Source organism: Shewanella sp. SR44-3 (genome assembly GCF_014163735.1).
GTDB lineage: Bacteria > Pseudomonadota > Gammaproteobacteria > Enterobacterales > Shewanellaceae > Shewanella.
The window spans coordinates 1-43,872 of sequence record NZ_JACJDV010000031.1; the positions used below are offsets into that span (position 1 = coordinate 1).

41 protein-coding genes are annotated in these 43,872 nt (G+C 42.3%); 26 read left to right on the top strand and 15 right to left on the bottom strand.

Annotated features, from left to right (window positions below):
- Window positions 1-589 precede the first annotated feature (589 nt).
- A complete protein-coding gene (locus tag H5073_RS13760; RefSeq protein ID WP_182680139.1) occupies window positions 590-1,984 on the top strand; it encodes an SIR2 family protein in 1,395 nt (464 codons plus the stop codon).
- Window positions 1,981-4,044 carry an ATP-binding protein gene (locus H5073_RS13765; RefSeq protein ID WP_182680140.1) on the top strand — a complete coding sequence of 688 codons (2,064 nt, stop codon included), beginning with the start codon at window positions 1,981-1,983 and terminating at the stop codon, window positions 4,042-4,044. Before H5073_RS13760 ends, H5073_RS13765 begins: the two co-directional genes overlap by 4 nt.
- A 366-nt stretch (window positions 4,045-4,410) precedes the next feature.
- Here the strand turns inward: H5073_RS13765 and H5073_RS13770 are convergent, their stop codons facing one another.
- From H5073_RS13770 to H5073_RS13780, 3 genes are all read right to left on the bottom strand, one after another.
- A complete protein-coding gene (locus H5073_RS13770) occupies window positions 4,411-4,785 on the bottom strand; it encodes a hypothetical protein (protein ID WP_182680141.1) in 375 nt (124 codons plus the stop codon).
- Window positions 4,786-4,921: 136 nt separating this feature from the next.
- Window positions 4,922-6,331, bottom strand: coding sequence for a DEAD/DEAH box helicase (locus H5073_RS13775; protein WP_182680142.1), 1,410 nt, complete (start codon window positions 6,329-6,331; stop codon window positions 4,922-4,924).
- Window positions 6,332-6,877 carry a response regulator gene (locus tag H5073_RS13780; protein WP_182680143.1) on the bottom strand — a complete coding sequence of 182 codons (546 nt, stop codon included), beginning with the start codon at window positions 6,875-6,877 and terminating at the stop codon, window positions 6,332-6,334. It abuts the gene before it with no gap.
- Window positions 6,878-7,008: 131 nt separating this feature from the next.
- Between H5073_RS13780 and H5073_RS13785 the strand changes: the two genes are divergently transcribed.
- The 10 genes from H5073_RS13785 (at window position 7,009) to H5073_RS13830 (ending at window position 18,319) form a co-directional block, all read left to right on the top strand.
- Window positions 7,009-7,215, top strand: coding sequence for a helix-turn-helix domain-containing protein (locus H5073_RS13785; RefSeq protein ID WP_182680144.1), 207 nt, complete (start codon window positions 7,009-7,011; stop codon window positions 7,213-7,215).
- Window positions 7,216-7,403: 188 nt separating this feature from the next.
- Window positions 7,404-8,123 carry a hypothetical protein gene (locus H5073_RS13790; RefSeq protein ID WP_182680145.1) on the top strand — a complete coding sequence of 240 codons (720 nt, stop codon included), beginning with the start codon at window positions 7,404-7,406 and terminating at the stop codon, window positions 8,121-8,123.
- Between the two features lie 192 nt (window positions 8,124-8,315).
- Window positions 8,316-9,740, top strand: coding sequence for a HEPN domain-containing protein (locus tag H5073_RS13795; RefSeq protein ID WP_182680146.1), 1,425 nt, complete (start codon window positions 8,316-8,318; stop codon window positions 9,738-9,740).
- A gap of 408 nt (window positions 9,741-10,148) precedes the next feature.
- Window positions 10,149-10,469 (top strand): hypothetical protein, encoded by a 321-nt coding sequence (locus tag H5073_RS13800; RefSeq protein ID WP_182680147.1) that lies wholly within the window; start codon window positions 10,149-10,151, stop codon window positions 10,467-10,469.
- Window positions 10,470-10,487: 18 nt separating this feature from the next.
- Complete coding sequence (locus tag H5073_RS13805; protein WP_182680148.1) at window positions 10,488-11,036, top strand: hypothetical protein; 549 nt, start codon at window positions 10,488-10,490, stop codon at window positions 11,034-11,036.
- Window positions 11,023-11,277, top strand: a complete 255-nt coding sequence (locus H5073_RS13810; RefSeq protein WP_041407895.1) for an ABC-three component system middle component 6 — start codon at window positions 11,023-11,025, stop codon at window positions 11,275-11,277. Before H5073_RS13805 ends, H5073_RS13810 begins: the two co-directional genes overlap by 14 nt.
- Window positions 11,246-12,940, top strand: coding sequence for a DUF2326 domain-containing protein (locus H5073_RS13815; protein ID WP_182680149.1), 1,695 nt, complete (start codon window positions 11,246-11,248; stop codon window positions 12,938-12,940). Before H5073_RS13810 ends, H5073_RS13815 begins: the two co-directional genes overlap by 32 nt.
- A 589-nt stretch (window positions 12,941-13,529) precedes the next feature.
- The gene (locus H5073_RS13820) at window positions 13,530-15,464 is read left to right on the top strand and encodes a PrkA family serine protein kinase (protein WP_182680150.1); all 1,935 of its coding nucleotides are present in this window, start codon (window positions 13,530-13,532) and stop codon (window positions 15,462-15,464) included.
- Window positions 15,465-15,526: 62 nt separating this feature from the next.
- Window positions 15,527-16,795 carry a YeaH/YhbH family protein gene (locus H5073_RS13825; protein ID WP_182680151.1) on the top strand — a complete coding sequence of 423 codons (1,269 nt, stop codon included), beginning with the start codon at window positions 15,527-15,529 and terminating at the stop codon, window positions 16,793-16,795.
- A gap of 9 nt (window positions 16,796-16,804) precedes the next feature.
- Window positions 16,805-18,319 carry a SpoVR family protein gene (locus H5073_RS13830; protein ID WP_404948401.1) on the top strand — a complete coding sequence of 505 codons (1,515 nt, stop codon included), beginning with the start codon at window positions 16,805-16,807 and terminating at the stop codon, window positions 18,317-18,319.
- 96 nt (window positions 18,320-18,415) lie between these two features.
- Here the strand turns inward: H5073_RS13830 and fadR are convergent, their stop codons facing one another.
- The gene (gene fadR / locus H5073_RS13835) at window positions 18,416-19,135 is read right to left on the bottom strand and encodes a fatty acid metabolism transcriptional regulator FadR (protein ID WP_182680176.1); all 720 of its coding nucleotides are present in this window, start codon (window positions 19,133-19,135) and stop codon (window positions 18,416-18,418) included.
- A gap of 478 nt (window positions 19,136-19,613) precedes the next feature.
- On the opposite strand from fadR, the gene nhaB reads away from it, so the two are divergent.
- Both nhaB and dsbB read left to right on the top strand, forming a co-directional pair.
- Complete coding sequence (gene nhaB / locus H5073_RS13840; RefSeq protein WP_182680153.1) at window positions 19,614-21,200, top strand: sodium/proton antiporter NhaB; 1,587 nt, start codon at window positions 19,614-19,616, stop codon at window positions 21,198-21,200.
- Between the two features lie 100 nt (window positions 21,201-21,300).
- Window positions 21,301-21,828: a disulfide bond formation protein DsbB gene (gene dsbB, locus H5073_RS13845; RefSeq protein WP_182680154.1), complete on the top strand. Its 528-nt coding sequence runs from the start codon at window positions 21,301-21,303 to the stop codon at window positions 21,826-21,828.
- Window positions 21,829-21,953: 125 nt separating this feature from the next.
- On the opposite strand, the gene H5073_RS13850 is transcribed toward dsbB, so the two are convergent.
- From H5073_RS13850 to H5073_RS13860, 3 genes are all read right to left on the bottom strand, one after another.
- Complete coding sequence (locus tag H5073_RS13850; protein ID WP_182680155.1) at window positions 21,954-22,394, bottom strand: YcgN family cysteine cluster protein; 441 nt, start codon at window positions 22,392-22,394, stop codon at window positions 21,954-21,956.
- Between the two features lie 60 nt (window positions 22,395-22,454).
- Window positions 22,455-23,459: a lytic transglycosylase domain-containing protein gene (locus tag H5073_RS13855; RefSeq protein ID WP_182680156.1), complete on the bottom strand. Its 1,005-nt coding sequence runs from the start codon at window positions 23,457-23,459 to the stop codon at window positions 22,455-22,457.
- A gap of 61 nt (window positions 23,460-23,520) precedes the next feature.
- Window positions 23,521-23,808, bottom strand: a complete 288-nt coding sequence (locus H5073_RS13860; protein ID WP_182680157.1) for a YcgL domain-containing protein — start codon at window positions 23,806-23,808, stop codon at window positions 23,521-23,523.
- A gap of 122 nt (window positions 23,809-23,930) precedes the next feature.
- Between H5073_RS13860 and minC the strand changes: the two genes are divergently transcribed.
- Genes minC through minE form a run of 3 tightly spaced genes read left to right on the top strand, consistent with a single transcriptional unit; the run spans window position 23,931 to window position 25,695 of the window.
- Window positions 23,931-24,596 (top strand): septum site-determining protein MinC, encoded by a 666-nt coding sequence (minC, locus tag H5073_RS13865; protein ID WP_182680158.1) that lies wholly within the window; start codon window positions 23,931-23,933, stop codon window positions 24,594-24,596.
- 26 nt (window positions 24,597-24,622) lie between these two features.
- A complete protein-coding gene (gene minD / locus H5073_RS13870; protein WP_011496070.1) occupies window positions 24,623-25,432 on the top strand; it encodes a septum site-determining protein MinD in 810 nt (269 codons plus the stop codon).
- A gap of 2 nt (window positions 25,433-25,434) precedes the next feature.
- Window positions 25,435-25,695, top strand: a complete 261-nt coding sequence (gene minE, locus H5073_RS13875) for a cell division topological specificity factor MinE (protein ID WP_182680159.1) — start codon at window positions 25,435-25,437, stop codon at window positions 25,693-25,695.
- Window positions 25,696-25,755: 60 nt separating this feature from the next.
- On the opposite strand, the gene rnd is transcribed toward minE, so the two are convergent.
- The 8 genes from rnd to H5073_RS13915 all read right to left on the bottom strand — a co-directional run bounded on the left by rnd (window position 25,756) and on the right by H5073_RS13915 (window position 34,634).
- Complete coding sequence (rnd, locus tag H5073_RS13880) at window positions 25,756-26,871, bottom strand: ribonuclease D (RefSeq protein WP_182680160.1); 1,116 nt, start codon at window positions 26,869-26,871, stop codon at window positions 25,756-25,758.
- A gap of 107 nt (window positions 26,872-26,978) precedes the next feature.
- Window positions 26,979-28,652 carry a long-chain-fatty-acid--CoA ligase FadD gene (gene fadD, locus H5073_RS13885; protein WP_182680161.1) on the bottom strand — a complete coding sequence of 558 codons (1,674 nt, stop codon included), beginning with the start codon at window positions 28,650-28,652 and terminating at the stop codon, window positions 26,979-26,981.
- A 208-nt stretch (window positions 28,653-28,860) separates the two neighbouring features.
- Entirely contained in the window at window positions 28,861-29,772 is a 912-nt protein-coding gene (locus H5073_RS13890; RefSeq protein ID WP_182680162.1) for an alpha/beta fold hydrolase, read from the bottom strand.
- 111 nt (window positions 29,773-29,883) lie between these two features.
- On the bottom strand, window positions 29,884-30,753 hold the full coding sequence (locus tag H5073_RS13895; protein WP_182680163.1) for a class I SAM-dependent methyltransferase: 870 nt from the start codon (window positions 30,751-30,753) through the stop codon (window positions 29,884-29,886).
- A 115-nt stretch (window positions 30,754-30,868) separates the two neighbouring features.
- A complete protein-coding gene (locus H5073_RS13900; RefSeq protein ID WP_182680164.1) occupies window positions 30,869-31,552 on the bottom strand; it encodes a M50 family metallopeptidase in 684 nt (227 codons plus the stop codon).
- Entirely contained in the window at window positions 31,545-31,886 is a 342-nt protein-coding gene (locus H5073_RS13905) for a hypothetical protein (protein WP_182680165.1), read from the bottom strand. The genes H5073_RS13900 and H5073_RS13905 overlap by 8 nt, the downstream gene beginning before the upstream one ends.
- Window positions 31,887-31,995: 109 nt before the next feature.
- A complete protein-coding gene (gene tsaB, locus H5073_RS13910; RefSeq protein ID WP_182680166.1) occupies window positions 31,996-32,700 on the bottom strand; it encodes a tRNA (adenosine(37)-N6)-threonylcarbamoyltransferase complex dimerization subunit type 1 TsaB in 705 nt (234 codons plus the stop codon).
- A 44-nt stretch (window positions 32,701-32,744) separates the two neighbouring features.
- A complete protein-coding gene (locus H5073_RS13915) occupies window positions 32,745-34,634 on the bottom strand; it encodes an ATP-dependent DNA helicase (RefSeq protein ID WP_182680177.1) in 1,890 nt (629 codons plus the stop codon).
- Between the two features lie 606 nt (window positions 34,635-35,240).
- Between H5073_RS13915 and hisG the strand changes: the two genes are divergently transcribed.
- The 9 genes from hisG (at window position 35,241) to H5073_RS13960 (ending at window position 43,813) form a co-directional block, all read left to right on the top strand.
- Window positions 35,241-36,140, top strand: a complete 900-nt coding sequence (gene hisG, locus H5073_RS13920; protein WP_182680167.1) for an ATP phosphoribosyltransferase — start codon at window positions 35,241-35,243, stop codon at window positions 36,138-36,140.
- 4 nt (window positions 36,141-36,144) lie between these two features.
- Complete coding sequence (gene hisD, locus H5073_RS13925; protein ID WP_182680168.1) at window positions 36,145-37,476, top strand: histidinol dehydrogenase; 1,332 nt, start codon at window positions 36,145-36,147, stop codon at window positions 37,474-37,476.
- Window positions 37,463-38,521 carry a histidinol-phosphate transaminase gene (gene hisC / locus H5073_RS13930; RefSeq protein WP_182680169.1) on the top strand — a complete coding sequence of 353 codons (1,059 nt, stop codon included), beginning with the start codon at window positions 37,463-37,465 and terminating at the stop codon, window positions 38,519-38,521. Before hisD ends, hisC begins: the two co-directional genes overlap by 14 nt.
- 64 nt (window positions 38,522-38,585) lie before the next feature.
- Window positions 38,586-39,653 (top strand): bifunctional histidinol-phosphatase/imidazoleglycerol-phosphate dehydratase HisB, encoded by a 1,068-nt coding sequence (gene hisB / locus H5073_RS13935; RefSeq protein WP_182680170.1) that lies wholly within the window; start codon window positions 38,586-38,588, stop codon window positions 39,651-39,653.
- 3 nt (window positions 39,654-39,656) lie between these two features.
- Window positions 39,657-40,367: an imidazole glycerol phosphate synthase subunit HisH gene (hisH, locus tag H5073_RS13940; RefSeq protein WP_182680171.1), complete on the top strand. Its 711-nt coding sequence runs from the start codon at window positions 39,657-39,659 to the stop codon at window positions 40,365-40,367.
- On the top strand, window positions 40,364-41,128 hold the full coding sequence (hisA, locus tag H5073_RS13945) for a 1-(5-phosphoribosyl)-5-[(5-phosphoribosylamino)methylideneamino]imidazole-4-carboxamide isomerase (protein ID WP_182680172.1): 765 nt from the start codon (window positions 40,364-40,366) through the stop codon (window positions 41,126-41,128). The genes hisH and hisA overlap by 4 nt, the downstream gene beginning before the upstream one ends.
- Window positions 41,110-41,883, top strand: a complete 774-nt coding sequence (gene hisF, locus H5073_RS13950) for an imidazole glycerol phosphate synthase subunit HisF (RefSeq protein ID WP_182680173.1) — start codon at window positions 41,110-41,112, stop codon at window positions 41,881-41,883. Before hisA ends, hisF begins: the two co-directional genes overlap by 19 nt.
- A 29-nt stretch (window positions 41,884-41,912) precedes the next feature.
- Complete coding sequence (gene hisIE, locus H5073_RS13955) at window positions 41,913-42,581, top strand: bifunctional phosphoribosyl-AMP cyclohydrolase/phosphoribosyl-ATP diphosphatase HisIE (protein WP_182680174.1); 669 nt, start codon at window positions 41,913-41,915, stop codon at window positions 42,579-42,581.
- 254 nt (window positions 42,582-42,835) lie between these two features.
- Entirely contained in the window at window positions 42,836-43,813 is a 978-nt protein-coding gene (locus tag H5073_RS13960; protein WP_182680175.1) for a transposase, read from the top strand.
- The last annotated feature ends 59 nt before the right edge of the window (window positions 43,814-43,872 follow it).

Here is a 43,872-nt window from a genome sequence, read left to right on the forward strand (position 1 = left end):
AATGGACAATGCCCATTCACAATTGGAGCCTTTGTCTATCTCAGTTAGCGATTTATTTTGAAGGACGTTTAGACAGCGTGCTCGAAATTTAAACTTAACCTGACACAGAATTTCGAACGCCCTCCATTATCCAATGAAGGTTATTTGGGCCATTAGCCCCCAAGTGTAGTTGTTCATCAAAACTGGCCTGTGAGATAGAGTTTTCCATACATTTTTTCATACAAACGGGATTGGTGTTGCTTCTACTCGTAACACGAAATTGACCAGGTACGGCTTAGAGTGACCATTCTAAGCCGTTATTGCACTATTCCGCGTTAGTGAGAGACGTTAGGCAACAGAAGAACCGTGAATATAGCCATATATTTTTTAATCTATTGTGCAGTCAGATGTGATTTAATGATTTGTTGTAGAGACCTCTGCATCAACTTGTTCAGTTTTAGAGCGACTTATTCAACCTTTCTAAAAGCGATTTTAACTTTGTCGCTTTATTTCAATGTATTAGCGTGTCATAGTTGCTGGAAGTTAATTTTTGGCACCAGTTTTTTGAGCTGCTATTCAGGTGTCATCAAACAATAAGGATGTACATAAATTGTCTCAATATCTTAAGTTAGGCGATGACCAATCTCCAGTCCAGTTGGATGCACACGGTGACAATGGTGCTTTTAAAGTCGTGGGTGACTGTGTCTGGGCCAAAACTGACAATGAAATTACTCCAGACTTTTTACGCTCAAGAATAGAGCCTTGGCTAACTGCACTCTTTCAGTCCGAGCACCTTAATTTACTTGTCGGTGCAGGACTTAGTTCTGCAATACAAGAGTCGGCAACAGGGCAAAAGCCACAAGGCATGGGGTGGATAGACGATCTAAAGGTTTGTAAATTAGAAATCGATGCTTATGTAGACAAAACTGCAAAGGCTGCTGGCAGAAATAAGGGGAATATTGAAGACCAAATTCGTTCGATTAATGAATTAATCAAAGGGTTGGAAATTCTTATCGCGTTAAATCCTCCCCCAATTCCTCCTCCGCCAGCACCAAATCCGCCATATAGATATTTACCGAGTGAGTTAAAACTGTTAAGAGAAGAGCTTTCACGATGTTTACAGTTGTTTGCTGAATCGGTTAGCAGCGGAGAAAAATTAATCCGTGATGCATCACCGGAACAAAAAACAGAAACATTTAACTATTTGGTTAATTTTTTGATGAGTTTTTCAAGCAGAACTGCAACCCGTGATAGATTGCATATATTCACAACAAATTATGATCGGATAATTGAAACAGGTGCTGAATTGGCAGGACTTAGATTAGTTGATCGATTTGTCGGTAGTATTGCGCCAATCTTCAGATCATCACGTTTAGAGGTTGATTATCATTATAACCCTCCTGGTATACGTGGTGAGCCAAGATACTTAGAAGGCGTAGCTCGTTTTACTAAACTTCATGGTTCATTAGACTGGTATGCAAACGAAGGATCAATAAGGCGTTTTGGACTACCTTTTGGGGCTGTTTCTGTCGAACCATTTTTACAAGTTGAAGGTGCTGGTACAGCTAACTTCCAACAGTTAATGATTTATCCAAATTCAGTCAAAGATCGTGAAACATCAGAATACCCCTATGTCGAGTTGTTTAGAGATTTAGCATCAGCAACATGTCGCCCAAATAGCACCCTTGTAACCTATGGCTACAGTTTTGGTGATGAACATATAAATCGAGTCCTTACGGATATGCTAACAATACCCTCAACGCATATTGTAATAATTGCCTATGGCGATCCACTAGGAAGAATAATGAGTTTCATAAAAGATAGTGGGCGTCAGGCTCAAATATCTTTATTGCTCGGAGATCATTTCGGAGACCTAAAAACACTTGTCAATTACTACCTTCCTAAAGCAGCAATAGATCGAACGTCAATTCGTATGGCTGAGCTTTTGAAATCAAGAGGCTTATATTCTACGGCGAAACAAAGCACAACTGGTGGTGATGAATGAGTTCACTACCTATCGAACAAGGAGAGCAATTAAGAGTAGGAACTGTAGATTTTGTTTCACCAAATGAAATTAGAGCCGTCCTCGATATCGATTCGCCAGATTCTGTTGCCTTAAATGCAGGTACACCAAGAAATTTCCCGAGGGTAAACAGTTATGTTTTAGTGTCTTGTGATAATGGTTATTTGGTTGGACAAATTGAGTGGCTTGCCGTTGAACGCTCTCCTTATCCTAAACAAAGGGACATTCAAGATTTTGGTTTAGTTAACCTACCTTTTCCACAGAAAAAAATCAGTTTAAATCCAGTTGGAACCCTCAAACGCATTTCAAAAAAAGGTGTTGATTATTTTAAGTTTCAGCGAGGCTCAGAGTCATTTCCTACGATTGGTTCCTCTATTTTACTACCAACAGATTTACAGCTTAGATCCATTATTGAATCTGGCAACAACCGTAGGGTTATCATAGGGCAAAGCCCGCTTGCAAATAATGCAAATGTTGCAGTAGATCCTGATCGCTTATTTGGTCGGCATATTGCTGTTTTAGGAAATACTGGTAGTGGCAAATCTTGTTCAGTTGCTGGACTTATTCAATGGTCTTTAGAAGCAGCTATGGAATCAGAAGCTAAGCCGAATGCTCGGTTTATTGTGCTAGATCCCAATGGTGAATATACCCGAGCTTTAGGTCCCGACACTAAGTTCAAAGGTCGTGTTTTCAAAGTTGAAGCTAACGAAGGTGAAAACCAACTACAAGTACCTTCGTGGTTTTGGAATAGTGCTGAGTGGGCATCTTTCACACAAGCAAGCCCGAAAGCACAACTTCCATTGTTAAAGCGCTCTTTGAGAGCAATGCGAAATGAAAACTTTGAGCTAGAAACCGATTCAAATATTGAGATAAAAAGATTTCTAGGTAATGTCTTAGTTACTTTAAAACATGATAAGAGCTCAGGTAGACCTTTTGGTGGGTATGGGCCCGCTAAAGGTTTTAATGAGACAATGGCCAAATGGATAGAAAGCTTTGAAGCTTATAGAGACCAATTGGGGGATAGTAAATTAACACAAGTTATAACTGTAATGTGTCAGTACAGAGAAGACAGAAGTGCGCCATACGCTACTTTACAGGCTACGGTGCCAGAAATTGACAACATCATAGATAAAGTGACTTCAACATTTCAGAAATTTGGTGGTAATGATCATGATTTATTGCCAAAGAGTGAAGATATTCCATTACCATTTGAAGGAAATAACCTAGTTGCCTATTTAGAAGCTTTAGCGCAAGAAAATGGTAGTGAGCAATATGTTGAGTACTTGGTAGCTCGAATACGCTCTATGCTTTCTGATACAAGAATGAAACCTATTACTAATGATGCAGAGCAAAGAGTTGATTTAGCTAAGTGGCTAGAAAATTATATAGGCAAGGATGGAGATGGTGAGGATGATAGCTGTGTCTCAATTATTGATCTTTCTTTAGTACCAAATGAAATAACTCACCTTGTAACTGCTGTTATTTCAAGGATCATCTTTGAATCATTACAACGTTATAGGCGACTAAATAATAAAACGCTTCCAACTGTACTTGTTGCTGAAGAGGCGCATACGTTCATTAAGCGCTATCGCGACGACTCTGAAAATCAGGATGTAGCAGCTGTTTGTTGCCAAGTATTTGAAAAAATAGCACGCGAAGGAAGAAAATTCGGCCTTGGTATGGTGATTTCTTCACAACGACCATCGGAGCTATCACCAACAGTTTTATCTCAATGTAATACTTTCCTGCTGCACCGGATCAGTAATGACAGAGATCAAGAACAAGTACATAAAATGGTACCTGATAATTTACGAGGGTTACTTCGCGAGCTACCTTCTCTACCATCCCAACATGCAATACTAATGGGCTGGGCATCCGAGCTTCCTGTTTTGGTTAAAATGAAGAACCTAGCGAAAGAGCAACAGCCACATTCAGACGATCCTGACTTCTGGGATGTGTGGACAAGAAAAGATGAAGACGGGAATGCTGTTGAGCGAAATGCTGATTGGGATGCAGTTGTTAAGGAGTGGCAGCAAAGTTGAACCGATGTTTGATGCATTACTATATATTAGATTGCCATACTTTCCCTAATGGCAATTATCACTTCCAGTGCTTTAACTCTAACAAGCTTTTGTCCAGTTTCGAGTTATGATATCTGTAAGCCATCAGTACTATTTAGTTGTGACCATCTGAAATATGTAAAATCAAGTATGAGTTTTCACAGCAAATCTCCCAGAGAGATTCATTTCTACCTATTAGTGCCCTAATGGGCATATAAGGGAGAAAACAGGAAATGAATGCATGGTTCCAAATTTTTGTCAGATTTAAATGCCATTAAAATGTACAAACATTTAAATGGCGTCAGTTATATGTATTGCCACAATAGCTCAAAGAGAAAAGAACGCAATCTAGCGTTTAATCAGCTGATCTATATGAACAAAAAGTATTTTAAATTTCTCAGTTTCACTATTACAGATAAAATCAATTGGCCTTGTACCATTAAAGGGTTTATTAATATTAACCATGTTCATAAACCCATAGACATTTTCAGGATTACTGAATAGTGTACTTAAACTAGCTTGAATATTTAGTATATAACTAACTCTTTCAACTTGTTCTCGACTAAAACTCACTTGTTCAAAATCAAGGTCGCTATAGTTTTCAGGTAACTTGAGTACTGCTTGAACTTGCTGTTGATCGCAGCCCCATTTTTCCAATATTCGCAATACAGTCCCCATCGCAACCTTAACAACGCTCGATTCGATACAATCAATCTCTTTCATATTGGTCCCCAGTTTTTATTGCTTCATAAATCTCGTATCTTCAGCCTAAACAGGTGTTAAGCCAACTAATATGAGAATACCATTTTAGGAGAAATTGCCACCCGTAAGAAAAAATACAATTAAATGTGCCTTAACATCAAAAAGGTGAGTTGAAAGTAGATACCACCTTTTCTCTAAAGCCACCTAAAATCTCAAAAGAAGGCGAATGCACCCAAGTGAGGTCTCGATTGTTAGGTAGTGCTAAATTGGGTAATTGTGATTCATTTATGTGTCGTGTACTAAGCCTAACTTTTTTCGCACCTTGAAATGGGGCACTGGCTCGTAATATTTCGCTTTCTCCTTGCTTTATGGAGACCGCAACAGTTTCAGATCCCCTAAATATAACTGGCACATCTGGTATCTCTTCAGCTATGCGATTCGCAAACTCTACAAGCTTTGGTGCTGCAAAAGTGTATAGCCAAGCTTCTTGGCTTATAGCCTTATTCACTCTTAAAATTCTGCCTAATACTTGCCTGAAATAGAGCTCGGTTTTGACTCTACTTAGGTGGCAGCACACTTGCATTCGAGGGATGTCTGTACCTTCGCTTATCATGCCTACACTGACTATCCAGTTCGTTGAGCTGTTCCGAAACTCATTGATTTTAAGTGAAGGTAGATCTTCCTTATAGGTGACTATTTCGGCGGTTTTTCCATATTCATTTCTGAGTATGCTCAGAATGTATGCAGCATGCTCTATCGATGATGCAACGACAAGCCCTGCAGCATTAGGGTTGTGTTGTCTGATGTCGTCAAGTTTATTGGTCGCTAGCGTTAAGGCATGCCGAATGGCTACATCATTTTTGATGATCGATTGGTAAGAAACAAGTGAACCTTTGAATAGAGAATCTAGGCTATTAAACGTCTTGGTTTCATTTTCTTCGTCAGTAACTAAAATTTTGTCATTATCGATTAGTACAATTTGAGGTCTACGACATACACCGTCTGCAACAGCTTCTTTCAGGCCATAAACATAGTCACATTGTATTTTATTGTCAGGATCTGTATATCGAGACAGGACTATCGGCGCTTGATCTGAACGCCAAGGCGTACCTGTCAACGCTAGAGTGTATTGCGCTTGGTCTTGTATGTTGAGCAGGATTTCTTCCCCCCATGCATTCGTATCTTCGAGAGAACTCCCCGCGCAATGATGAATTTCATCAAAGATCACGAGTACTCGATTTCTTTTTAGTAGCTGCCAGAAGTCCTCTTTAAAAGCCAACATTCCTTGATAAGTATAAGAGCAACCAATCGAACCGATAACACCATCAAATCGGCATCCTAAACGATTTGAAAAGGTCTGTTTCATCCCTTGAGAGATATTTACTGAAGGGGAAAAGCACAAGACAAAGTCGATCAAGTCTTTTTCATATAGTTTTGCAGCAACTTCAGCTGCCATAATCGATTTACCAGCACCTGGTGTTGCTAAGCAAAGGAAATGCCTGTCTATACCACGAAAGTGTCTTAGAGCGCGTTTAACGCACTCTGATTGCCATTGTCTAAGTTGCATCTAGGTTACTTTTTGCAGATGGGTGATAGCTGATTTGATCGCTTTGATTTGCCCAAGTAGTTTTGAGCTTGTTTCTCGAGCCTGTAAGTACTGGGATTCGAGATGTGCCTTCATGTCAGGAAAGAATTGATATAAACGCATATACTCTTCAGACTCCCCGATACTCGCCAGTAAATCGATTTCTGATTGCTTGAGGCGTTCTTCTAATTGCTGAATGGCATTACTTTTTTCCGTGTTTCTTGTTGGCGATTCTGTAGGTGCAGCTTCTTCTGCGTTCTGCAGGATAAAATTTGTTTGGGAAAATTTCTCTGTCTTTTTATAAGTTGTTCCCCTCGTCTGTTCATCCACATTCTTATCAAAAATCCCCTTTTTCACTAGTCTGTGGATCTGACGATAAATAAAATTGTACGTTTCACCAACACTACAACGGCTAGTTGAAGCATCAAGATAAGTGTCTCTTAGATCCGTTATTTGGAAATTGTTGAAGCTCTCGTCCTGGAGAATAGTATGCAATGTCGTGCATATTTTGATTGAAGCTTTAGACATGACGTTCTCACAAGGGGGTAATCATTAGTTCTAATAAGGAGTAGAAGAACACTATAAACTAAATACGGATTATAATCCGTGGCTTTATAAGCCGCAACTTTGGATAGTCTTTCTCTTTAACGAGATGAAAAATGAAAGACTTAGCAATCCAATTTGGCTTGAAATTACGGCAAAAACGCAAAGAATTGGGTATTTCTCAAGATAAATTGGCGCTTTTAGCTGAAATTGATCGTAGCTATACGGGAAGAATCGAGCGCGGAGAAGTCAATATCACGCTCGAAAAGGCCTATCAGTTGGCGGAAGTATTAGATTGTGATATCAGGCAACTCTTGCCCTAGGGGGCTCACTAATGGCCATTCCTAGCGAGGTATTCTGATCCGGTTCAGTTTGATCTAAACCGTTTTTGCCCCATTGTGATTTTGAACGACATGAAATTTACCTTTAAACGCGAGTTCGTTGACTTACTTTTTGTAATGGCACAAAGTGTCTTTTACATTAGTGGTTATTAATAAGGAAAGTAAGCAGTATGGTTGAGAAGGAACAACTCCCAAGCTTTGCTGAGAATACTCTTAAATACATTGTTGATGATATTGGTGAAGTCATATACAGCTCGCATGAAACGTTAAAAAAAGGAGATGTCTACTTATTGGGGTTAAACCCGGGCGGTAGTGGTCAAAATCATCCAATGACAGGCGTTCCATACACTATTCGGAGTCATCTTAAGAGCATGTTGCGAAGAAAAGAAAACTCCTATTACGACGAATGTTGGGAAAACGGGCAATCGAATTATCCTAAGGGCGAAGCTCCTCTTCAGAAGCGTGTTATTGAGTTATTGAAAGGGATTAATATTGATGACCCGAAAACTGTGTGCGCATCCAATATCATATTCAAAACATCACGTAGTTCCGCGGAGTTGTGTTTTGGTTTGGCGGGATTGTGTTGGCCGGTACATGAGGCGGTTTTGAAAATCATCCAGCCAAGTTTAATTCTTACTTATGGTATCGATAAGGTATCTGCCTATGCGTTTTTGAAAGCCTTATTTTTGAAAGAGGAAGAAGTACTACCTCAACCAGCTTTGCATGGGAAGTGGAATTGTCGTGGATTCCACTGTGAAATCGATGGGGTACACACATTTATTGCGGCGGTTCCCCATCTTAGCTACTACAGCCCAGTAAATAAGCAAGACGTATTTAACTGGATCATAGCCAACCAAAACAAGGCTAAAAAACGGCAAAACTCGGTGTAATCTCGTTTATGCCCCAAAATGAGTTAAGATTCAACCTATTATGGCTGATAATTTATTGGTTTTGGTAAATAAAAAATAATGACGTGCTCTCAAAGAAATATGATCTAAGCTCATTAACTTTCAATAGTTGCCTTTAAGGTCTGACTGTTTACATTATTGGATTTTTTAGTTATATCATATGGTTAAGTCTTAATGGATGGAGTAAAGCAATTGTTTGATGATAAAGTACTAAATCTTGGGAAGACATATAGTTATCCCGTTTCAGTAAGGGATATGGACAAACTTTTTGCTGGTAAGCTTACTCTTTCTCCTGACAGGTGTACTTTGAGGGTAATGGGTGAGAGAAATACATCATACGATTTTAGTCAATCGACAAAGATCGAATGTAGTGCGTTTAATATGAACTTCCTTTTATTTGAATTATCTATTCATGGTCATAATAGTCAATGTTTACAGTCTGCTGTTGATGAGCAAGTCGCTTACTTTGAGTATGAGTTTGAGGTGGGTTTTGTTGTATGTTTCGAAGGCCACTTTCACTCGTTTGATGACGCAATAGGCTTCTGTGTTAAATCTGAAATGACTAAAAAGTGGATCGGTTACACAGAGCTACAGCAAGAGCTTGTTGAAAAGTATCACACTCGAACACTTAACACTAACCCAATGTCTGATTCCATGGAGTTTAATCAAATACTGAAAGGCTATGGGCAACTTAGGTTATTTTATCATTTCCAATCCCACCATAATGTGTATGAGTTTAGTTCTGGGTTGAACTTTCCACCTAAGCTTGATATTCAATTTGACTCATCAGTATCGATGAGCGATTTGCATTTTGAGTATAAGAAGTTTTATCACCTAATGACTTTGCTCATTGGCTCAGACTTTAAAGTCAATGAAGTAACCGTAACATCTGGATGTCAGACATTTCCATCTAATATAAGTGTTTACTTCCCAAATACTAATCGAACTCATGAGCGTGACTACCCTGTATTTCCTCTTGGATTGAACTTGAAATTTAATGATCGAGATCTACCTGAGTTTCCTCTTGAGGCTTTTAGTAATTACTACCTTCTAGATGAAAAAGAGAGAATAATTTTTACTAGGTATCTTAGATATCAACGAATGAAATCTGATGAGGAGAGGTTTTTAGGATTTTTTCGATTGCTAGAGAGCCTAACAACTAAATCCAGTACGTATGTAGAGCCTGAATCTTTAGAAGCTTTTTTGAAAGAATCTAAGGCATGTATTCTGGGAAAATTGAAAGGTAAAGGCACAAGTAAGGATATAAAAAAGCTAATTTCTCGAATTGATAGGTTAAACACGATGAAGTACAACACTTCTAAGTGTATAGAAGACTTCCTCAAAAAATTACCAGATGAAACTAAGGCATCAATAGTGGTTACAGATGAGGATGTTCAAGATATTGTTAATCTAAGGAATAAGATTACCCATGCTGATGCTTACACAATTGATGATAGAGAATTAGAAAAATACACGTCTTTCATTAATGCTCTTCTCTATCTAGCGCTGCTTGAAAGGATTGGTATCCACCCAGAATTAGGGTCTAAGGTCGTTTACAGGCTAGATGGCTATCACCATATTCAAAATCACAGCAACTAAAGATTACGCTAGTCTTTAGCGCATAGTGTGGCGGATGACCAAAACAGATCATCAATTGGTAGGTGAAGTATATAATTTGACGTACCTGAGGCTATCCGACTTCCATTACGTCGTAACGCGTTTTTGTCCAAACTAGTGTCAGGCCGATCAGTTCTGGCACGTTTATGCCCCAAAACAACTCAGCTCTTTAGCTCTATAAAGTCTTGGTTGTTCGTTTACCGATATTTTGGCTAATGATTGCAGATATTCTGAGGAATTAGTGAGCACTACCGATTGCTCTCACCTCCCTATAAGATCGTCGAACATTAGATGTTAAAACCATTGATTAAAAACACAAATGTATAACTTCAACCTGTTAAATTGGTGAAAAACCCTATAGAATTTAATTATTTATCGATAGGAAAGTATATGCATGAGTTTTTAGCTTGGTATACCAGTCCTCTAGGGGCGACAATTGCTTGGTTTTGCACGGTTATTGGTTTCATTTTTTCGCTATCACAACGAAACGAAAAGAAGAAGCTTAAAGTTCAGTGTGAAAGCTATCAAGCCAGTAACTATGAATTTAAGGTTAAGTGCGAAAAGCTTGAAGCGAATAACTACGAACTACAACAGCAGATTATTAGCATCAAAAACAACAGCACCCATGACAACCAACAAGATGTCAAGCAAGAAGGTACTACCAACATCAATACAGGTGTATTGAATGGTAACTTCAATCTCAATCAATGAGATAGGTAAAGTAAAGGTATGACAAGAACGTTAGTTCAAATCCAAGAGATGAACGGTGACTTTAATTACTCGGAGCCACCAGAGTCTAAGGTTGACTCTATCATCAATGACGTCATTAGCGAGCTCTCACAAGTTCAAGTTACTATAGACATCAAGGATCGTACATTTCCCTCTAAAGTCTCTAAGAAGATCAAACATAATCAGTTGAGGAACAATAGAAGCATTGTTCTAAAGTACAAGAGCTATTCATCACATATTGAGTCTGCGTATGGTACGGTTGAGAAGAACGTTGTTAATGGTAAACAAACGGCTCTGCTGATTCTTCATGATATGTATGAAAAAGCATTACATAAGTTCAACATCGATGTTTGGGAACCTGACATGGACGCTATTAAGCAACATGCAGACGAAATAATAGATGATATCAGAACTCAACTAACAAAATTCCTGTACAAGTCTTCAAACATCAATTTTACCAAAGAACAGATGGCTCTTGGAGTTGACATAGTAATTGCTCATGCTTTTGTTGAGTGTTACGTGTTGGAGAACCCTAATGATACTGACTAAAGGTGCTAATCCAGAAATCAACGTTGTCTATATTGGAGCATTCGTAATAAAACGACTTCAAGAGTCAAGAGGTCGTAAAATGAAGATTACTCGCCTAATGAAGCTGGGAGAAAGTGAGCTTTCTATTTCCATCGACCATATGATCCTAACTCTTGACTGGCTATACACTATTTCTGCTATTAAACAAAATAACAATGAGGTTTCCATCAATGAAACTGCTCAAATTAACGACAAAGGTTGATGGATGTGTAATTCGAGAGATCGAATTCAAAGATACTCTAAATATCATCACCAATAAGAGAGATTCGAGTTTATCAGGTAACCAGATCGGTAAGTCTGTACCTGGTCGTATCATCGATTTCTTGTTAGACGGTTCTATAGGCCCTATTTATATTGATGAAGAATTCGACACGGCTGAACCGCACATTCATAAGTTATTTAATGAACACAATGTGACCTGTACCCTTGCGTATATTGGGTTGGACGGTAACATCGCTGAGATCAAACGAAACCTTGCCATTGAAAGTACTGACAGATCTTATTATGTTAACGATGAAGTTAAGAGCAAAAAAGAGTACAACAATCATATATTGAATACTATGTTCAATGTATATTCTGACAAGCCTACCCTTAGAAAGCTAGCTCCAAAGTTTCTGAGAACAGATACTCATCGAATGACAAAGACAGTCAAGTTCAATGATGATAAGTTTAAGATATCTCAAGCAGATAGAAATACTCTGTTCTTGTACCTATTTAACTTTGGTGATACTGAAATTCTGAGTGCAATTCAGAGTATTAAAACCTTCCTTAGTAACTATGATAATAAGTTAAAATCATTTAATGGCATTATAAAGGATGATAAAATCCTTAGTACCATTAATAGCACTCAAAAAGAGCTCCGAAAGCTAGAAAGATCACTACTACTGAGCGAAAACAATATAGATAAGCTAGCGATAATCGGTGAAATTAATCACATCGATAATGAACAAAATAAATTATCTGACCAGATTCTATCGTTAGATCTAAAAGTAAATAATATCAAGAAGACTCAAAAACTACTTGAAAGCAACAAAAACCATCAACTACTTAGTGAACTCGAGACTATCTATGGCTATGCATCTGTTAAGCTAGGGGCTGTTATTAATGACTATGATAGTGTGCTTAAATTTCATAATTATTTGGTCGAGACGAAAACAGAATTTGTTACTGATGGTCTTGAGAAGCTTGAAGATCAACTTCTTGATAATACTTTTAAACTCAAGGCTTTAGAGCAAAATAAATCTTCGCTTTACCATGAGCTGAAGTCTAAGAAGAAAATAGAAGAGATCTCTGAGTCCGTCAAGACTATTGGTGAGCTAAATAAAACGCTAATTGAGCTAAATGCTATTGTCGAGAAGAAGAATAGTATAGAAGACAGATTAAACAAAGAGACTGAAAGACTAGAAGGGCTTTCAGGAAGGCTCGCTGTTGAACTTCAAAACGTTCACACATTCGAAACCGAGTTTAAAAAACACTTCAAGGCTTACACCAATACTTTCTATGGGGTCGAATATAACTTCAATCTGAACTTAGATGATACAAATGGCAATTGCCAACCAACTGTAGATGATATCCAGTCAAACAATGATGGAGGATTGAAACGTCTTGAAGTAATCACTTTTGACTTGTCCTATATAAAAACAGTTGATTCACTTGGTCTTAAAAGACCAACGTTTGTTGTACACGACTCTATAGACGAAGTTGACATTAAGCATATACGTCAATTGTTCGATGAGTCGATAAAACTGTCTGGGCAGCAGGTCGTATCGATGTTGGTGAGTCAACTCGAAGATACTGATTATGAGAAGTACAAAAATTATATAGTTCTAGAACTATCTCAGGAGGACAAGTATTTCAAAGTCTAGGTTAATGTATGGAAAGTTTTGCTTTTTATATTTCCCCATACTTGAAGTAATCCATCGATAGTTAATTTAGTAAGGCCGATAACTCATACCTGTCCAATTGTGCGTTACGATGTCAACCTAGATGAAAAGCTGAATTATGGGACTAATTTGCTGCACGACAGAGTCAGTCAGTCAAAAAGTTAGATGTTATCGAACGCAATACTATCTAATTTTTAACTTTTTAATTCCCATTCAAGATAAAGAAAGATGGTGAAAAGTTAGATAACTACAAAGAAAGTTAGATAGCAATCTTGCAAGCCTTGCTGCTAAAGGGTTTTCTAACTTTTAAATCTAAATTTTAGTTACATGTGTTTTTTTTTACCTTAATACACTCAATGCCCCCATTAACGGCGGCCATTACAGTTTTGCAACTATTGCGTTTGCAACTATTTGTTATTGTTTTTATTCCATTTTTAATAAAACTATTTTCACGCAACCCTTAAAGCTGTCCTAAACTTTAGCTAGGTAAATGAAGATTTATGCCCTCTGCATACCCTGTAATTGCAAGATGCATAAATTGAATTCTTAGTGTTTGGTGTTAGGGGGTTTTATGAGTATTTTCGAGCACTACCAACAAAGATATGAGAAAAAGCTCGACGAAGAATACACGTTAGAGCAATTTCTCGACATCTGTAAGCAGGACCGAAGCGCTTATGTCTCCTCTGCCGAACGGCTATTGATGGCCATTGGTGAGCCAGAAGTCATAGATACATCCAAAAAACCGATTTTAAGCCGAATTTTCTCCAATCGATTGATTTCTCAATTCCCAGCTTTTAAAGACTTTTATGGTATGGAAGATGCTATTGAGCAAATTGTCGCCTACCTAAAACATTCGGCTCAAGGGCTTGAAGAATCTAAACAAATTTTGTATTTACTTGGCCCTGTTGGGGGCGGTAAATCCTCGCTTGCAGAAAAGCTCAAAGCCTTAATGCAAAAAATTCCTGTGTACATTTTGTGTGCTAACGGCGTCAGAAGCCCAGTGAATGACCACCCATTCTGCTTATTTGATGTAGAGGAAGATGGCCATTTATTGCGAGATGAATATGCTATTCCAGCCAGATACCTTAAAACCATTATGTCTCCCTGGGCGGTGAAACGCCTGCATGAATTTGGCGGCGATATTAGTAAATTTAGGGTTGTTAAAGTGTTCCCCTCCGTGCTTGACCAAGTAGCAATCGCTAAAACTGAGCCAGGAGATGAAAACAATCAGGATATTTCAGCCTTGGTAGGTAAAGTTGATATTCGTCAGTTGGAACATTTCTCTCAAGATGATGCCGATGCCTATGCTTACTCTGGCGCTTTGTGCCGCGCTAACCAAGGATTAATGGAATTTGTGGAGATGTTTAAGGCGCCCATAAAGGTGCTCCATCCACTACTTACCGCAACTCAAGAAGGTAATTATAACGGCACTGAGGGTCTTTCAGCCCTGCCCTATAATGGGATTATTTTGGCTCACTCCAATGAGTCCGAGTGGACCACCTTTAGAAACAATAAAAATAACGAAGCCTTTTTAGACCGAGTGTATATCGTCAAAGTGCCCTACTGTTTGCGGGTCTCAGAAGAAATAGCCATTTATCAAAAGTTATTAATCAATTCTGAGCTATCAAACGCGCCGTGCGCGCCGGGCACCTTAGAGACACTGGCGCAGTTTAGTGTACTATCTAGACTTAAAAATCCAGATAACTCATCCATTTATTCAAAGATGCGCGTCTACAATGGTGAAAGTTTAAAAGATACAGATCCAAAGGCTAAGTCTTACCAAGAATACCGCGACTATGCGGGCGTTGATGAAGGCATGCAAGGTCTGTCGACCCGATTCGCCTTTAAAATCCTCTCCCGAGTATTTAACTTCGACCACGTGGAAATCGCAGCCAATCCGGTTCACTTATTCTACGTATTGGAAAAACAAATTGAGCAAGAACAATTCCCAGCAGATGTCAGTGAGCGCTACCTTGAATTTTTGAAAGGTTACCTCATTCCTAAATACGTGGAGTTTATCGGTAAAGAAATTCAAACTGCCTATTTAGAGTCTTACTCTGAGTACGGGCAAAATATTTTCGACCGTTATGTGACTTATGCTGATTTTTGGATCCAAGATCAAGAATATCGCGATCCTGAAACGGGTCAACTGTTTGACCGCGTTGCCCTTAATGCTGAACTGGAGAAAATTGAGAAACCCGCTGGGATCAGTAACCCTAAGGATTTCCGCAACGAAATCGTTAATTTTGTGCTGCGTGCTCGGGCCAATAATGATGGTAATAACCCATTGTGGACCAGCTATGAAAAGCTGCGCACAGTGATCGAAAAGAAAATGTTTTCCAATACAGAGGACCTATTACCTGTTATCTCCTTTAATGCGAAAACCTCTACCGACGATCAAAAGAAACATGATGATTTTGTCAATCGCATGATGGATAAAGGCTACACCAAAAAACAAGTCAGATTGTTGTCAGAGTGGTATTTAAGGGTGCGTAAATCCTCTTAAGTACTGCTGCCCAAGGTGTGGCGCTCACCCGCCGCATCACCCTCTAGACTTGGAAGGTGACTATGGCTAATTTTATTGATAGACGCTTGAATGCAAAAGGTAAAAGCACGGTCAATCGGCAGCGCTTCATTGAACGATATAAGAAACAAATCAAACAAGCGGTCAGTGATGCCGTCACTCGTCGCAGTGTCACCGACATAGACAAAGGTGAAAAGGTCAGTATTCCCACTAAAGACATCCGCGAACCCTTATTTCGTCAAGGCAAAGGTGGCGTACGTGAGCGTGTGCATCCTGGCAACGATAGGTTTAACCGTGGCGATAAAATTGATCGCCAAAAAGCCGGTGAAGCTGGCGGCGCGGGTCAAGGTGAGGCCAGTGACTCCGGTGAAGGCGAGGATGATTTTGTATTTCAAATCTCAAAGGATGAGTATTTAGAACTGCTATTTGAAGATCTTGAATTACCCAACTTACAAAAAAACCGCTTAAATAAACTGGTGGAGTACCAAATTTATCGCGCGGGTTTCACCAATGATGGTGTACCTGCCAATATCAACATAGTACGCTCACTTCGATCCTCCCTTGCGCGGCGCATCGCCATGTCAGCCGGTAAGAAAAAACAGCTAAGGCTCTGCGAAGCAGAATTGGAAGTGCTTGAAAACACTCCAGGAGCCAAAGCTGAAGCAATCTTGGCGTTAAAAGAGCAAATTTGCGAACTGAAAAAACAGATTGCCAGAGTGCCCTTTATTGATACCTTCGATTTGCGCTTTAACAATTTTGCCAAGCGGGAAAAACCCTCCAGCCAAGCAGTGATGTTTTGTCTTATGGACGTCTCAGGCTCTATGGATCAAGCCACTAAAGACATGGCTAAACGCTTTTACATCTTGCTGTACTTATTTTTAACTCGTACTTATAAAAACTTAGAGGTGGTTTATATCCGCCATCACACCCAAGCTAAAGAAGTGGATGAACATGAGTTTTTCTACTCCCAAGAAACTGGCGGCACCATAGTGTCTAGTGCTTTGAAACTGATGCATGAAATACAGCAAGACAGGTACCCAGCAAATGAATGGAATATCTACGCAGCTCAAGCCTCAGACGGGGACAATTGGGCCGATGACTCACCCTATTGCCGTGACTTACTGACCAATAAAATATTGCCATTAGTACGATATTTCAGTTACATAGAAATTACTCATCGATCGCATCAAACATTATGGAATGAATACGAAAAACTCCAACAAAGCTTCGATAACATTGCTGTACAGCACATTAAAGACGCAAGCGATATCTACCCTGTCTTTAGAGAGCTATTTAGAAAGCAAGCAGTATAGGGGAACATGATGGCCAAACGACGCACAAAACCACTTGATGATGGACCCGAATGGACCTTTGATTTACTGCAATCTTACCTCACTGAAATTGAGCGAATTGCTGGTATTTATAAATTATCCAGCTATCCCAATCAAATAGAAATCATCACTGCTGAGCAAATGATGGATGCCTACGCGGGCATTGGCATGCCCATAGGTTACACTCATTGGTCATTTGGTAAAAAATTTATAGAGACCGAACAAGGCTATCGCCGCGGTCAAATGGGGCTTGCCTATGAAATTGTGATTAACTCTGATCCGTGTATCGCTTATTTGATGGAAGAAAATACCATAACCATGCAAGCACTAGTCATAGCGCACGCCTGTTTTGGACACAATAGTTTCTTTAAAAACAATTACTTATTTGAATCATGGGCTGAGGCCAGCTCCATCATCGACTACCTAGTCTTTTCTAAAAACTATATTCGTGAATGTGAGCTTAAGCATGGCATTGAACAAGTAGAACTGACATTAGACTCCTGTCATGCCTTGATGAATTACGGCGTCGACAGATATAAACGCCCCAGTAAAATATCGTTAAAAGAAGAGCAAAATCGTCAAAAAGATCGAGAGACTTATCTGCAAAGCCAGGTTAATGATTTATGGCGCACGGTTCCCATCACCCAAACCGAAGCAAGCCAAAGCAATAAACCCAATTTCCCTGCCGAACCACAGGAAAACATCCTCTACTTTATTGAGAAAAAAGCGCCCCTATTAGAGCCTTGGCAGCGAGAAATCGTCAGGATAGTGCGTAAGATGGCCCAGTATTTTTATCCACAAAAACAAACCCAAGTCATGAACGAAGGCTGGGCCACCTTCTGGCATTACACTATCCTCAACCATCTGTACGATGATGGCTTAGTCACTGATAGGTTTATGTTGGAGTTCCTCCAAAGCCACACTAGCGTAGTGGCACAACCTAGCTACAAGAGTAAATATTATTCAGGTATCAATCCTTATGCTCTGGGGTTTAGCATGTTTGTGGACATTCGCCGTATTTGTGAGCACCCGACAGAAGAAGATAAAGTATGGTTCCCCGATATTGCCGGCAGCGACTGGCTAACCACACTGCATTTCGCCATGAAAAACTTTAAGGACGAAAGCTTTATTAGCCAATATCTCTCTCCTAAAGTCATTCGTGATTTTAAATTCTTCAGTATTCTCGATGATGAAAAACGCAGCCAGATGTCTATTTCCGCCATTCATGATGAGCAAGGCTACAAAGACATTCGTTTTAAATTATCTCAGCAATACAATTTGTCGAATTTAGAGCCTAATATCCAAGTGCAAAATGTAAAAATTAATGGTGACCGTTCGCTAACCTTAAGATATATCCCAAATAACCACATTCCATTAGATGACAGCTTAGAAGAGGTACTTAAACACCTTCACAGGTTATGGGGCTTTGATGTATCCCTAGAGCAAATTGATGAGCAAGGAGAGATAACTCTGTTAGGAAAATGCGTCAAAGAAACCTTAGAATAAACTTTGGCTGACTTGTGCTCTCAAAAGGGTCGCTATTAATAATCTACCGTCAATACAAATAAAAAATGCCCTCAAAAGGGCATTTTTTATGGCGAGTTAGCTCTTATCTTGAGCGATATCGGCGGGCATATCATCCCGTAATCTTTGCCACATTTTTCCGCTATTAATTCCATAGCCGCGCATCACTGCTGGTACATCAAGGTAGTTTTTAGCTAAAGCGAGCTTTTCAAGTTCGACATAAAAATTTAAAGCCAAAGCTCTAGCATCGCTACTTGAGAAATAATAACGTCCAACTCGACTATACAGACCTTTAAATCCATTTAATATTAATACATACAATGGATTACCCGATGAAAATGCAAGTTTGTGATGTAATTGATAATCAAACTCTGCAAACGCTTCAGCGGTATTTTCAAGTTGATGAATGCCCGCTAAGACTTCGACTGCTTGCTCAGGATTATTGCGCAAGGCACCGCGGAAATAAATAGCGCTGACATTGGTTCGCGCTGACAATAATTGGTCAACCAACACAGGAAAACCTTCAGGATTTAAATCAGCAATGGTCTCAAGAATATTAAGACCAGAGGTTTCCCAAAAATTATTCACTTGAGTTGGTTTGCCATGCTGAATTTTAAGCCAGCCATCACGGGCAAGGCGCTGCAGTACTTCACGTAACGTGGTACGAGTGACACCGATAAGCTCTGATAATTCTCGTTCTGCGGGTAAAATAGAACCTGGCGGGAATTTATTATCCCAAATAGAACGTACAATATACTTCTCTGCAAAACTTGCAGGTCCTTTGGCATTGATAATCATCAGCCTAAACATCCCATTGCGATTTAATGGACTGATCATACCAGAGCCATCAAAAATGGAAACCATTGATATTCAACTCCAGTGTGTGATCCCCTCACTCCTTCCTAAAAACACTATAGCTAGAACCAGATCAGGTCAGTTAAATGTTAATAATTCAGCATTTAGGACGCTGATCACACTTTGATGCGTTACAATGATTTTAGGTTTACGTTAAACTGTCCGCCCGCAAATGGACATGCAAGCAAAGCAAGGGCTTGATTGAAATTGTTTCTATTTTTTTCATCCTATATTAGCTTTCAACTATGGACTGAGATATTGTAACGTCAATGTTATCAACGATAAACACTGCAGTTGAACTCACAAGTCGTGTATTCAGCTAAAAACTGAATATTTTGGGGTGGTTGTTACAGCGATTAAATTAGGGGTGTCCAACGTAGGCACCCTTCGAGTTAACTTTCAAACTATTGGAGAGGCGTCTATGCCTGCAAACAAAATTGATGCGTTATTTGTGAACTTTTTAGGGAATTCACCTAAATGGTACAAACTCGCTATTTTGTCTTTTCTTATCATCAATCCGTTAATTTTTTTCTATATCAGCCCCTTTGTTGCTGGCTGGGTACTGGTTGTTGAGTTTATTTTCACCCTTGCTATGGCACTTAAATGTTACCCGTTACAACCTGGCGGCTTATTAGCCATTCAAGCTGTCGTTATCGGCATGACCTCTCCCTCCCAAGTATTGCATGAAATTCAAGCTAATTTAGAAGTCTTGTTATTGCTGATCTTTATGGTGGCTGGCATCTACTTTATGAAGCAGCTATTGCTGTTCGTGTTCACTAAAATGATCACTAAAGTACGCTCTAAAACCTCTTTATCCTTGCTGTTTTGTATTGCAGCGGCCTTCCTATCAGCTTTCCTCGATGCACTTACCGTGATTGCCGTAATTATCGCAGTAGGTATTGGTTTTTACTCTATTTATCATAAAGTTGCATCAGGGAAAGATTTCGGATCTGATCATGACCACACCTCTGAAGCTCAAGGCCAGCTTAATAGTGATGATTTAGAAGCATTTCGTGGTTTTCTTCGTAACCTATTGATGCACGCTGGTGTCGGTACTGCGTTAGGTGGTGTATGCACCATGGTCGGTGAACCACAAAACCTTATCATCGCAGCCCAAGCACATTGGCAATTTAGTGAGTTCTTTATTCGCATGTCGCCTGTGACACTGCCAGTGCTATTTGCAGGTTTTTTAACTTGTATCGTGGTCGAGAAAATGAAGTGGTTTACCTATGGTGCCCAGCTTCCTGATAGCGTACATAAAATCTTAAGTGATTATGATGCTTACGAAGATGCTAATCGCAGCGATCGAGATAAAGTAAAGTTAGTCATTCAAGCCCTCGTGGGGATCTGGTTAGTCGCAGGCCTAGCTTTGCATTTAGCCTCTGTAGGCTTAATTGGTTTGTCCGTCATTATTTTAACCACTGCCTTTAACGGTATTACCGATGAGCACTCACTAGGTAAAGCGTTTGAAGAAGCCTTGCCGTTCACTGCATTATTGGCCGTATTTTTCGCCGTCGTCGGCGTTATCATAGATCAAGGGTTATTTGCCCCTGTGATCCAATGGGCGTTAAGCTTTGATGGTAACTCTCAGTTGGTGGTATTTTATATCGCTAACGGCTTGTTATCTATGGTCAGTGACAACGTCTTTGTTGGTACGGTTTACATCAATGAAGTGAAAAGTGCACTACTCAGTGGCCAAATTACTCGAGACCAATTCGACTTATTAGCTGTCGCCATCAATACAGGTACTAACTTACCTTCGGTAGCAACACCTAATGGTCAAGCAGCCTTCTTGTTCTTGCTGACATCAGCACTTGCACCACTTATTCGTCTGTCCTATGGTCGCATGGTTATCATGGCATTGCCTTACACCATAGTATTATCAATTGTCGGTATTGTGACTATTGAATCGGGCTTCTTAGTTGAAATGACCCAATACTTTTATGATCATAACTTGCTTATGCATCATTCAGCTAAAGAGTTAACTGAAAGTGTCATTGGACATTAATCATTAAATACTTTACCTTTTAGCTATTCAACACCCTCTTGCGAGGGTGTTTTTTTATTATATTTTTGTATTCCGTGATAACAAAACATAGGAGTTTATCTTGTCTACATTAGTGGCATTTAGCCAACATAGAAGCGCATGGTTAATATTAATGCTCAGCGCATTAGGCCTTGAAGCCATAGCACTGTATTTTCAATATGTAATGCTACTTGACCCTTGTGTAATGTGTATTTACATCCGTGTTGCGGTATTAGGGCTTTTTATTGCAGGTCTTATTGGTAGCCTTGCGCCCAAACTCTGGCTAGCAAGGTTTGTGGGGATGGCAATTTGGGGTGTTAGTGCGGCGTGGGGAGCAAAATTATCCTATGAGCTTTACCAAATGCAGGCCTATCCATCACCCTTTGCAACCTGCTCATTCTATCCAGAATTTCCAACTTGGATGCCATTAGATGCATGGATGCCATCAGTATTTATGCCTACGGGTATGTGCAGTGATATACCTTGGACGTTATTATCGTTAAGCATGGCCCAGTGGACACTGTTGGCATTTACTGGCTACTGTATTGCATTTATAGTAATGCTGTACCCAGGGTTAATTTATAAAAAATCAACAAACCCTTACAACTAGACTAAGTCACACTAGATTTTTGCCGCAACCAATTAGGCTCGCGGCAAAAAATAAACAAGCCTTCCATCTCTTGCTAATCACAGTCAAGCATCTGATTTAAAATTAATTTTATATATTGTTGTTGGTTAATCTATGTCTTTTAACGGCCAAAGTACTATGTGATCTTCGATTTCACGCACTTTGGTTTCACTGATGGTTTTATCTTTAATTGAGATCCCAGCTTGGTGCATGGCCTCTTTAGAGCCCGTCAACAGAGGATGCCAGCTTGGGAGGGTGCGGCCTTGATACAACCTGCGATAGGCACAGCTGTCAGGTAACCAAGTCAAAGAGGCAATATTGTCTATGGTAATGGCTGTGCATTCAGGCACGTATTCGAATCGCTCAGGGTAGCGCTTGCAACTGCAAGTTTCTAGATTGAGTAAGTGACAGCTCGCATTAGTGTAGTAGAGCTCTTCTGTCTCATCATCAATCAGCTTATTTAAACAGCATTTGCCGCAGCCATCACACAAAGACTCCCATTCTGCTGAAGTCATCTCTGCTAAGGTTTTCTCTGTCCAAAAAGCCATACTCAATATCACGCCTACAATAAATAAAAAGTCGCCGCATAATACACGGATCTGGCAGTATTATTTAATCCTTTCTGACAAATAAGTCGCAGCTAATAAATATCTGTCATCTTGATTGACCCGTTTTAAAGCGCGGTAATTAAAATAAACCAAATATAGGCGCCCATTAGTACCATCTGGTGCCAGTAGAGAAGCTCTCATATCATCACGCTTAGGTAAGTCACCACCATCAAAGCGTCGAATTCCAAGTTGCTGCCATTCAGTAAAGGGCTTTTGCATTGCAAGACTGATGTCGTGTTCATTGATGCCTTGAGTCGCCTTAATTTGCCGTCCCCAAGTCGAATCAGCTTGCCAGCCTATCCCTTGAAGCATATTGGCAGTGGTTGCCATGGCATCGTTAATGTCATGCCAAATATCAATATAGCCATCCCCGCTACCGTCTTTAGCATAGGCAAGAAATTGGCTAGGTCGAATTTGCATGTGGCCCATAGTGCCTTGCTGACTGCTAGTCAGTTGCTCGAAACGGTAGGGGTAGCGCTCTAAGATTTTAAGGGCTGCAATAAATTCATCCACATAAAATAGCTCACCGTAGTGATTAACTTGCCCAGTTTGATTGGCTTCAAATGCCGATGACGCTAATACAGATAATGCAGGGTAATGCCCTTGGCGTTCACCAAAGTCAGAACTTAATCCCCACAGGGCGATAAGAAATCGTGGTTGCACTCCATATTTAGCCGCAATTTGATCAAAACCACGTTCATTTGCTTGGTAAAATACACGCCCTGTGCTAACTAAAATATCGGGAACGGATGCTGGAATATATTGTTCAAGATTGGTGTAATCAACAGAATGGCTGGATTTTACAGCACGTTTAAAAGGCTTAATTTTAGGGAAATGCTGCGCTACTGTCATCGGAGAGACATTAGCTTCTAATGCCACACGCTTAAGCCCTGATAAATATTCAGCGAAGTTCACTGCATTTTCTTGCCCTAAGGCAACTTGTGCCAAGGCAAGACTACAGTAAAGAAAATAAGCGCAAAATAATGCTACGGACTTGCAAAACATAAATCATCCTGATCTCATATTTTCAATCGACGCAAATTAAATTAACTCACAAGACTATTTACTATAGTGCGTATTTATCTATCCCTAAACTTAATTTGTGTTCTTCGAGTAAATTGGCTTTAGGTGGCGGTAATTGCAAGTAGAATCCCTTATCCTTAAGCTCATTTTTTACTTTTTCAATATCTGCCATCGCCAAACTGGTGCGCTTTGATAATGGCACCAACATCACTAAATGCGGCGGACCAAACATCTCCATCAGTGCTTCAGGGACAGAAGTGAAATCATCTCGTTTCTCAACGAATAAATAGGTATCAGCCTTTCGGCGACTTTTATAAACTGTACAAATCATTTTAAGATAAATTTCCCAAGGTTCAACCTTGCTACTCAAGATTGCACACTATAACATGGTCAATTAATAAAATAATTCTAATTCAGTTTTGAACTGCACAATTTTTAGGGAAAAGTACCGAGATGAGCAAACAAAGTCTCGAGTTAAAGGCCACTTCTTTTACTCTGTCAGTACTTCATATCAAAAATCATGATCTCATTGCCTTAGCTGCAGAACTGGATCAAAAACTGTCTCAGGCACCACAATTTTTTATCGGCGCGCCCTTAGTGATAAATCTTAAAGCCGTTGAAAAACACGACTTAGATCTTAGTGCATTAAAATCCTTGCTTATCGATAGGCAACTTATTATTGTCGGTATCACAGAAGCAAGTGCAGCATTAATCGATCAAGCAAGAGCGTTAGGTCTTGCGGTGATAAAATCGGGAAAGCAAGCAACAACAGCCCCTTTGCCGCAACGAGAAACCAAAGTCGTGAAGCAAAATGTGCGTTCTGGACAACAAATATACGCTAAAAATGCTGATTTAGTTATTTTTGGTGCTGTAGGTAATGGCGCAGAAGTCATCGCCGATGGCAGTATTCATATTTATGGCGCCCTAAGGGGAAAAGCCATGGCGGGTGCTGCTGGGGATCACAACAGTGTGATCATTGCTAATTCTCTTGAAGCAGAACTCGTATCTATTTCAGGACAATATTGGTTAGCAGAACACTTACAACAACACAGTTTAGATAAGCGCGCTTGCATCCGTCGTGATGGTGAGTCGTTAATGGTCGAAACATTGCCTCAATAAAGGCAACTAAAAGGATAGAGATAAACATGGCACAGATTATTGTTGTCACTTCAGGTAAAGGCGGTGTGGGTAAAACAACATCGAGTGCAGCGATTGCTACTGGTTTAGCCCTTAAAGGTCACAAAACCGTAGTTATCGATTTCGATATTGGCTTAAGAAACCTTGATTTAATCATGGGTTGTGAACGCCGAGTCGTGTATGACTTTGTCAATGTCATCAATGGTGAAGCAAACCTAAATCAAGCGTTAATTAAAGATAAGCGTTGCGATAAGCTCTTTATATTGCCTGCATCACAAACCCGCGATAAAGATGCCTTAACCAAAGAAGGCGTGGGCCGCGTATTAGATGATTTAAGTAAAGACTTTGACTTTATCGTCTGTGATTCCCCTGCTGGGATTGAACAAGGCGCGATGATGGCGCTTTATTTCGCTGATATTGCCATTGTGACCACTAACCCTGAAGTCAGTTCAGTTCGAGACTCTGACCGTATTTTAGGCATGTTGCAAAGCCGTTCACGCCGTGCTGAAATGAGCCTTGAACCCATTAAAGAATACTTATTGTTAACCCGCTACTCTCCTGCTCGAGTAAAAACCGGTGAAATGCTTAGCGTTGAAGATGTTAATGACATTTTGGCGATTAACCTTTTAGGCGTTATTCCTGAATCACAAGCTGTGCTTAAGGCATCAAACTCAGGTGTACCTGTGATTATCGATCAAGAAAGTGATGCAGGCCTTGCTTACAGTGATACCGTGGCACGACTACTTGGTGAAGAGGTAGCCTTCAGATTTGTTTCTGAGGAGAAGAAAGGGTTTCTTAAAAGGATATTTGGTAGCTAATTATGTCATTACTCGATTATTTCAGAAGTACAAAAAAACCAAACACAGCAAGCTTAGCCAAGGAGCGTCTGCAAATCATTGTGGCGCATCAACGCAACGGCCGCAGTGCACCTGATTATTTGCCTAAAATGAAGCAAGAAATTATCGAAGTGATCCGTAAATATGTACAGATATCTGAAGACCAAGTGTCCGTGCAATTAGATCAGAATGATGACAACTTGTCTGTCTTAGAGCTTAATGTCACTCTGCCAGACTCAAAATAATCGCTAAAATACATTTAAGGCCCATTATATGGGCCTTAAATGTATATTTTGCTTATTATTTTATTGCGAAAAACTGAACTCTGCTAGCACATCAGCCACGATAGCTCCGCGCCACCCTGTCAGCAATAATGGCATAGCCGTGGTTTTACCTTGCCATAACCACAATAAAAACTCATGAATAAGGCGTTTAGAGCCTAAAAATTCTACCGGCACTTCTAACTCTTCACACAGTTCAGTGATGGTATTTTTTATTTCTTTAAAGGTCGACTTATAGCCAGGCTTTAATGCGATAACATCGAGTTGTTCAGGTAAATTATCAAGATCTGCGGTGGCTAAAATACGGATAAGATCGCGACCGTGAATACGCTTTTCTTGCTCAGTTAGTTCACTCATGCGATTAAGTTCAGCAATGCTGCTCGGCTGTTTCTTAGCTAGAGCAATTAAGGCATGATCTTTCACCACAAAGCCTAAAGCCAAATCTTTAGCTAAGGCTTTCTCTAGACGCCATTTACTCATCACTTTCAAATACGCTAATTGATCAGGCAATAACTGGAAAGCATTCTTTACTTTGATGTAAGCGCTCTCCCCATCTGGCAACGACAACCTATCTTCAGTCATGCGCAGGCCTTCTTCAAGTAGCCAGTCCACGCGGCCATTAGCATTAAGCTTTTCAAGCAACAGAGGATAAAGACGATATAAATAGAATACATCGTTAGCGGCATACTGCAGCTGGGCCTCAGAAAGCGGACGCTTCATCCAGTCCGTGCGCGACTCACCTTTGTCTATCTCAACATTTAAGCACTCTTGAACCAATTTGGCATAGCCTAGCCCATGGCCTAATCCTGCTAAACTGGCCGCAATTTGGCTATCAAACAAAGGCGCTGGTTGACAATTGCCATAGTGAGCAAAGACCTCTAAATCCTCACTGCAAGAATGCACTAATTTAGTAATATGAGGTGCAATTAACAACTGCCAAAAAGGGGATAAATCTTCAATCGCGACCGGATCGATTAAGGCTAATGTCTTGCCATCATAAGCTTGGATCAATCCCAATCTTGCATAATAGGTGCGAGTGCGCACAAACTCAGTATCAAGGACTAATAAAGGGCTAGATTGGTACTGTTCAACAAGTGCCCGTAAGCTGGCATCGTCACTGATATATTCGAAAGCTAACAAAATACTCTCCGCATAAAAACATAGGCTGTAAAACACTGACTGTATGGGTAAGGCCTTGGCGATGCATAATATTCCATTAAAAAAGCCGGCAATTGCCGGCTGTTATTTTATGCTGTATTCGCTTCATCTCTGAGCTGACGGCGTAAAATTTTACCCACATTGGTTTTTGGTAATTCGTCTCTGAATTCTACCAGTTTAGGGACTTTATAGCCCGTTAAATGGTGACGACAATGCTTAATTAGCTCATCTTCTGTCAATGATTTATCTTTAGCTACCACAAAAATCTTTACCAATTCACCGCTGGCGTCATTAGGCACGCCAACAGCAGCCACTTCAACCACTTTGGGATGCAAGGCAACCACATCTTCAACTTCATTAGGAAATACGTTAAAACCTGACACTAAAATCATGTCTTTTTTACGGTCAACAATGAAAAAGAAGCCTTTTTCATCCATGTAGCCTATATCACCAGTGGACAGCCAGCCGTTGTTATCGATAACTTTCGCGGTTTCTTCTGGGCGTTGCCAATAACCATCCATCACCTGTGGACCTTTAACAAACAGCTCGCCGCGTTCACCTTGGGCAAGTTCATTGCCAGCATCATCACGCACTTGGATCAAGGTTGAAGGTGCAGGAAAACCAATAGAGCCATTGTAACCACTCAAATTATACGGACAGCAAGTCACTAAAGGCGATGCCTCAGTTAGGCCATAACCTTCCAACAAACGGGTTTGGGTTATCGATTGCCACTTTTCAGCAACCGCTTTTTGAACCGCCATGCCCCCACCAATAGACAGTTTCAAACGAGAGAAATCCAAACTGGTGAAATCACTATTATTCACTAGCGCATTAAATAAGGTATTCACCCCAGTTAAGGCCGTGAATGGGTATTTTTTCAGTTCTCCCACAAACGCAGGAATATCTCTTGGGTTGGTGATAAGTAGATTTTGGCTGCCTTTATGCAAAAATAACAAGCAGTTAACTGTTAACGCAAATATGTGATACAGCGGCAATGCAGTAACAACAAATTCTTTGCCATCAGCCAAAGCAGGTGAGTAGGCACCATTAGCTTGCAACACGTTACTGACCACATTTTTATGAGACAACATCGCGCCTTTTGATACCCCAGTAGTCCCCCCTGTGTATTGTAAAAAGGCCAAGTCTTCGCTTTTTATCTCAGGTTTGATGTATTGCAGTCTGCGGCCTTTAGTTAACGAATCTCGAAATGATAATGCATGAGGTAAATCATATTTAGGCACTAACTTTTTGATGTACTTCACCACGAAGTTAACTAACGTACGCTTAGGTGCACTTAGCTGATCCCCAAGGCGAGTAATAATAACCGATTCGACTGGGGTCTCACTCACCACCTCTTCCAAGGTTTTAGCAAAGTTCGATACCACAACTATGGCTTTCGCACCTGAATCCACCAGTTGGTGCTTTAATTCACGCGGGGTATACAAAGGGTTGACGTTAACCACCACCATGCCAGCGCGAAGCACACCAAATAAAGCGATGGGGTATTGCAATAAATTCGGCATCATCAAGGCGACACGATCGCCCTTACTGAGTTTAAGTTCATTTTGCAAATAGGCGGCAAAAGCGCGACTACGCTCTTCAAGTTTGCGATAGGTGATGGTTGCACCCATATTGATAAACGCGGGTTGGTCAGCGTATTTAGACACTGCCGATTCAAACATGGTTACTAATGACGAAAAATGCTCAGGGTCAATTTCCGCTGGAACGTTTTCTGGCAAGTTATTAATCCAAGGCTTAATCACTTGTCTCTCCTAATGTCACCGCCCTGACACTTTGTTCTGTCAGCAGACGTAAATGAGTGGTAAGTCCGCGCCAAGGATAATGCTATTTTAGGTCGTTATTAGGCTGACGCAGTGTTGTTATTATTTGTAATCTGGGTCACGGCTTTAATCATACGGCCGTTTTAATTTGTGCCCATAATCACATAAATAGATAAAAAACTCTAGTGATTTATCTATGGATAAAATCAGAAATCGCAGCTGCAACCCCAGTGGCATTGCCCATATGAAGATGATGATCCCCCTTTAGCTGCACTTGTTTGGCATTATCAAACCACTTAGCCATAGTCTGTGTTTGTTGCTTGAGTTGCTCGAAACCATTTTCACCCAGTAAAACTAAGCTTGGCGTATGGGTGCTGCTCATTAGGGCGTCGACTTGCTCGAAAGTAAATCGGTAGGCTGAATCCAGTTTAAGCCGTGGATCGCTACGCCATCGGTAACCATTAAGTGTTAATTCTGTATTTCGGGCCATTAATAGTTCACACCAAGGGACAGCTAAGCCTGTTAACCTGTGCCGAGCTTGGCTGAGTAATGCTAAATCGGGATGAAAATTTGTGGGTTTGTCACGATTAAGATTGAATTTTTTATGTTGCGCTATACTTTTTTGCAGTCTTATCTTGGCTTTCTCTACGGATTCAAACAGAGGCGCCAAGGCTTCAATCAATACTAACTGTGACACGTTATCGGGGAAACTGGCATTGTAAGCCGATGCAATAATCCCGCCTAACGAGTGCCCAAGTAGCAAGATCTTCTGCGTCTTATCTCCTTGCTGAAGGTGTTCAATCAACACATCTAAATCATATATATAATCAATCCAGTGCAGCGGATAAGCCCCTTTTCTGTGTTCCGATAAGCCATGACCTGGCCAATCGACAGCCAATAATTGAAACTCATCCAACAAACCATTATCGCTCATCGCTTCAGCCAATGGCGCAAAACTGTCAGCATTATCAAGCCAGCCATGCAAGGCTAAAATAATAGGCTTATCTGACATGCCGTAACGTTTAGCACCTAATTGAATATGTTCAAGCTGAAGCGTTAAGGACACTGATGTTAAAGCAGTAGATGTGGAATGTGCGGGCATTATCGACCCCATAGTTATGCAGTGATGGGACAGCGAATAGACGTTTATGCAGACTCATACAGAGGTAAAGCAGTGGCTAACCCAGAGACAGTGTTAACCACTTGCTTAGGTCTAACGTGCGACTTTAATGAACTTCAAGGTCATACGGTCGCTCTCACCGATAGCCAGATACTTAGCTTTATCTTGGGCATCTAAGGCTAAACGAGGCGGCAAGGTCCACACGCCTTTAGGATGATCTTTAGTGTCTTTAGGATTAGCATTAACTTCAGAGCTGTCGGTTAAGCTAAAGCCCACTTTATTTGCCAAAGCGACCATAGCGGCTTGATCCATATAACCTGATTCAGCTTTCATGCCAGGTTTGGCTCTGTGTTCAACCACACCAAAAGTGCCACCGGACTTAAGCACCTGATAAGCTGCAGTAAATACCCCTTCTAACTGATCTTGCATCGCCCAGTTATGTAGGTTTCTAAAGGTCAATACCACATCGGCAGACTCAGGCGTGCCCAAAGTTAAGCGCGAAGGAGGATCTAGCACCACATTGTGAACAGGTCCAAGCTGAGCTTTATTATCAGTTAACCACGCTTGATAGGCTTTACCCGCCTTAGCACGGAAATTATTCCCTGGGGTGTCTTGTTTAGGTTCAGTCTCAAATCCTGCGGCAACATAATGGCCTTGTTTCGCCAAATATGGCGCTAAAATTTCAGTATACCAACCAGTGCCAGGCCAGAGTTCTATCACGGTATCTGTAGGTTTTACATCAAAAAAAGCTAAGGTTTCTGCGGGGTGACGGTATTGATCGCGTAAAGTATTGTCTTTTTTCCTGACGCTGCTATTCACCGCCGCCATAAGTTGAGTATTGACGTTCACGCCTTGAGTTGCGGCAGTTAAATGGCCGTCAGCATGAGCCATAGTTGCGGTGCTGATAAGCCCAAGTAGGACTCCCATTGCAGCTAGGGTTAATGTGTTCGATGTAATATTCATTATTTATCCTTAAAAACCATTCCAAAAATCATCTGTGTATAAAATTGGCCCCATGATTCATTACAGCAAGCTAACCACTCGCTTAGCACTTTCACTATTTTTGTGCTGTTCGCTATTATTGCTGTTTTTGATTATGACGACTCACACTAGACCAGCAAAACCATAAAATTGTTGCACTTGAAGCAAGCCAGACCAATACCCACAATCCAGCCGGGATCCAAGTAAGGTCGGCAAGTTTAACCGCATCTCCTTGATCGCTTAGGCCAAATAGCACCATAGGACTTGCCATGGCATTGAGAATAACCATCAAACCTAACATGCGTAGCAAGGACTGTAAACCAGCCCAGTTTGGTAATTTAAGCGGCAGTAAGAACAGTATTAACAAACTGAAAAGAATTACAATTGTGAGTAAATCTCTAGCCCAAAGCACCAAAGACATCAAGACGCAAAAGCCCAATATCCCAAGGCTTGCTCTGGCTTTGATCCTTGAGTTTGCTAAAGAAAAAATTAACCAGCCCCACAACGCTGCACCAAAGTAACCGGCAAATGCCGTCACCACTTGACTGCCCCCTTGAGTGAAACAAAGTCCTGCGCCATTGGGGAACAACTGAATATGACTTACGGCCCCCCCCGTTAATAGGGCGCCAACACCATGAGAAACTTCATGAAAATAACTTTCCAGCCACTTAAAAGGCACACTAAGATAAGGCACACGAGTCATTACGAAGGCGGTGATTAATTCGAACAAAAAACGCGAACGGCTGGGGATAACGCTAATAGCAGGGCCAACATCAGGCATAAAGGTCGATACCTACCATTTGTTGAATTTCATCACGTTTAGCGGCATGTTGAGTGTTTAAATAACTGGCGATGGCCCCTTGTTGAGTACGAGTGTTGTTATCGTATTCAAGCTTTGCATCCCGCTTGAGTTGCATCATGGCTAACTCATCTGAGCTTAACGCTTGGGGCTGAGTTTCACTTTGCAAAACCTGAGGCGCTGCGTCATTACTGGTCTGAGGTGGCAACAACACATTTTCAACCGCTGGAACAGTAGGCGCAGCCGGTCGATTAGCCGCAACCGCTTGGCTGAGACTAGACTGGGGAACAGAAATAGTATGTAAATTTGCCTGCATCTTCTCGCCTAGGTTCGCACAGCCTTAATCATCCAATAGATCACGCTATAACTCAAAATAGACATAGCTCAGAAAATATAGCAGTAAAATATGCCTAAAACACGCACATTTATTCACGACCGGGTAATTTCTTCCACGTCACAGTATCTCGCAGATACACAGGGGCTAAATCATCCACACTTGTGGTCTGCCCTGCAGTTATGCCCACTTGAGCTAAGGTTAACATGGCACGCGCATCGGGGAAATTCACTTCAATTAAGCGCTCAATGTTACCTAAGTTAAGCAACTGAGGATATGCATCAAACCCAGTGCCGCAGGCCTGAGTCTCGTGACTGTTATCCAAAGTAAATTCAACTAAGTCAGGTGAACTGACTTGCTCTTTCCCCACTAAAACTGCAATGCCATTGGCATCCACAAATTGCGCCCAATAGACTTCATTCATGCGCGCATCGATGGCGCACAACACTTGCTTAGCACCATGTTCATTAATAGCCATTTGTGCCATGGCTGCCAGTGTGGAAATACCTATCACTGGCAAATCTTGCCCTAACGCTAACCCTTGAGTCATGCTGGTACAAATGCGAATACCGGTAAAGCTCCCAGGACCGCGGCCGTAAGCGATGACGTCCAGTGAAGCCAAATTCACGCCCGCCTCTTTTAACACTTCATCTATCATGGGCAGTAAACGCTGGCTGTGCTCCCTAGGGGCATCAGCGATGCGAGAAAACACTTGGCCCTGATAACTCAGTGCAGCAGAGCAAGATTCGGTGCAGGTGTCTAAGGCTAGAATGCTTGAGGTTATTTGTGTCGTCATGAAAACCAAATCTAAAAAATACTAATAATGGCGCTAATGATAACTTATGGGATCTGTTTTAAGAAGTGCAGCGCCTTATCTAAATCCCGCGTGCGGCTCATTGGCGGTAAAGACAGCACAAAAGCTTGCCCATAAGCACGGTTGACGATGCGATTGTCACACAAGATGAGCACCCCTGCGTCCCTTTCATCGCGAATAAGCCGCCCAACGCCTTGCTTGAGGCTTATCACAGCTTGGGGCAATGAAATATGGCTAAAAGGATCAAGCCCTTGGCGCTCAGCATTGGCAGCTCTTGCGCGGTACAAGGTATCATCTGGCTGCACAAAGGGTAATTTATCTATGATGACGCAACTTAAATTCCTGCCGCGCACATCCACCCCTTCCCAAAAGCTCTGAGTACCCAGTAACACCGCATTGCCTAACAGTTTAAATTTATCCAATAAATGTTGCTTACTGCCTTGCCCTTGCACTAATAAGGGATAATTCACCCGCGCTCTAAGTAATACAGCAACCTGTTCTAACATCTGATGACTGGTAAATAGCACAAAAGTGCGTCCTTTGGCGGCATTAATGGCAGGCACGCAAATATCCACCAGCTGCTTGGCTGTTTGCGACCCTTGGGCAGATTTAGCTAAATGCCGCGGCACACAAAAAAGTGCCTGTTTTGGGTAATCGAACGGGCTGTCCATAATGAGTTGCCTCGCCTTAGCCTGACCAATTTGCTTGCAAAAGTGCCCTAAGGAGCGCTCCATCTGCAGGGTCGCCGAGGTGAAAATCCAGCGTGTATCGGTTGCAAATAAACTCTGGCATTGTTTAGCCACATCTATGGGTGAAATACTTAACATGGCGCCGCCACGATTGAGTGCCACGCTGTAGGCCGCTTGCACGTCATTACATTCAAAAAAGGCGGCAAGTTTTGGCGTAAGCGCTTGCAGGTGCTCAACGGCAAGATCAAGCGCTGCACTTCGCCCTAGATGATGTAAAAGCAGTTGACTTATTTGAGTTAACGCCGACAACAATGCCCATGATAGCTGAGATATTACTTTATCTTTTAAGGCATTACGCCAATCTGTTAGTTGAGATTGATTAAGGGCTGCAAGCCATTGGCTGAGTGCATGTCCCGCTTGCTGGCAACACTCACTGATTTGAATCGTGTCCCCTAGCTCTTGGCGCTGAATGTCCATCACATGAGCCAGCAAACTGGTAATCTGTTTAGTTGAAAACTGTTGGCCAAAATAGCGAATGCTGATATCCGGCAATTGATGGGCTTCATCGAATATCACAATATCTGCATCAGGCAGTATCTCTGCAAAACCGGTATCTTTAAGCAGTTTATCGGCAAAAAATAAATGATGATTAACCACAATAACCTTGGCCTCCATGGCTCTGAGACGGGCTTTACGGGTAAAGCAGGCTTCATAATGGCCACAGTGACTGCCAGTGCAGCTTTCTTTTGTGCTCACCACGGTTTCAATCACATTACTGTGCTCTGGCACTGTGGTTAAATTGCCGATATCACCGTCCTTGGTTACGCTGGCCCACTGGGAAATTTTCAGTAAATGATCCAGCGCCTGCTCGCTATTGCGACTGGCATATTCCATGGCTTGCTGTAAACGCAGCTGGCACAAATAATTGCTGCGCCCTTTGAGCAAGGCGAGCTTAGGGTGCAATTTCAGCATGGTAAGTAGTGCGGGTAAATCTTTATAAAACAATTGATCTTGAAGGTTTTTACTGCCTGTACTTAGCAGCACTTGTTTGCCACTCAGGAGCGCGGGGATAAGATAAGCAAAGGTTTTACCCACCCCAGTGCCCGCTTCTACCACCAAATTTTGCTTGTGCTCTATCGCCTCACACACAGCCAGCGCCATATCGATTTGGATCTGACGGCTACGGTATTTAAGCACGTGGCGAGACAAGGCACCGTTTGGCCCCATGACCGCTGACACTTGTGATAAAAGATGTGAAGCCAAGATAACTACCAATAAACAATATTGGCGTCATTATGCTTAAGTTAGCGGTAAACTGCCAATCGCTTTGCTCATTTTGGCTTAATGCGAGTAGGCCATATGGCAAAGTTTGGCTTAATGCGAGTAGGCCATATGGCAAAGTGAAAATCATTCATGTTAACGCCTTAATAATAAAAAGCTCGTCATCAGCTATTGCATTCAAAAAAAAATCGGGTTAGTGTCTTAACTCAGTTATGGAACTGCCATTTAATCGCAGGCCATAAAACAACGAATTTAAATAATTAATAAATAGCCAAAGCGAGCATCCCATGAACTTACTGAAGACTAGCATGCACCATCATCACCCTATGCGGTAGCCTTCGGATGCTTACTGCCGAAGGACTGTATCCTTCTGGCGGTGATATATTTATATAACACAAAACCCCTGGAAGGAATTTCAGGGGTTTTTTGCTATCTGGTGTCAAAAATAACATCGCCAATAGCCCATAAAGCCCCTCAAATAAATGATTTAGCACGATTCATAAGCAACAACTTATAAATAGCTTTTAACTAATTTACTTGAAGGACAACACTATGCCAAGCACACAACGTTTACGTATCGCCATTCAGAAATCGGGTCGTTTATCGAAAGAGTCTCAGCAATTGCTTAAAAGCTGTGGGGTAAAATTCACCGTTAACGAACAGCGCTTAATTGCCCACGCAGACAACATGCCTATCGATCTACTTAGGGTCCGTGATGATGATATTCCGGGGCTTGTGATGGACGGCGTGGTTGACCTTGGGATCATTGGCGAGAACGTACTGGAAGAAGAGCAAATTGAGCGTCAAACCCTAAATAAGCCATCGACCTTCATCAAGTTGCGGGAATTAGATTTTGGTTCATGCCGGCTGTCTTTAGCCGTGCCCAATGAATTTGACTATCAAGATGTCACCTCCCTTAGCGGCCTTCGCATTGCTACTTCATACCCTAATTTATTACGCCGCTTTATGGCTGAAAAAGGCATAAACTACAGCGATTGCATGCTTAAAGGCTCGGTGGAAGTGGCGCCTCGTGCAGGGCTTTCTGATGCCATCTGCGACTTAGTATCAACTGGCGCAACCTTAGAAGCCAACGGCCTGTATGAAACCGAGGTTATCTACCGCTCAAGTGCTTGCATTATTCAGTCTAATGAAGCGCAAACAGCGGAAAAACAGGTGCTAATCAATAAAATTCTTTCCCGTGCCAACGGCGTTATCCGCGCCCGTGAAAGTAAATACATCTTATTGCACGCCCCAACTGAAACCTTAGAACAAATCATCGCCCTGCTACCCGGTGCGGAAAACCCCACAGTATTGCCATTAAATGATGATACCAACCGCGTGGCTATCCACGCCGTCAGCACTGAAGATTTATTCTGGGACACCATGGAGCAATTAACGGCCCTAGGTGCTAGCTCCATCTTAGTGATGCCCATTGAAAAAATGATGGGGTAAGCTGATGAAAATGCTTAATTGGAATAGGTTATCTGGTACACAACAGCAACAAACCTTAGCGCGCTCCCCCTTAATTGGTGACTTAAGTGCCTTGCAAAGCGTGCGGGATATTATTGAACAGATCTGCAACCAAGGCGATGCGGCTTTATTACGCTTTAACAAGCGTTTCGATGGTGTTGAGCTCACGGAGCTTGCACTGACGGCTGAGCAAATCACTGCCGCCTGCAATCGTGTGAGTTTAGATGTCAAACAAGCGGTAGCCCAAGCTGTGAGCAATATTGAAAGCTTTCACCGGGCGCAGGTGTTTCAAGGGGTTGATATAGAAACCCAAGCGGGCATTCGCTGTGAGCTTAGAAGTGAGCCCATTGAACGTGTGGGTTTGTATATTCCTGGCGGCACTGCGCCGCTGATTTCAACCGTGATGATGCTCGCCCTACCTGCAAAAATTGCCGGCTGCGAGAAGCGCATACTGGTGAGCCCGCCGCCCATTAACGATGCCATTATTTATGCTGCTAACGTGTGCGGCATTACGGATATTTTTCAGGTGGGCGGTGCACAGGCCATTGCTGCGTTAGCCTTTGGCACAGAGTCTATCCCCAATGTAGATAAAATTTTTGGCCCAGGTAATCGCTATGTCACTGAAGCTAAACGTTTAGTGTCCCAAGATAGCCGAGTTAGCGTGTCCATCGATATGCCAGCGGGTCCATCCGAAGTGCTAGTGATTGCAGACAGTGGCGCCAATCCTAGTTTTGTTGCCGCGGATTTATTGTCTCAAGCTGAGCACGGCGAAGATTCACAAGTCATGCTAGTGACAGATTCCCAGTTACTGGCAGAGCAAGTGAATATGGCATTAACCGAGCAACTAGCGCAGTTGAGCCGTAAAGATATCGCCGCAAAAGCCCTTGAATGCAGTCGCAGCATCATTGTCAGTGATATGGAACAGGCCGCCGAAGTGTCCAATCGCTATGGCCCAGAGCATTTAATTATTCAAACGGCTAAGCCCCGTGAGGTACTTAAGCAAATTCGCGGCGCAGGCTCGGTATTTTTAGGCGCTTACACCCCTGAATCTGTTGGGGATTATGCCAGCGGCACTAACCACGTGCTGCCCACCTATGGTTATAGCCGCTCGGTTTCAAGTTTGTCACTGGCTGACTTTAGTCGCCGTTTTACCGTCCAAGAGCTTAGCCCCCAAGGTTTGCAAACGCTAGGCAAGACGGTGATGGTGCTGGCTGAAAATGAGCTGTTAGATGCCCATAAAAATGCCATTGCCCTGCGATTAGATTCTTTAGCCTATGACGGGTTAGCCACTGAGGGAAAACGCTATGACACGCTTTAATCCACGCGCCCTTGCAAGGCCTGAATTACTGAGCTTAACCCCCTACCAAAGTGCTAGACGCATTGGCGGCCAAGGGGACATTTGGATCAATGCCAATGAGTCCCCCTTTAATAATAGTGACTTAGACAAGGTGAACCGTTATCCAGAATGTCAGCCAGCAGAATTAATTAATGCCTATAGCCGCTATTCTGGCGTTAAACCAAGCCAGATTATCGCGAGCCGCGGCGCCGACGAAGCCATTGAATTACTCATTCGCACCTTTTGTGTGCCGGGAAAAGACAGCATCGCTTGCTTTGGCCCCACTTATGGCATGTATGCCATCAGTGCAGCCACCTTTAACGTCGGCGTCATCGCACTTAGCTTAACCCATGATTATCAGTTACCAGATCTGTGGCCTGCTCTTATCCAGCAAGCAACAGTCGGCAAGGCCAAAATCGTGTTTATTTGTAATCCCAATAACCCAACCGGCACTGTGATTGCAAAAGCTGACATAGAGCAAGCCATCCAAGCAGCACCTGAGTCCTTAGTGGTTGTTGATGAAGCTTATATCGAGTTTTGCCCTGAATACAGCGTGGCGGATTTATTGGATTCCTACCCTAATCTTGTGGTACTGCGCACTTTATCTAAAGCCTTCGCCTTAGCCGGTGCCCGCTGCGGCTTTATGCTAGCCAATGATGAAGTGATTGAGTTAGTGATGCGGGTCATCGCGCCCTACCCTGTGCCATTGCCAGTATCTGAGCTTGCTGTATCAGCCTTAAGTCCAACGGGCATAGACACTATGCGCACGCAAGTTGCTTGTCTAATTGAGCAAGGTAAGCGCTTAAGCGATGCGCTAAGCGCCTATGGTGCCAAGGTACTCTCCGCCAAGGGCAACTATGTGCTGGCTCAATTTGATGATGTGGCCAATGTCGCCACTATGCTAAGAGATGCTGGCATTGTTGCTAGGGCCTATAAAGATCCACGCCTTAGGGATGCGATACGCTTTAGCTTCACCTCAGAAAAAGATACCGATGCGATTATCTCGCTCTTTACTAAAGTGAACTAAAACGCTCAGAAAACTAACCAGAAAGACAAAACTAATCATCGCCCTATTGTTTAAGGTCACTAGCATGAAACAGAATATTTTATTTATCGACAGAGATGGCACCTTAGTAGAAGAGCCCGCCATAGATAAACAGTTAGACAGTTTAGAAAAACTGGTGTTTGAACCACAGGTCATCCCTGCACTGCTCAAATTGCAAAAAGCCGGATTTCGCTTAGTCATGGTCAGCAATCAAGACGGTTTGGGCACCTCATCCTTCCCCAAGGCAGACTTTGATGCGCCTCACAACATGATGATGCAAATTTTTGCAAGCCAAGGTGTGGTGTTTGATGATGTGGTGATTTGCCCGCACTTTAATCAAGATAACTGCAGTTGCCGTAAACCCAAGCTTGGCTTAGTCAAAGATTATTTAACTCAAGGTAAAGTGGATTTTACCACCTCTGCGGTCATTGGCGATCGGATAACCGACGTTGAGCTTGCCAATGCCATGGGCATCAAAAGTTATCAATATGACCGTCAAACCCTGAATTGGGACACGATTACTAACGCGCTATTAAGTAAAGGCCGGGTGGCGACCGTGGTGCGCACCACCAAAGAAACCGACATCAAGGTCACCATAGACTTAGACAGCCAAAGCAAAGGCAAGATTGACACCGGCATTGGCTTTTTTGACCACATGCTAGATCAAATTCAAACCCACGGTAACTTTAAAATGGACGTGCAGGTCGATGGCGATTTAGAAATTGATGATCACCACAGCGTAGAAGACACGGCCCTTGCCATTGGTGATGCCATTCGAAAGGCATTAGGGGACAAGCGCGGTATCGCACGTTTTGGTTTTAGCTTGCCCATGGATGAAGCCAGCGGCGAATGTTTGCTGGACATTTCAGGCCGCCCTTTCATTAAATTTAATGCCGAGTTTGAACGTGAAATGGTCGGCGAAATGGCCATAGAGATGGTGCCGCACTTTTTCCGCTCCTTCGCCGATGGCCTGCGCTGCACACTGCACATAGGCTCCACGGGTGATAACGATCACCACAAGGTTGAAGCCCTGTTTAAAGTCTTAGGTCGCACCCTTCGCCAAGCGGTGAAAGTAGAAGGTGATAAATTGCCATCCAGTAAAGGAGTCTTGTAATTTATGGCAAACTTTAAAAAAAGTATCACGCAAAATACTGATTTAACCGTCATTATCGACACGGGTTGCGCCAACTTATCCTCAGTGCGGTTTGCTTTTGAACGCCTAAATGCCAATGTGGTTGTTAGCGCTGATGTGGATGTGATCAAAAATGCGGCCAGAGTGGTGCTTCCAGGGGTGGGTACCGCTGGGGCTGCTATGGATGCCTTAAAACAAAAGCACTTAATCGAGCTGATTAAAAGCTTAACTCAGCCCGTGTTGGGGGTGTGCCTTGGCATGCAAATGCTGGCATCCTTGTCTAATGAACATGGTAATCGCAGCGATAAAAGTATTGCCTGTTTAGGACTCGTGCCCACTGAGATTGGCGACTTAGACAGTAAAGGTCTGCCCCTGCCGCACATGGGCTGGAATCAAATTGAACTGCCTGACACAGAAAAGCGTCATCCACTTTTTATCGGCATAGACAATGGCAGCTATGTGTATTTTGTCCACAGCTACCGGGCGCCCATCAGCGAATACACTATCGCCTCCAGCACTTATGGCGAAGCCTTTAGCGCCGCCATAGGCAAGGACAACTTTTTTGGGGTGCAATTCCACCCAGAAAAAAGCGCCAAAGTGGGCGCACAAATTTTACAAAACTTTTTACTTCTGGGGCTTAAAACCGGGTTGAACATGCAGTTAAACAATCAGTTAAACGTGGAGGCGCCACAATGATTATTCCAGCCATTGATTTAATTGACGGCCAAGTGGTGCGTTTATACCAAGGTGACTACGACAAAAAGACCACCTTTGATTTAAGCCCGCTGGCACAGCTTAAGTCTTACCAAGACCAAGGGGCAAAACTGCTGCACATTGTCGACTTAACCGGCGCTAAAGATCCAAACCAGCGCCAAATTAAGTTGATAAGTGAGCTAGTCGCAGGCCTTGATGTGGACATTCAAGTGGGCGGCGGTATTCGAACCGAACAGCAAGTTAGTGAGTTGCTGAACATTGGCGTGAAACGAGTAGTAATAGGCTCCTTAGCCGTTAAAGAGCCAGAGCTTGTGAAAAGCTGGCTCAACAAATACGGCAGTGATGCCATTTGCCTAGCCCTTGACGTCAACATTAACGCGAACGGCGAAAAAATTGTCGCGGTATCAGGTTGGCAGTCCGCTGGCGGTAAAACACTTGAATCCTTGGTGGCCGAGTTTGAACGCCCAGGCAGTGAATCAGACAGTAAAAATACAGCCCTTAAGCATGCTTTAGTCACCGATATTAGCCGTGATGGCACCTTAACTGGTGCCAACACCAAGCTTTACACCGAACTTGCAGCCACTTACCCAACTATCCTGTGGCAAGCCTCTGGGGGCATTGCAACCCTTGATGATGTTAACGCGATAAAGGGCAGTAAAGCCGCTGGGATCATTATCGGTAAAGCCCTGCTCATTAATCAATTTACCGTTAAGGAGGCAATACAATGCTGGCCAAACGCATAGTCCCCTGTCTTGACGTAAAAGATGGCAAAGTGGTTAAAGGAGTGCAGTTTCGCAATCACGAAATTGTCGGCGATATAGTGCCTCTAGCGGCTCGTTATGCCTTAGAAGGCGCCGATGAGCTCGTATTTTATGACATCAGTGCCAGTGCCCATGGCAAGGTTATCGATAAATCTTGGGTAAGCCGGGTTGCAGAGCAAATTGATATCCCCTTCTGTGTTGCAGGCGGGATTAAAACCCTAGCGCAAGCACGGGAAAAGCTCGCCTTTGGCGCCGATAAAATCTCCATTAACTCGCCAGCATTGACAGATCCCGATTTAATATCGCGCCTACAAGATGAATTTGGCCGTCAGTGCATAGTGATTGGCATTGACTCCTTTTTTGATGCTGCCTCCAATAGCTATAAAGTGAAACAGTTCACTGGTGATGAAGCTGCCACCAAGGACACCCAATGGTATACCCAAGATTGGGTTGAAGAAGTGCAAAAACGCGGTTGCGGCGAGATAGTATTAAACGTCATGAATCAAGATGGCGTGCGCGGCGGCTATGACATCAAACAGCTCAGTAGGGTGCGCGCCATTTGCGATGTGCCGCTTATTGCCTCAGGGGGGGCCGGCACCATGGAACACTTTAAAGCTGTGTTCGAACAAGCTCACGTTGACGCAGCCCTTGCCGCCAGTGTGTTTCATAAAGGCATTATTGATATTGGTGAGTTAAAGCAATATTTGCACGCCAATCAAATAGCCATACGTCTATAACATACAGTTTTAACGAAAAGAGAACTCAGATGACAGACATCACATTCGACAGTTCAAGCCTAGACTGGGACAAACTACAAGGCCAAGCTGGGCTAGCACCAGCATCAGTTTCTGCATCAGTACCCGCATTAGTACCTGCAATAGTACAGCACCACTTAACCGGCAAAGTATTGATGCTAGGCTACATGGATAAAGCGGCGCTCGAGAAAACCTTAGCCACTAAACAAGTGACCTTTTTTAGTCGCTCAAAACAGCGGCTGTGGACCAAAGGGGAAACCTCAGGCAATACCCTTGAACTGATTGCAATCGACAAAGACTGCGATAACGACAGCTTACTGGTGCAAGTTATTCCTAATGGCCCAACCTGCCACAAGGGCACGATAAGTTGCTGGCTTGATGGCAAGGCCCATACGTTTATGGATAATCTCACTCATTTGATTATTTCCCGTAAAGGCCAAGATGCCGACTCAAGCTATACCGCATCCTTGTTTAAGGCGGGCACTAAGCGAATTGCGCAAAAAGTCGGTGAAGAAGGCTTAGAAACCGCCCTTGCCGCAGCGACACACGACAAAGAAGAGCTGGTGAATGAAGCGTCAGATCTCATGTATCACTTATTGGTGCTACTTGAAGATCAGGATCTTTCCATGGAGCTTGTCACCAAAAATTTAATGCAAAGGCACTTAAAAACCAAAGCATAACTGAGCCCAATAAGAGTAGCGTAACATGAGCCCTTTCCCACTTGTAAAAAAGGAGCGTGAAAGGGCTCAAAGATTTGCTATTACATTGCGTCGTTCTCAAAAATGCCACAACTCACTTTTAACCCTCTGTTCGTTTAAAATGCTGGGATAAATATACCTGTAAATAGAATTAATGGTGCCATCCACTTTCATGGAAGCTTACTCGCTTTTGAACTAGGCTTACACTCTGGACAGACATTAACGAAGGTGAGCTTATGCCGCGCCCTAGAAGAAGTCAGGTAAGTGTCGAAGATACGCCCATGTACCATTGTTGTAGCCGTGTAGTGAGAAGAGCCTATCTCTGCGGCGATGATAAATTCTCTGGTAAAAACTATGACCACAGACGGGGTTGGGTTGAGGCTCAATTACTTAAACTAGCAGGGGTATTTGCCATCGACGTTGCAGCTTATGCCGTGATGAGTAACCATTTGCATGTTGTGCTGAGTATCGACATTTACCAAGCCAACCGTTGGACAGATATTGAAGTGATAAATCAGTGGCATCAATTGTTTAAAGGCACTGACATTACTCAAAAATTTGCCAAGAGTGAAACCCTTGAAGATTATGAAATGCTGGAGCTTACCCACAACATTGCCCTGTATCGCAGCCGTTTAAGCGATATTTCTTGGTTTATGCGAGCCTTAAATGAACCTATTGCCCGCAGAGCCAATGAAGAAGATGAGTGCACAGGTCGTTTCTGGGAAGGCCGATTTAAATCTCAAGCGTTACTTGATGAAGCCGCAGTCCTTGCCTGCATGGTGTATGTTGACCTCAATCCCATCCGCTCAAAGATAGCCAAAACCCCTGAAACTTCAGACTTTACCAGCATTAAACGCCGGATCACCGCCGCCTTAAATGGCGCTCAACCCAAAGCGCTGTTGCCTTTTGTGGGCAATGAACGTAAAGACATGCCGAAAGGGCTGACATTTCATCTTAAAGGCTATCTGCAACTGGTGGATGATACGGGCAAAGCAGTCCGAAATGATAAAAGAGGCCGTATCAGCCCGAGCAGTCACAGCATCTTAGTTCGGCTCAATATCCCTGCCGATAACTGGCTTAAAATCATCAATGAATTTGGCAAGTTATTCAAAGGCCCAGTAGGCACATTGCAAGAACTCACCACATATTGTGAACACCTTGAAAAACGAAGGCGACATTACTGCCACGCTTGCCAATATATAGCAGCAAGTTAAGCACTTTGCTTTGTTATGTCACTAACTGCACACAAAATACTTCATTCTCCTTCGATGGA

Coding starts and splice junctions, on each gene's coding strand:
- H5073_RS13775 (WP_182680142.1), bottom strand. CDS start 6,331: ATGCAACTTAGACAATGGCAATCAGAGTGCGTTAAACGCGCTCTAAGA.
- H5073_RS13860 (WP_182680157.1), bottom strand. CDS start 23,808: ATGATTTGTACAGTTTATAAAAGTCGCCGAAAGGCTGATACCTATTTA.
- fadR (WP_182680176.1), bottom strand. CDS start 19,135: ATGATTATCAATGCCAAAGGACCTGCAAGTTTTGCAGAGAAGTATATT.
- H5073_RS13900 (WP_182680164.1), bottom strand. CDS start 31,552: ATGCCTGATGTTGGCCCTGCTATTAGCGTTATCCCCAGCCGTTCGCGT.
- hisF (WP_182680173.1), top strand. CDS start 41,110: ATGCTGGCCAAACGCATAGTCCCCTGTCTTGACGTAAAAGATGGCAAA.
- H5073_RS13795 (WP_182680146.1), top strand. CDS start 8,316: ATGGATGGAGTAAAGCAATTGTTTGATGATAAAGTACTAAATCTTGGG.
- hisC (WP_182680169.1), top strand. CDS start 37,463: ATGACACGCTTTAATCCACGCGCCCTTGCAAGGCCTGAATTACTGAGC.
- hisH (WP_182680171.1), top strand. CDS start 39,657: ATGGCAAACTTTAAAAAAAGTATCACGCAAAATACTGATTTAACCGTC.
- hisG (WP_182680167.1), top strand. CDS start 35,241: ATGCCAAGCACACAACGTTTACGTATCGCCATTCAGAAATCGGGTCGT.
- H5073_RS13815 (WP_182680149.1), top strand. CDS start 11,246: ATGAAACTGCTCAAATTAACGACAAAGGTTGATGGATGTGTAATTCGA.
- minC (WP_182680158.1), top strand. CDS start 23,931: ATGAGCAAACAAAGTCTCGAGTTAAAGGCCACTTCTTTTACTCTGTCA.
- H5073_RS13905 (WP_182680165.1), bottom strand. CDS start 31,886: ATGCAGGCAAATTTACATACTATTTCTGTTCCCCAGTCTAGTCTCAGC.
- H5073_RS13780 (WP_182680143.1), bottom strand. CDS start 6,877: ATGTCTAAAGCTTCAATCAAAATATGCACGACATTGCATACTATTCTC.
- tsaB (WP_182680166.1), bottom strand. CDS start 32,700: ATGACGACACAAATAACCTCAAGCATTCTAGCCTTAGACACCTGCACC.
- H5073_RS13850 (WP_182680155.1), bottom strand. CDS start 22,394: ATGGCTTTTTGGACAGAGAAAACCTTAGCAGAGATGACTTCAGCAGAA.
- H5073_RS13915 (WP_182680177.1), bottom strand. CDS start 34,634: ATGGGGCCAAACGGTGCCTTGTCTCGCCACGTGCTTAAATACCGTAGC.
- H5073_RS13960 (WP_182680175.1), top strand. CDS start 42,836: ATGCCGCGCCCTAGAAGAAGTCAGGTAAGTGTCGAAGATACGCCCATG.
- H5073_RS13765 (WP_182680140.1), top strand. CDS start 1,981: ATGAGTTCACTACCTATCGAACAAGGAGAGCAATTAAGAGTAGGAACT.
- H5073_RS13895 (WP_182680163.1), bottom strand. CDS start 30,753: ATGAATATTACATCGAACACATTAACCCTAGCTGCAATGGGAGTCCTA.
- hisA (WP_182680172.1), top strand. CDS start 40,364: ATGATTATTCCAGCCATTGATTTAATTGACGGCCAAGTGGTGCGTTTA.
- H5073_RS13825 (WP_182680151.1), top strand. CDS start 15,527: ATGGCTAATTTTATTGATAGACGCTTGAATGCAAAAGGTAAAAGCACG.
- hisD (WP_182680168.1), top strand. CDS start 36,145: ATGAAAATGCTTAATTGGAATAGGTTATCTGGTACACAACAGCAACAA.
- H5073_RS13800 (WP_182680147.1), top strand. CDS start 10,149: ATGCATGAGTTTTTAGCTTGGTATACCAGTCCTCTAGGGGCGACAATT.
- H5073_RS13820 (WP_182680150.1), top strand. CDS start 13,530: ATGAGTATTTTCGAGCACTACCAACAAAGATATGAGAAAAAGCTCGAC.
- H5073_RS13770 (WP_182680141.1), bottom strand. CDS start 4,785: ATGAAAGAGATTGATTGTATCGAATCGAGCGTTGTTAAGGTTGCGATG.
- H5073_RS13790 (WP_182680145.1), top strand. CDS start 7,404: ATGGTTGAGAAGGAACAACTCCCAAGCTTTGCTGAGAATACTCTTAAA.
- minE (WP_182680159.1), top strand. CDS start 25,435: ATGTCATTACTCGATTATTTCAGAAGTACAAAAAAACCAAACACAGCA.
- H5073_RS13805 (WP_182680148.1), top strand. CDS start 10,488: ATGACAAGAACGTTAGTTCAAATCCAAGAGATGAACGGTGACTTTAAT.
- H5073_RS13810 (WP_041407895.1), top strand. CDS start 11,023: ATGATACTGACTAAAGGTGCTAATCCAGAAATCAACGTTGTCTATATT.
- minD (WP_011496070.1), top strand. CDS start 24,623: ATGGCACAGATTATTGTTGTCACTTCAGGTAAAGGCGGTGTGGGTAAA.
- H5073_RS13890 (WP_182680162.1), bottom strand. CDS start 29,772: ATGCCCGCACATTCCACATCTACTGCTTTAACATCAGTGTCCTTAACG.
- H5073_RS13855 (WP_182680156.1), bottom strand. CDS start 23,459: ATGTTTTGCAAGTCCGTAGCATTATTTTGCGCTTATTTTCTTTACTGT.
- H5073_RS13785 (WP_182680144.1), top strand. CDS start 7,009: ATGAAAGACTTAGCAATCCAATTTGGCTTGAAATTACGGCAAAAACGC.
- hisB (WP_182680170.1), top strand. CDS start 38,586: ATGAAACAGAATATTTTATTTATCGACAGAGATGGCACCTTAGTAGAA.
- H5073_RS13830 (WP_404948401.1), top strand. CDS start 16,805: ATGGCCAAACGACGCACAAAACCACTTGATGATGGACCCGAATGGACC.
- hisIE (WP_182680174.1), top strand. CDS start 41,913: ATGACAGACATCACATTCGACAGTTCAAGCCTAGACTGGGACAAACTA.
- nhaB (WP_182680153.1), top strand. CDS start 19,614: ATGCCTGCAAACAAAATTGATGCGTTATTTGTGAACTTTTTAGGGAAT.